Annotated in this window: 53 protein-coding genes, 1 tRNA gene and 1 pseudogene (1 of these 55 only partly in view); 35 read left to right on the top strand and 20 right to left on the bottom strand. The window is 65.0% G+C overall.

Going from position 1 to position 55,956, the window contains the following annotated elements:
* The 3 genes in view from NN5_RS09310 to NN5_RS09300 are tightly spaced (each overlapping or abutting the next) and all read left to right on the top strand, a layout consistent with a single transcriptional unit that may run on beyond the window.
* Window positions 1-113 carry the 3' end of an efflux transporter outer membrane subunit gene (locus NN5_RS09310; RefSeq protein WP_067734003.1) on the top strand. It extends 1,354 nt beyond the left edge of the window, so 113 of the gene's 1,467 nt are visible here — the last part of the coding sequence; its start codon lies beyond the left edge, outside the window; the stop codon is at window positions 111-113.
* Window positions 113-1,279: an HlyD family secretion protein gene (locus NN5_RS09305; protein ID WP_067734002.1), complete on the top strand. Its 1,167-nt coding sequence runs from the start codon at window positions 113-115 to the stop codon at window positions 1,277-1,279. The genes NN5_RS09310 and NN5_RS09305 overlap by 1 nt, the downstream gene beginning before the upstream one ends.
* Window positions 1,279-2,844 carry a DHA2 family efflux MFS transporter permease subunit gene (locus NN5_RS09300; protein WP_084384847.1) on the top strand — a complete coding sequence of 522 codons (1,566 nt, stop codon included), beginning with the start codon at window positions 1,279-1,281 and terminating at the stop codon, window positions 2,842-2,844. The genes NN5_RS09305 and NN5_RS09300 overlap by 1 nt, the downstream gene beginning before the upstream one ends.
* 112 nt (window positions 2,845-2,956) lie before the next feature.
* Here the strand turns inward: NN5_RS09300 and cheB are convergent, their stop codons facing one another.
* Window positions 2,957-4,003, bottom strand: coding sequence for a chemotaxis-specific protein-glutamate methyltransferase CheB (gene cheB, locus NN5_RS09295; RefSeq protein WP_067734001.1), 1,047 nt, complete (start codon window positions 4,001-4,003; stop codon window positions 2,957-2,959).
* 334 nt (window positions 4,004-4,337) lie between these two features.
* Between cheB and NN5_RS09290 the strand changes: the two genes are divergently transcribed.
* From NN5_RS09290 to NN5_RS09250, 9 genes are all read left to right on the top strand, one after another.
* Entirely contained in the window at window positions 4,338-4,598 is a 261-nt protein-coding gene (locus NN5_RS09290) for an STAS domain-containing protein (protein ID WP_067734000.1), read from the top strand.
* Complete coding sequence (locus NN5_RS09285) at window positions 4,595-6,874, top strand: chemotaxis protein CheA (protein WP_067733999.1); 2,280 nt, start codon at window positions 4,595-4,597, stop codon at window positions 6,872-6,874. Before NN5_RS09290 ends, NN5_RS09285 begins: the two co-directional genes overlap by 4 nt.
* Complete coding sequence (locus tag NN5_RS09280; RefSeq protein ID WP_067733998.1) at window positions 6,871-7,740, top strand: CheR family methyltransferase; 870 nt, start codon at window positions 6,871-6,873, stop codon at window positions 7,738-7,740. Before NN5_RS09285 ends, NN5_RS09280 begins: the two co-directional genes overlap by 4 nt.
* Window positions 7,737-8,762, top strand: a complete 1,026-nt coding sequence (locus NN5_RS09275; protein ID WP_067733997.1) for a protein-glutamate methylesterase/protein-glutamine glutaminase — start codon at window positions 7,737-7,739, stop codon at window positions 8,760-8,762. The genes NN5_RS09280 and NN5_RS09275 overlap by 4 nt, the downstream gene beginning before the upstream one ends.
* 4 nt (window positions 8,763-8,766) lie before the next feature.
* Window positions 8,767-9,318 (top strand): chemotaxis protein CheD, encoded by a 552-nt coding sequence (locus NN5_RS09270; RefSeq protein WP_067733996.1) that lies wholly within the window; start codon window positions 8,767-8,769, stop codon window positions 9,316-9,318.
* Window positions 9,319-9,334: 16 nt separating this feature from the next.
* Complete coding sequence (locus NN5_RS09265) at window positions 9,335-9,706, top strand: response regulator (protein ID WP_082010295.1); 372 nt, start codon at window positions 9,335-9,337, stop codon at window positions 9,704-9,706.
* A 26-nt stretch (window positions 9,707-9,732) separates the two neighbouring features.
* Window positions 9,733-10,173, top strand: coding sequence for a chemotaxis protein CheW (locus tag NN5_RS09260; protein ID WP_067733995.1), 441 nt, complete (start codon window positions 9,733-9,735; stop codon window positions 10,171-10,173).
* 8 nt (window positions 10,174-10,181) lie between these two features.
* On the top strand, window positions 10,182-10,508 hold the full coding sequence (locus tag NN5_RS09255; protein ID WP_245656382.1) for a hypothetical protein: 327 nt from the start codon (window positions 10,182-10,184) through the stop codon (window positions 10,506-10,508).
* A gap of 183 nt (window positions 10,509-10,691) precedes the next feature.
* Entirely contained in the window at window positions 10,692-11,297 is a 606-nt protein-coding gene (locus NN5_RS09250) for a DUF938 domain-containing protein (protein WP_067733994.1), read from the top strand.
* On the opposite strand, the gene NN5_RS09245 is transcribed toward NN5_RS09250, so the two are convergent.
* The 7 genes from NN5_RS09245 to NN5_RS09220 form a co-directional block, all read right to left on the bottom strand.
* Entirely contained in the window at window positions 11,284-12,618 is a 1,335-nt protein-coding gene (locus NN5_RS09245; protein WP_067733993.1) for an MATE family efflux transporter, read from the bottom strand. The genes NN5_RS09250 and NN5_RS09245 overlap by 14 nt on opposite strands.
* The gene (locus NN5_RS09240; RefSeq protein ID WP_067733992.1) at window positions 12,615-14,117 is read right to left on the bottom strand and encodes a DHA2 family efflux MFS transporter permease subunit; all 1,503 of its coding nucleotides are present in this window, start codon (window positions 14,115-14,117) and stop codon (window positions 12,615-12,617) included. Before NN5_RS09240 ends, NN5_RS09245 begins: the two co-directional genes overlap by 4 nt.
* A 1,241-nt stretch (window positions 14,118-15,358) precedes the next feature.
* Window positions 15,359-16,288, bottom strand: a complete 930-nt coding sequence (locus tag NN5_RS09235) for a 1-phosphofructokinase family hexose kinase (protein WP_067734010.1) — start codon at window positions 16,286-16,288, stop codon at window positions 15,359-15,361.
* A 125-nt stretch (window positions 16,289-16,413) separates the two neighbouring features.
* A complete protein-coding gene (locus tag NN5_RS09230) occupies window positions 16,414-18,444 on the bottom strand; it encodes a putative bifunctional diguanylate cyclase/phosphodiesterase (protein WP_084384846.1) in 2,031 nt (676 codons plus the stop codon).
* A gap of 231 nt (window positions 18,445-18,675) precedes the next feature.
* Window positions 18,676-21,492 (bottom strand): bifunctional diguanylate cyclase/phosphodiesterase, encoded by a 2,817-nt coding sequence (locus tag NN5_RS09225; RefSeq protein WP_067733990.1) that lies wholly within the window; start codon window positions 21,490-21,492, stop codon window positions 18,676-18,678.
* Window positions 21,493-21,664: 172 nt separating this feature from the next.
* Entirely contained in the window at window positions 21,665-21,841 is a 177-nt protein-coding gene (locus NN5_RS25760; RefSeq protein WP_157081070.1) for a hypothetical protein, read from the bottom strand.
* Window positions 21,842-21,956: 115 nt separating this feature from the next.
* Entirely contained in the window at window positions 21,957-23,549 is a 1,593-nt protein-coding gene (locus NN5_RS09220) for an isocitrate lyase (RefSeq protein WP_067733989.1), read from the bottom strand.
* Between the two features lie 150 nt (window positions 23,550-23,699).
* Here NN5_RS09220 and NN5_RS09215 point away from each other — a divergent pair, with 150 nt between their 5' ends.
* The 7 genes from NN5_RS09215 to NN5_RS09185 all read left to right on the top strand — a co-directional run bounded on the left by NN5_RS09215 (window position 23,700) and on the right by NN5_RS09185 (window position 31,973).
* On the top strand, window positions 23,700-25,097 hold the full coding sequence (locus NN5_RS09215; protein ID WP_067733988.1) for a helix-turn-helix domain-containing protein: 1,398 nt from the start codon (window positions 23,700-23,702) through the stop codon (window positions 25,095-25,097).
* Window positions 25,098-25,165: 68 nt separating this feature from the next.
* A complete protein-coding gene (locus tag NN5_RS09210; RefSeq protein ID WP_067733987.1) occupies window positions 25,166-25,900 on the top strand; it encodes a TonB family protein in 735 nt (244 codons plus the stop codon).
* 110 nt (window positions 25,901-26,010) lie between these two features.
* Window positions 26,011-27,054, top strand: a complete 1,044-nt coding sequence (locus NN5_RS09205; RefSeq protein ID WP_067733986.1) for a mannose-1-phosphate guanylyltransferase — start codon at window positions 26,011-26,013, stop codon at window positions 27,052-27,054.
* A gap of 13 nt (window positions 27,055-27,067) precedes the next feature.
* Entirely contained in the window at window positions 27,068-27,880 is an 813-nt protein-coding gene (locus NN5_RS09200) for a class I mannose-6-phosphate isomerase (RefSeq protein WP_067733985.1), read from the top strand.
* 15 nt (window positions 27,881-27,895) lie between these two features.
* Entirely contained in the window at window positions 27,896-28,336 is a 441-nt protein-coding gene (locus NN5_RS09195) for a DUF2721 domain-containing protein (RefSeq protein WP_067733984.1), read from the top strand.
* A 120-nt stretch (window positions 28,337-28,456) separates the two neighbouring features.
* A complete protein-coding gene (gene asnB / locus NN5_RS09190) occupies window positions 28,457-30,376 on the top strand; it encodes an asparagine synthase (glutamine-hydrolyzing) (protein ID WP_067733983.1) in 1,920 nt (639 codons plus the stop codon).
* A complete protein-coding gene (locus tag NN5_RS09185) occupies window positions 30,366-31,973 on the top strand; it encodes an FAD-dependent oxidoreductase (protein ID WP_067733982.1) in 1,608 nt (535 codons plus the stop codon). Before asnB ends, NN5_RS09185 begins: the two co-directional genes overlap by 11 nt.
* 287 nt (window positions 31,974-32,260) lie before the next feature.
* On the opposite strand, the gene NN5_RS09180 is transcribed toward NN5_RS09185, so the two are convergent.
* On the bottom strand, window positions 32,261-34,021 hold the full coding sequence (locus NN5_RS09180; RefSeq protein ID WP_067733981.1) for a fatty acyl-AMP ligase: 1,761 nt from the start codon (window positions 34,019-34,021) through the stop codon (window positions 32,261-32,263).
* A gap of 150 nt (window positions 34,022-34,171) precedes the next feature.
* On the opposite strand from NN5_RS09180, the gene NN5_RS09175 reads away from it, so the two are divergent.
* Together NN5_RS09175 and NN5_RS09170 are read left to right on the top strand one after the other, a co-directional pair.
* Complete coding sequence (locus tag NN5_RS09175) at window positions 34,172-34,735, top strand: regulatory protein RecX (protein ID WP_067733980.1); 564 nt, start codon at window positions 34,172-34,174, stop codon at window positions 34,733-34,735.
* Window positions 34,736-35,224 (top strand): DUF192 domain-containing protein, encoded by a 489-nt coding sequence (locus NN5_RS09170; RefSeq protein WP_067733979.1) that lies wholly within the window; start codon window positions 34,736-34,738, stop codon window positions 35,222-35,224.
* Between the two features lie 3 nt (window positions 35,225-35,227).
* Here NN5_RS09170 and NN5_RS09165 read toward each other — a convergent pair whose 3' ends face one another.
* Entirely contained in the window at window positions 35,228-35,989 is a 762-nt protein-coding gene (locus NN5_RS09165) for a YkgJ family cysteine cluster protein (protein ID WP_067733978.1), read from the bottom strand.
* A gap of 68 nt (window positions 35,990-36,057) precedes the next feature.
* Window positions 36,058-36,510, bottom strand: a complete 453-nt coding sequence (locus NN5_RS09160) for an Lrp/AsnC family transcriptional regulator (RefSeq protein ID WP_067733977.1) — start codon at window positions 36,508-36,510, stop codon at window positions 36,058-36,060.
* 201 nt (window positions 36,511-36,711) lie between these two features.
* Here NN5_RS09160 and NN5_RS09155 point away from each other — a divergent pair, with 201 nt between their 5' ends.
* From NN5_RS09155 to NN5_RS27250, 3 genes and pseudogenes are all read left to right on the top strand, one after another.
* Window positions 36,712-37,791, top strand: a complete 1,080-nt coding sequence (locus NN5_RS09155) for a PLP-dependent cysteine synthase family protein (protein ID WP_067733976.1) — start codon at window positions 36,712-36,714, stop codon at window positions 37,789-37,791.
* Between the two features lie 150 nt (window positions 37,792-37,941).
* A complete protein-coding gene (locus NN5_RS09150) occupies window positions 37,942-38,343 on the top strand; it encodes an NADH:ubiquinone oxidoreductase subunit NDUFA12 (RefSeq protein WP_067733975.1) in 402 nt (133 codons plus the stop codon).
* A 131-nt stretch (window positions 38,344-38,474) separates the two neighbouring features.
* Window positions 38,475-38,774: pseudogene (locus tag NN5_RS27250) on the top strand (DUF2155 domain-containing protein); the annotation flags it as partial.
* A 35-nt stretch (window positions 38,775-38,809) separates the two neighbouring features.
* On the opposite strand, the gene aat reads toward NN5_RS27250, so the two are convergent.
* Window positions 38,810-39,622: a leucyl/phenylalanyl-tRNA--protein transferase gene (gene aat / locus NN5_RS09140; RefSeq protein WP_067733973.1), complete on the bottom strand. Its 813-nt coding sequence runs from the start codon at window positions 39,620-39,622 to the stop codon at window positions 38,810-38,812.
* Between the two features lie 119 nt (window positions 39,623-39,741).
* On the opposite strand from aat, the gene NN5_RS09135 reads away from it, so the two are divergent.
* The 8 genes from NN5_RS09135 to NN5_RS09100 all read left to right on the top strand — a co-directional run bounded on the left by NN5_RS09135 (window position 39,742) and on the right by NN5_RS09100 (window position 45,755).
* Window positions 39,742-39,817 (top strand) — tRNA-Trp (locus NN5_RS09135).
* 205 nt (window positions 39,818-40,022) lie between these two features.
* Window positions 40,023-41,534 (top strand): hypothetical protein, encoded by a 1,512-nt coding sequence (locus NN5_RS09130; RefSeq protein ID WP_067733972.1) that lies wholly within the window; start codon window positions 40,023-40,025, stop codon window positions 41,532-41,534.
* 134 nt (window positions 41,535-41,668) lie between these two features.
* A complete protein-coding gene (gene secE / locus NN5_RS09125; protein WP_067733971.1) occupies window positions 41,669-41,863 on the top strand; it encodes a preprotein translocase subunit SecE in 195 nt (64 codons plus the stop codon).
* A gap of 31 nt (window positions 41,864-41,894) precedes the next feature.
* Entirely contained in the window at window positions 41,895-42,431 is a 537-nt protein-coding gene (gene nusG, locus NN5_RS09120) for a transcription termination/antitermination protein NusG (RefSeq protein WP_067733970.1), read from the top strand.
* A gap of 153 nt (window positions 42,432-42,584) precedes the next feature.
* Window positions 42,585-43,661 (top strand): acyltransferase family protein, encoded by a 1,077-nt coding sequence (locus NN5_RS09115; RefSeq protein ID WP_067733969.1) that lies wholly within the window; start codon window positions 42,585-42,587, stop codon window positions 43,659-43,661.
* A gap of 164 nt (window positions 43,662-43,825) precedes the next feature.
* A complete protein-coding gene (gene rplK / locus NN5_RS09110) occupies window positions 43,826-44,257 on the top strand; it encodes a 50S ribosomal protein L11 (RefSeq protein ID WP_067733968.1) in 432 nt (143 codons plus the stop codon).
* A gap of 4 nt (window positions 44,258-44,261) precedes the next feature.
* Window positions 44,262-44,963, top strand: a complete 702-nt coding sequence (rplA, locus tag NN5_RS09105) for a 50S ribosomal protein L1 (RefSeq protein WP_067733967.1) — start codon at window positions 44,262-44,264, stop codon at window positions 44,961-44,963.
* A gap of 297 nt (window positions 44,964-45,260) precedes the next feature.
* Window positions 45,261-45,755, top strand: a complete 495-nt coding sequence (locus tag NN5_RS09100; protein WP_067733966.1) for a tRNA (cytidine(34)-2'-O)-methyltransferase — start codon at window positions 45,261-45,263, stop codon at window positions 45,753-45,755.
* Window positions 45,756-45,882: 127 nt separating this feature from the next.
* Here NN5_RS09100 and NN5_RS09095 read toward each other — a convergent pair whose 3' ends face one another.
* Together NN5_RS09095 and NN5_RS09090 are read right to left on the bottom strand one after the other, a co-directional pair.
* Window positions 45,883-46,518: a hypothetical protein gene (locus NN5_RS09095; protein WP_067733965.1), complete on the bottom strand. Its 636-nt coding sequence runs from the start codon at window positions 46,516-46,518 to the stop codon at window positions 45,883-45,885.
* Window positions 46,519-46,557: 39 nt separating this feature from the next.
* Window positions 46,558-47,487 carry an AraC family transcriptional regulator gene (locus NN5_RS09090; RefSeq protein WP_067733964.1) on the bottom strand — a complete coding sequence of 310 codons (930 nt, stop codon included), beginning with the start codon at window positions 47,485-47,487 and terminating at the stop codon, window positions 46,558-46,560.
* A gap of 94 nt (window positions 47,488-47,581) precedes the next feature.
* Between NN5_RS09090 and NN5_RS09085 the strand changes: the two genes are divergently transcribed.
* Entirely contained in the window at window positions 47,582-48,331 is a 750-nt protein-coding gene (locus NN5_RS09085) for an SDR family oxidoreductase (RefSeq protein ID WP_067733963.1), read from the top strand.
* Window positions 48,332-48,595: 264 nt separating this feature from the next.
* On the opposite strand, the gene NN5_RS09080 is transcribed toward NN5_RS09085, so the two are convergent.
* From NN5_RS09080 to rimO, 3 genes are all read right to left on the bottom strand, one after another.
* Window positions 48,596-49,144, bottom strand: a complete 549-nt coding sequence (locus tag NN5_RS09080) for a hypothetical protein (protein WP_245656380.1) — start codon at window positions 49,142-49,144, stop codon at window positions 48,596-48,598.
* A gap of 1 nt (window position 49,145) precedes the next feature.
* A complete protein-coding gene (locus NN5_RS09075) occupies window positions 49,146-49,907 on the bottom strand; it encodes a competence/damage-inducible protein A (protein ID WP_067733962.1) in 762 nt (253 codons plus the stop codon).
* Window positions 49,908-50,335: 428 nt separating this feature from the next.
* Window positions 50,336-51,718, bottom strand: a complete 1,383-nt coding sequence (rimO, locus tag NN5_RS09070; RefSeq protein ID WP_067733961.1) for a 30S ribosomal protein S12 methylthiotransferase RimO — start codon at window positions 51,716-51,718, stop codon at window positions 50,336-50,338.
* Window positions 51,719-51,786: 68 nt separating this feature from the next.
* On the opposite strand from rimO, the gene NN5_RS09065 reads away from it, so the two are divergent.
* Together NN5_RS09065 and NN5_RS09060 are read left to right on the top strand one after the other, a co-directional pair.
* A complete protein-coding gene (locus NN5_RS09065) occupies window positions 51,787-52,320 on the top strand; it encodes a hypothetical protein (RefSeq protein WP_067733960.1) in 534 nt (177 codons plus the stop codon).
* Between the two features lie 13 nt (window positions 52,321-52,333).
* Window positions 52,334-52,726, top strand: a complete 393-nt coding sequence (locus NN5_RS09060; protein WP_067733959.1) for a DUF1761 domain-containing protein — start codon at window positions 52,334-52,336, stop codon at window positions 52,724-52,726.
* Between the two features lie 7 nt (window positions 52,727-52,733).
* Here the strand turns inward: NN5_RS09060 and NN5_RS09055 are convergent, their stop codons facing one another.
* Genes NN5_RS09055 through surE form a run of 3 tightly spaced genes read right to left on the bottom strand, consistent with a single transcriptional unit; the run spans window position 52,734 to window position 55,802 of the window.
* Entirely contained in the window at window positions 52,734-53,765 is a 1,032-nt protein-coding gene (locus tag NN5_RS09055; RefSeq protein ID WP_067733958.1) for a potassium channel family protein, read from the bottom strand.
* A 10-nt stretch (window positions 53,766-53,775) separates the two neighbouring features.
* A complete protein-coding gene (locus tag NN5_RS09050; RefSeq protein ID WP_245656378.1) occupies window positions 53,776-55,038 on the bottom strand; it encodes a LysM peptidoglycan-binding domain-containing protein in 1,263 nt (420 codons plus the stop codon).
* Window positions 55,038-55,802, bottom strand: coding sequence for a 5'/3'-nucleotidase SurE (gene surE, locus NN5_RS09045; protein ID WP_067733956.1), 765 nt, complete (start codon window positions 55,800-55,802; stop codon window positions 55,038-55,040). The genes NN5_RS09050 and surE overlap by 1 nt, the downstream gene beginning before the upstream one ends.
* Window positions 55,803-55,956: the final 154 nt, after the last annotated feature.

Genomic DNA, 55,956 nt, shown 5'->3' with positions numbered 1-55,956 from the left:
CCCGCGAGACCGCGGTCGATGCCCATTTCCGCACCCTGGCCCAGGAAGTCGCGCTCAAGCGCGCGCTGGGCGGCGGGTTCGGCGACAATTCCAGTGAAAAGGCTCCCGAATAATGAGTGAAGATGTGCAGGATCAGCCTGCGGATGGCGAGAACGCGTACGCTGACGGTTCGGGAAGCGTGATTCACCGGAACAACCGGCGGCCCATGCTGGTCTGGCTGGCGATCGGTCTGGCCGTCGTCGTCGGGCTCTATTTCCTCTACGACATTATCCTCGGCGGCCGGTCGGTCTCGACCGACAATGCCTATGTCGCCGGCGAAATGGCCGAAGTGACGCCGCTGACGTCGGGCAAAGTGGTCGATGTGATGGTCACGGATACCCAGCCGGTCCGGCGTGGGCAGATCCTGTTCCGCATCGACGATTCCGATCAGCGCATCGCCCTGGCCGAAGCGCGTGCGGGGCTGGAATATGCCCGCCGCCGCTACGGACAGTCGCGGGCGAACGATACGGCGCTCGGCGCGGCCGCGGATGCCAGCGAAACCCAGATCGGGGCGGCGCAGGCCAAAGTCGCCTCCGCCCAGGCCGCGCTGGCCAAGGCGCAGACCGACTATGACCGCCGCGCGGCGCTGGCAGGGACCGGCGCGGTTTCGGCCGAGGACATCACCGCGGCGCGCGAGGCGCTGGCAACGGCGAAAGCCGCTGCGCAGGAGGCTCAGGCCGGGCTGGCTTCGGCCCGTTCCAACGCGATCAGTGCGCGCAGGCAGGAAGAGGCGGCCCTCGCGCTCACGCGCGGCACCAGTGTCGATACCGCGCCGGAAGTGCTGCTGGCGATGAGCCGGCTGGCCACTGCCGAACTCGATCTCAAGCGCACGATCATTCGCGCGCCGATCGACGGGATCATCGCCAAGCGCACGATCCAGGTCGGACAGAAGGTGGAGAACGGCAAGGTGGCCATGGCCATCGTTCCGGTGGGCGAGCTCTATGTCGATGCCAATTTCAAGGAAGACCAGCTCGGCAAGGTCCGCAGCGGCCAGAAGGCCGAACTGACTTCGGACTTCTATGGCGACGATGTCGTATTCCACGGCAAGGTGGTCGGCTTCTCGGGCGGCACTGGCGCGGCGTTCTCGCTGATCCCGGCGCAGAACGCGACGGGCAACTGGATCAAGGTGGTGCAGCGCCTGCCGGTGCGCATCGAGCTTGATCCCAAGGAGCTCAAGGAGCACCCGCTGCGCATCGGTCTGTCGATGGATGCGAAGATCGAGCTGAAGAGCAACGACTGATGGCTAGCGCTGCAGCAGCGCCGGCGGACGGAGGGAACGGCAAGGCGAACGGGGCCAAGCCGCTGACCGGCGTGCGCCTCGCGCTGGCCGGCTTCGTCCTGGCGATGGCGAACTTCATCGTCGTGCTCGACACGACGATCGCCAACGTCTCGGTCCCGCACATTTCCGGCGGTCTTGCCGTCTCGGTCACGAGCGGCACCTGGGTCATCACCTCCTATGCCGTGGCCGAGGCGATTTGCGTGCCGCTGACCGGCTGGCTGGCCCAGCGTTTCGGCACGCTTCGCGTGTTCCTGCTCTCGCTGGCCGGCTTTGGCGTGTTCTCCGCCCTTTGCGGTCTTTCCGGGACTTTGTCCGCGCTGGTCGTGTTCCGTCTGGGGCAGGGCTTCTGCGGCGGCCCGCTGATGCCGCTGACCCAGACCCTGATGATGCGCATCTTCCCGAAAGAGGCGCAGCCCAAGGCGATGGCGATGTGGGCGATGACGGTCGTCACGGCGCCGATCGCGGGGCCGATCCTGGGCGGCTACATCTCGGACAACTGGTCCTGGGAATGGATCTTCTTCATCAACGTGCCGATCGTCGTGCTGATCTTCTTCGGCGTGCTGGCGCTTCTGCGCGATGCCGAGACGCCGACCCGCAAGGTGCCGATCGACCGCATCGGTCTGCTGCTGCTGGTGATCTGGGTCGGGGCCTTCCAGATGATGCTCGATCTCGGCCGTGACGAGGACTGGTTCAATTCGACGCGGATCGTCGTGATGGCCTGTGTCGCGGCGGTGTTCTTCGCGGTGTTCGTGATCTGGGAACTGACCGAGAAGCATCCCGTCGTCGATCTCAGCGTGTTCCGGCACCGGGGCTTTTCCGCGTCGACGGCATCGCTCACGATCGCTTTCGGCACTTACTTCGCCTCGATCGTGATCCTGCCGCAATGGTTGCAGCTCTCGATGGGATATACCGCGACGATGGCCGGCCATGCGATGGCGTTCAGCGGTGTGCTGGCGCTGATCGTGTCGCCCCTGGTTCCCGGCATGATGAAGAAGCTGGACCCGCGCCTGATCGTTTTCATGGGCATCTCGTGGCTTGGCGTCTGCTCGCTCATGCGCGCGGGCTGGTCGACCGACGTGACGTTCGCCACCGTGATCCTGCCGCAACTGTTGCAGGGGGCGGGGATGGCCATGATGATCGTGCCGCTCACGACGATCGGCCTGGCTTCGGTGGACCCGGAAGAGACCGCTTCGGCGGCCGGTATCTCCAACTTCGGCCGCACGCTGGCAGGCGCGGTCGCGACGGCGCTGGTCACGACGATGTGGCATGATGCGTCGCGGGAAAAGACGGCGATCCTCGCGGGGAACCTCAATGGCGCGCAGGCCGTCTCGGATACGCTCCAGAACCAGGGCTTTTCCGCCGAGCAGGCGCGCAGCGTGATTTCCCAGTTGGTGGAGGCCCAGGGCATGGCGCTCGGCACGACGGAGATCTTCGCCCTGTCCGGCGTGGCGCTGTTCGCGGCGGCGATGACCATCTGGCTGGCGCCGCGTCCCGCCAAGGACGTGAAAGCCGCATCGGGCCACTGATCCCGGCGCGGTTCTTCCGGACGGGAAGACTTTCCCCTGCCATCCGCACGAAAAAACGGCCTGTCCGGAAACCTCCGGGCAGGCCGTCAGATTATCGCGAGGATCGAAGCTGTCAGACGGCGGCGCCGCAGTTGGCGAGCACGTCCTTGGCCAGATCTTCAAGCTTGAGTTCGGAATCGACCGCGCCAGCCTCGATCGCGGCCGTCGGTGCCTGCGGCACGGTGGCCGTGGTGCGATCCTGCGCCAGGGTACGGAAACCCGCCGCCTTGAGCAGCCTCAGGCCCTTGGCGCCGTCTTCGCCCATGCCGGTCAGCACGGCACCGATGGTGGCCATGCCGGCGCGCGAGAGCGAGCCGAACAGCAGCGTTGCCGAAGGACGGAAGCCTTCGACCGGATCACGATCGACCAAGCGCAGCTTGGCCGGAATGCCGGGCTCCACGATCACGTGCTTGTTCGGATCGAAAGCGATGTGCACGGTGCCCGCCGTCAGCTCGGCACCATCGACGGCGGCCTTGATCGAGCAGGCGCAGTCCTTGTCGGCGCGGGTGATGAACATTTCCGCCAGCGCCGGTTCGGTCTGCAGGATGATGACCGTGGGCGGGCAGTTCTTGGGGTACTGCATCAGCACTTCGGTCAGCGCATCGACGCCGCCCATCGAGGTGCTGAAGGCAGCGATCTTGCCGTTGGGCGAATAGTCGGGACCGCTCTCGGCAGCACTCTCGGCCTTGGGGCCGCGATGGCGAGGCTTGTCGCGCACGTTCGAGTTGGCGGCGGCGAGCACGATCTTGCCGAGCTTGCCGACCTGCTTGGCGAACTGCTCCGGCGTGGCCTTGAGCGGTTTGGGGAAGCATTCGACCGCGCCCAGCTCGAAAGCCTTGAGCGAGGTTTCCGTGCCGCTCTGGGTAAGGCTCGAGAGCATGACCACCGGCATCGGGTTGGTGTTCATGATTTCCTCAAGGAACTCGATTCCGCTCATGCCGGGCATTTCGACGTCAAGCGTGACCACATTGGGCCGGAGTTCCGCGATCTGGTCGCGTGCCTCGTCCGCATTGGCTGCCGTGCCGATGACGAGAACGTTCTTGGTCTGCTCCAGGACATCGCAAAACAGCGCGCGCATGGCGGCTGAATCGTCGACTACCAGAACGCGGGCGTCATGCATGGGGATGGGACCTTCTGTTGCCTCTAATGGGGTTCTGATTGCGACATACCTCTAAACATCCGATGAATTTCCTTAACCACACTACGCACTTCGCCTGAGTTTGCAGCAAACGTCGCGTTGTCACCGTTTACCCTAACACTGACCCGTTCCACGCGCCGGAAATCCGGTGCGGGAAGGCGATTTGAGCGAACGAGGTTGGCTGAATGAACCGAATCCTGCCGGTGAACGTCTCTGAATGTTCCACGCTGATGCAAGCGCGGGAAATTCCGGATGGCGGTCCACACGGGCAGGGAACGGATATTTGCTACCAAGGCCGGATCAACGGGGGAAAGTGATGAGTAGCATTACCTTGCCAGCGCGCTGCGACAGGGCAGCAGCCGAGGCAATCTGGCCCGAACTTGTCGCCGCGCTGGGCGCTGGCGCCCTTCGCATCGACGGCAGTGCGGTCGAGCACGTCGGCCAGGCGGTACTTCAGCTTCTCGTTTCGGCCCGCCGCAGCGGCGGAGGCGCGGAAATCGAGGCTTCGCCCGCGCTGAAGGAAGCCGCGAAGCTGACCGGTCTGACGTCGGAACTCTTCGAAGAGAGCGAGCTATGAGCCCCGAGGAAATTCAACAGATCTTCTTCGTCGAATGCGAAGAATCGCTGGCCGCGGCTGAGGCCGGCCTTGCTGCCTGCCGGGCGGGAACGCACGATTCGGATACGGTTAACGCTGTGTTCCGTGCGGTTCACTCGATCAAGGGCGGCGCCGGTGCTTTCGGGTACTCGGCGCTCCAGGCGTACACGCATACTTTCGAAACGCTCCTTTCGGACGTGCGCGAAGGGCTGGTGGCGATCGAGGAGCGGCTGGTCGACCTGCTGCTGCGCGCGCTCGATACGCTTGCCGATCACGTCGAAGCTGCGCGCGAAGGGGGCGATGCGCCTGCCGACGCCGCGCTGATCGCGGAAATGGAAGGCGCCATGGCGGGCAACGCCGGAGCTGCGCCGGCGGCTGCCGCCGAACCGGAACCGGCTCCCGAGCCCGAGACCGCTTCCAGCGATGACGACGACGAGCCCAAGCCGATCGACGACTTCGATCTGGCGGCGCTGCTCGACGACCTGACGGGCGGGTTCGATGCACCGGCTCCTGCGCCTGCAGCGGAAGCTCCGGCCGGGCAAGACGCTGGACAGGGCGCTGGGCAGGACAAGCGCTGGAAAGTTCATCTGCGTCCGCGTGCGGGCGCCATGCGCAACGGCAGCGAACCGCTGCTGATGCTGCGCGATATCGCCGCGCTCGGCGGCGAATGCATCTATTGCGATGTCAGCCAGGTCCCGCCGCTCGATACGTTCGACGTTGCGCAGGGCTATCTCGGCTGGACTTTCGCGATGCCCGCCGACGTGGCGGAAGACGCCGTGCGCGACATCTTCGATTTCATCGGTGACGATTGCGCTCTCGCGATCGGCAATGACGAGGAAATTCCCGAGTTCAAGGTCGAGCAGACCGCGCCGCCGCCCAAGGTGGAACCGATCGCGGTTGCTCCGGCCAAAGCTCCTGCCGCTGCCCCGGCGCCTGCTCCTGCCGCTGCTCCGGCGGCACCTGCGGCCGCCGCCCCGGCTCCGGCGCCTGCCAAGGCCCCGCCAGCACCGGCTCCCGCCGCCGCGGCAAAGCCGGATTCGTCCGAGAAGCCTGCGGCTGCCGCGCCTGCGCCGCCGGCTGCGGGCCAGTCGATCCGTATCGACCTGTTCAAGCTCGACCGCCTGATCGATCTCGTCGGCGAACTCGTCATCGCGCAGGCCATGCTGGTCCAGCGCCTTGATGGGGCGGGGATCACGGCGACCGAGGAACTCGGCCTGCTCGAAAGCCTGACGCGCGACATCCAGGAAAGCGCGATGTCGATCCGCGCACAGCCGATCGCCAGCGTCTTCAGCCGCGTGCCGCGTATCCTGCGCGATCTGGCCGCTTCCACCGGCAAGCACGTCAAGCTGGAAACCATCGGTGAAACCACCGAACTCGACAAGACCGTGATCGAGCGGCTTGGCGAACCGCTGACGCACCTGATCCGCAACGCGGTCGACCACGGCATTGAAAGCGCCGATGTCCGCATTGCCGCAGGCAAGCCGCCGGAAGGCACGCTGACCCTGTCCGCCGAACACCGCTCGGGCCGCATTCTCATCACCATCGCCGACGACGGCGCGGGCATCAACCGCGAGCGCGTGCTTGCCAAGGCGGTCGAGAAGGGCATCATCAGCCCCGAAGCGCAACTTTCGGCCGAGGAAATCGACAACCTGATCTTCGCGCCGGGCTTCTCGACCGCGCAGGTCGTCTCCAACATCTCCGGACGCGGCGTCGGCATGGACGTGGTGCGCCAGAACGTGAAGGATCTGGGCGGCCGCATCACCATCGAGAGCGTTCCGGGCAAGGGCACCGCGTTCATCCTGACGCTGCCGCTGACGCTGGCGATCTCGGACGGCATGATCGTCGATGTCGGCGATCAGACGCTGGTGGTGCCGCTCGCCCACGTGGTGGAAAGCCTTCGCCCCGGCGAGGGGGATTTCCACGGCCTGGGATCGAACGCGCAGATGCTCAACGTGCGCGGCCGGTTCATCCCGATCATCTCGCTCAAGACGGCACTGGGGGCACCCACCGGCGCGACCAATCCGCAGGAAGGCGTGCTGATCGTCGTCGATACCGAAAGCGCCGGCCAGGCCGCGCTGCTGGTGGACGATATTTGCGATCAGCGCCAGTTCGTGATCAAGAGCCTTGCCACCAATTTCCGTGCGGTCGAGGGCGTCGCCGGTGCGACGATCCTGGGCGACGGCAAGGTCGCGCTGATCGTCGATGTCGACGGTCTCGTGGCCTGCGCGCTGCCCGCGCATGAAAGGCAGGCTGCGTGACGGCTGCTTCCGCCTCGATCAACACGATTCCCGGTGTCAGCCCGGAGATCTACAGCGCTGCCGATTTCGCGCAGATCGCCAAGATCATCTACAGCGCTGCCGGGATCGTGCTGCCGCAGGGCAAGGCGATGCTGGTCTATTCCCGCATCGCGCCGCTCGTGCGCGCGGCCGGGAGCGTCACGTTCTCCCGGTATATCGAGCTGATCGGAGAAGATCCGGAAGAACTGAACAAGGCGGTGGCGGCGCTCACCACCAACCACACCTTCTTCTACCGCGAAGCGCATCATTTCGATCACTTGCGCACCGAACTGCGGCCGCGTCTGGTCGAGAAGCTGCGTCACCGCCAGCCGGTGCGGGTGTGGTCGGCCGGCTGTTCGAGCGGCGAGGAAACATGGTCGATCGTGATGAGCCTGCTGGGGCCGGACCGTTCGGACGGCATCAACCTGGCGCGCGGCGATCTGCGGATTCTCGCGTCCGATATCGCGCCGCACGCGATTCGGAAGGCAGAGGCCGCCACGTATCCGGCAAAGGACCTCAAGCCCGTGCCGGAGGAACTGCGCCGGGCCTGGGCCACGGAAAACGGCGATCAGGCGGTCATGGCCGATGCCATGCGCCAGATCGTGCGTTTCCGTCTGCTCAACCTGCATGGCGACTGGCCGATCAAGGGCCAGTTCGATTTCATTTTCTGCCGGAACGTCATGATCTATTTCGACAATCCGACCAAGGAACGGCTCGTCAAGCGCTTTGCCGACGTGCTGGTGCCGGGCGGTTTCCTCTACATCGGCCATTCCGAACGCGTGACCGGTCCGGCCGCGAACGATTTCCAGCTCGTCGGCCCCACGATCTACCGCAGGAGGGCTGCATGAGCATTCGTGTCCTCATCGTCGACGATTCGCCGACCATGCGCGCGATCCTCATGTCGCGGCTGCGCGAGCAGCCCGATATCGAAGTGGTCGGCACCGCATCCAACGCCGCGGAAGGCCGCACGCTGATCAAGCAGCTGGACCCGGACGTGGTCACGCTCGACATCGAAATGCCGGGCATGAACGGTCTCGACTTCCTTGAAAAGATCATGACCCTGCGCCCGACGCCGGTGATCATCGTTTCCGGCGCCACCCAGGAAGGCAACGAGGTGACGGCCCGCGCGCTCGGTCTGGGCGCGGTGAACTGCTATTCGAAGTATGATCCCACCGGCAAGCTGGCGCTGCAGGACAGCGGCGAACTGGCCAAGCTGATCCGCGATGCCGCGCAGATCGAGTTCCGCAAGCCGGCGCGCAGTACACCGTCGGTCGCCGAGGAAAGCCGCCGTTCGATCAAGCGCGATACCCGCCTGATCGCGGTCGGTTCGTCCACCGGCGGGGTCGAGGCCCTGCAGGTTCTGCTGCGCGAATTCCCGCGCGACTGCCCGCCCACCGTCATCGTGCAGCACGTCAATCCCCGCTTTGCCCCGGCGATCGCGCGCACGCTCGATCAGGTCTGCCCGGCCACCGTGCAGGTGGCGGTGAACGACATGCCGCTCAAGCCCGGACACGTCTATCTCGCCGCCGAGGCCGAGCATCATCTCCTCGTGAAGGGATCGACCACGCTCTACGCCAAGCTGCGCCGGGGCGAGCCGATCTCGGGCCATGTTCCCAGCGTGGATGCGCTGTTCCATTCGGTCGCCCAGTACGTGGGCGCGGATGCCGTCGGCATTCTGCTGACCGGCATGGGACAGGACGGGGCCAAGGGCCTGCTCGCCATGGCCAATGCCGGCGCCCACACCATCGCCCAGGACGAGGCCACCTGCACGGTGTTCGGTATGCCGCGCGCGGCCATTTCGCTGGGTGCGGCGCGCGTCGTCGCTCCGATCAACAGTATCGCGCGTCATGCGCTTCACAAGGCGGCCTGAAGCGATGTCCCTGGATCTCACCCCGCCCAACATCACGCGCCTGACCGTGCTGCAGGGCCAGTTCAAGGTCAGCGCCGGACCCAAGGTGGAATTCAGCACCGTGCTGGGTTCGTGCGTGGCCACCTGCCTTTACGATCCGGTCGTCGAGCTGGGCGGCATGAACCACTTCCTGCTCTCCGAACCGCCGGCCAGCCACAATCCCGGCGAAGTGGACGTGCACTACGGCGTTTACCTGATGGAAATGCTGATCAACGAAATGCTGGCCTACGGGGCCCGCAAGGACCGTCTGCGCGCGCATCTCTATGGCGGCGCGAACATCCGTGCGGGAATGCAGCAGATCGGCACCGCCAATGCCGAATTCGCGCGCAGCTTCCTGCTGCGCGAACGTATCGAACTGGTCCGTGAGGACCTGGGGGGCACCAATGCCCGCCGCGTAGATTTCCGTCCGGCGTCCGGTCAGGTCCGGTGCCGAACTGTCGCCTCCTCGGATGCTCCCGAGGTTAAACCGCAACCCGTGTTCCGCCCGGTCCCTCGCGGCGAAGTCGAACTGTTCTGACCAAACGAGGCATCCGATGTCCAAGACTACCCGCATTCTTACTGTAGACGACAGCGCGTCGATGCGCGCGCTGCTCAATCACGCATTGTCCACCAATGGTTTCGACGTGGCCCAGGCCGACGACGGCGTTTCCGCGCTGGAGTGGCTGGCCGTCAACGAGGTCGATGTCGTCATTACCGACATCAACATGCCCCGTCTCGACGGCTTCGGCCTGATCGAGCAGGTGCGCGGCGGCACCCGCCATCGCGACCGGCCGATCCTGGTGCTGACCACCGAAAGCTCGGACGAGAAGAAGGCCCGTGCCCGGGCCGCCGGCGCGACCGGCTGGATCGTCAAGCCCTTCGATACCGACAAGCTCGTCGCGGCCGTGCGCCGCGTCGCGCACTGATTTAGCCCGCAAAGGAGGTTCAGGACATGCACCGCGAACTTATTACCTTCGAAGTCGCCGGCCAGATCTTCGCGCTCGACATCATGTCGATCCGCGAAATCCGGGCCTGGACGCCGGTCACGCCGATGCCGCGCGTACCGGCTTACGTGGCAGGTGTGGTCAACCTGCGCGGCACGGTGCTGCCGGTGATCGATCTGGCCGCCCGTCTGGGCTGGACGCCGACCGAGGCGACGCCGCGCCACGCGATCATCGTCTGCCAGATCAATGGCCAGTCGCAGGGCCTCATCGTCGATTCGGTCAGCGATATCGTTGCGCTCGACACCGATACGCTGCAGCCGCCGCCGACCACCGGCCAGGAAGATGTCACCCCGTTCCTGGAAGGCCTTGCCGCCATCGAGGATCGCATGGTCATGGTAATCGATCTGCAGGCGCTCAGCGCTTCAGAGGATCACGCGATCGCGGCCTGAAGCGGATGATGCACGAACCCAAATTTACGGCAATGGCCGAAGTGCTGGGCGAACTCGGGTCCGAGATCGAAGCCCTGGGCGAAGTGCTGTGCCGTGATGAGGATTTCGCTGCGCGTCACATGCGCGAGCTCCAGGCGATCGACCTGATCGCCCAGAAGCAGCGTGTGCTCGCCACCATTCTGGCAGCGGGTTTCAGCGCCAGCGAAATGCGGAGCATCAGCCTGGAGGCCTTGCGCCACCGTTTCGCCGGTTTCATCGAAGAGACCGATGCGTCCTCTTGTGAAGTCAAGATCAGCGGGCCGGGGCAACCGGACGCGCTGGGCCTTTGGGATTGATGCCTTCCCTGCATCCGTGAACGGGCCCCGGATTTCAGGCCCGGCACGGAACGAGAGCCGCACAGGCTTGAGCCATGGTTCGATGAAGCGGGTTCATCGAACCATGGCTTTTTGCGTGCATGACACTCCGGGTCTCTGAACCGGGAGGTTGAACTGGAAGCCTGCCGTCCCCATGCCGGTGTCATGACACAAGACGCCCGCCGTCAGGCCCCCGCCGCCGCCCGCAACCGCGATCCTATCCTTGCCGTGCTGCGCGAGGCGCTGCCGCCGTCCGGCCTCGTGCTGGAACTGGCAAGCGGGACGGGCGAGCACGCGGTCCATTTCGCGAAGGCGCTGCCCGGTGTGCTCTGGCAGCCGAGCGATCCCGATGCCGGCGCGCGCGAATCCATTGCCGCGTGGAGAGAGGCCGAGGCTCTGCCCAACCTGCTGCCGCCGCTTGCGCTCGATGCCGCGGCGCAGTCATGGCCGGTCGCGGCGGCCGATGCGATTGTCTGCATCAACATGATCCATATCAGTCCCTGGGAATCGACCGAGGGGCTGATGGCAGGGGCAGGGCGCTTGCTGGCGCCGGGGCATCCGCTGGTGCTCTACGGTCCCTATCGCCGCGCCGGACATCCGATCGAGCCGGGCAATCAGGCGTTCGACGAGGACCTGAAACGCCGCGATCCGCGCTGGGGCCTGCGGTTTCTGGAAGAGGTAAGCGCCTGCGCGCTGGAGCAGGGACTGGTGCTGGAACGGTTCGTGGAAATGCCCGCCAACAACCTTACGGTGATTTTCAGGAAGCGCTGAAACTGCGCCGTATCCGGCGCGGCAGGACCAGAAACTGTCCGGCCGCGCGGGCCACGAAGAACAGCGTGAAAGCCGCCCACAGCCCGTGGTTGCCCAGCGGGTGCAGCAGCCAGAGCAGCGTGAGGTAGAGCGCCATGGCCGCGGCCATCGTCCCCAGCATGGCCCGCGTCCATCCCGCGCCGACGAAGACCCCGTCGAGCACGAACGAGGCGACGCCCACCAGCGGCAGGGCGATTACCCACGCGACGTAGCGCCCGGTTTCCGCAACAACGCGCGGATCGGTGCTGAACCACGCGGCCAGCGGGGCACCGGCGAGGGCATAGACCAGCGTCAGCGCCAGCCCGGCTACGCTGCCCCACAGCAGTGCGGCGCGCACGGCGGCGGTGAAACGAGGCCGGTCGCCGGCGCCCAAGGCTTCGCCGCACAGCACTTGCGAGGCGCTTTCGAAGCCGTCGAGGATCAGCGTCGAGAGCATGAAGAGCTGGAACAGGATACCGTTCGCCGCCAGCGTGACCGGCCCGTGCTGCGCCCCCGAACGCGCGAAGATCAGGATCGCGCCGGTCAGCAGCAGCGTGCGTGCGAAAAGATCGCGGTTGAGCGCGAAGAGGCGGGCAAGCGCGTCGCGGTGCCATGTCGCGCGGTGGCGGGCGGCGGCAAAGGCCTCGCGCGCGGAGGGCTGGCGCAGCACGATGGCGGCGAGCAGCAGAAACTTGAGCAGCTCTGATCCCAGCGTTGCCGAGGCCACTCCGGCCACGCCCCAGTGCAGGACCAGCACCAGAAACAGGTCGAGCGTGATGTGCACGGCATTGGCCGTAATTTCCACCACCAGCACATGACGCACCAGCCGCTGGCCGATCAGCCAGCCGACCAGCACGCAATTGCCCAGCCATACCGGGGCGGCCCAGTAGCGGATGCCGATATAAACCTGCGCATCGCTGCGCACTTGGGCCTTGGCTTCAAGCAGGTCGAGCCCGGCGGGCACGATCCAGGGCATGGCCATGAGCAGCAGCAGGCCGATGCCCAGCGCCACCGCCATTGCCCGCGCCAGAGTCTGGCCCTGCGCGGTCCGGTCTCCGCTCCCGCCGCTTTGCGCGGTCAGCGCAACGGTGCTGGTGCGCAGGAAGTTGAAGACATTGAGCAGGCCCATCATGAATTTGGCGCCGAGTTCCACCGCGCCTTGCGCCGGGGCATCGCCCAGCCGCCCGATCGCCCACATGTCAGCCAGCCCGAACAGCGCCGTTGCCACGTTGGTGAGCATGGCAGGCAAGGCGATCGTCCACAGCAGGCGCGCGGTGCTCTGGGGGGATGGCTGCACCGTCATTCGCCGCCCACCGGTTCGGCGCTCACCGGTTGGGCGGGGGCGGTGACGCGCCGGGGGCGTTGCAGCAGGAAGACCATGGCGCAGGCAAGAATACCCACGATCGAAAGCGCCCAGAAGGCGTCGATATAGGCCACCATCGTCGCCTGCCGCACGATCTCGTGTTCGATCCCCGCGACGGAGGACGGCAGAGTGAAGTCGGCATCGGGCATCGCGAAGTGCATGGCCGGATTGTCCGGGCGCACGCCTTCGGTCAGGCGCGACTGCACTTTCGCCTCGTTGCGGAAGATCAGGACCTGAACCAGCGCAATGCCCGCCGCACCGCCATAGCTGCGCAGCAGCGTGTTGAGCGCGGCCCCTTCGTTGCGCAAGTGGGCGGGCAGGGTGGAAAAGGTCATCATCGACAGCGGCACGAAGATCGAGCTGGAGCCCATGCCCTGGATCACGCCGGTGGTGACGACGATCCAGTCGCTCGACTGCAGCGTCATGTGCGAGAGGTGCCACATCGCCAGGGCCGAGAGCATCATTCCGCAGCCGACCAGCAGGCGCGGGTCGACGCGGTTGATGAGGCGGCCCATCGCCAGCATCGCGATCAGCACGCCCAGCCCGCGCGGGGCCATGGCCAGACCGACGTCGATGATCGGATAGCCGAACAGGTTGGACAGCATCTCGGGCAGTAGCGACATCGGACTGTAGATCAGCACGCCCAGGAAAAAGCCGACGATCGAGCAGATCACGAAGTTGCGGTCCATGAACACCGCGGGGCTGACGAAGGGATGTTTCGTCGTCATCGAATGGACGATGAAGAGATAGAATGCGCAGCCCGCCAGCAGAGTCTCGATCCAGATCTCGGTCGAGGAGAACCAGTCCTGCACCTGCCCCCGGTCGAACAGCAGCTGGAGCGCGCCGATGCCTATCGCCAGCAGCACGAAACCAAGGAAATCTAGCCTGGGGCCTTTGCGTCCGGGATATTCGGGCATCGTCGCCGTAAGCCCCACCCATGCCATGATCCCGATCGGCAGGTTGATGAAGAAGCACCAGCGCCAGGAGATGTATTCGGTGAGCCATCCGCCCGCGAGCGGCCCCACCAGCGGTCCGGTGATCGCCGCCATGCCGAAGATGGCCATGGCGCTGCCGTGCTCCTCTGGCGGGTAGGCATCGAGCAGTGTCGCCTGGCTCATCGGCACCAGCGCGGCTCCGGCGATGCCCTGCAGGACGCGGAAGGCGATCAACTCGTTGAGATTGGTCGCGGCGCCGCACAGGCCGGACATGACGGTGAAGAAGAAGATCGAGGTGAGGATCACCCGCCTGCGGCCGAACCGCCCGGCCAGCCATCCGGTGAGCGGAGTGAAGATCGCCAGCGCCACGATGTAGCTGGTCAGCACCCAGGTGATCTGCTCGCGCGAGGCCGAAGTGCTGCCCTGGATATGCGGCAGCGCGACGTTGGCGATCGTCGTGTCGATCTGGTTCATGATCGCTGCCGCCATGACGAAGAACGTCATCAACCGCCGCGTCGCCGGAGGAGGATAGGGATGGTGCACAGGACGATACGGACGGGCGGGAATTCGCTTTCACCCCGGACGTACCGGAGGCGAAGGCACCGGGCAATCATTCCTTTGGCGGTTGGCAGGCCAGTGCACCGCGCGAATCGGGCTATCGGAACGGAATTGCCCGCAGCGTCCGAATCACTTTCCCGGCGTTTTTTCAGCAGCCTGCGTGCAGCATGATATTGCTGCACTGCACAAGAGTGCGGATGGCGATGCCACTGCGGTCAGGGCAAACGGATCGAAGGGCGCCAAAATTGCGCCATGCCTATGCAAGAGAAGATGGAGTGGGTGATGTTGCGTCTGCGAAGAGATCGGCGCGCCGGGTAGATAATGTACCCCCCGGCGCGCTCTCTCCCAACACCGGTAAAGCCGCAAGCGGCCTTTCACAGCCACATTGCAGCATAATATCGGTTTGGCAAAGCAATAATCGCGCGGTTTTCTGCGCAATATGCGCATTTCTTCACTCTACCGGTCTCCTTGAGATTTATGGGAGTGCCTTCGCATTTGTCGCTCGGGCGATGTTTCGCCCTTGCCCGTTGCGCCTCGGCGGTGGCCAGCACCGGGGTTTGTGAAGCGCTGCAATGTCATGGGGCAAGGCAGAGCAAATGCCCGTGATCGGGCCATGCCCGGTTGCTTTCAGGCTTTCCGAATTGATGCTGGAGTCCATTCCGGAAAGGCCATTGCAAGGTCTTGAACAGCCCATCGGATGCAGGCTCGCATGCGATTACTTAAATCGTTTGCAATGCATCATCCATTTTGGTGCTTTTTCTTGCTCCAATCGCGATCGAAACTTTCAAAAGCCGGACTTTGACATTGGAGACGGACTGATCGCGCCTTTCCATATGCCCCGATGCGATGCATTTTGTACTCCGGCGTCAGAACTTGGAGGAACATCCATGGCTGACGACACGGGACGCGTTTCACAGGACGCATGATCGCAGATCCGGCCAGTCCGGAAGGCAAGCGCAAGGCACGGCGTAGGCGGCGGGGGGCTGCCAGGCCGGTGACGTGCGCATCGCCTTCGGAATCCAGAGCTGCGCTGCAAGCCGCCAGTGCTGCCGGGGGGCGGTGTCTGGCGGCCGGAACCGGGACCGGATGCAGGAGCGGGGGCTCGCATCCGGTCCCGACCAAGCCGGCCGGTCCGCATGAACGCGGGGAACGGGCTGCGGTGATGCCGCCGGAGCAGCCCTGCAGGGCTACAGTGGCTGGACCTGCTTCAGCAGCCGTTCGATGTCCGAAGGATAGGCCAGTCCGGTCCCGGCGCGCAGCACGGCGGCAGAGCCTGACGCGACACCGAAGCGGAAGGCTTCCAGCTCGCTCATGCCTGTGTTCAGGGCGAAGATCATGCCGGCGACGAAGCTGTCTCCCGCCCCCACCGCGCTGGCCGCCTCGATCCTGAGCGCGGGCAGGAAGACCGGCCCTTCCGCGCGGGCGAGGATCGCGCCTTCATCGCCGAGCGTCACGGCGACGAGGCGGGCCTTGCCGGTCTGCACGATGTCCATCGCGACGTCCTCGATCTCATCGCGGGTGACAAGCTTGCGGCCGGTATATTGCTGCAGCTCTCCCTGGCTGGGTTTTACCAGCAGCAGCGAGCCGGCATCGATGCCATGCATGAGCGCGGCGCCCGAGCTGTCGAGCACGATCTCGATCCCGCGCGGGCGCAGCAGGCGCGTGACGCGGGCATAGAAATCGTCGGGCACGCCCGGCGGCAGAGAACCGCTCAGGACCATCGTGTCGCAATCGGATTGCGCGATCAGCTCAAGGCATTCGCTCCATTCGCGGGCGGAGATCGTCGGGCCCTGCGGCGTGAAGCGGTATTCCTTTCCGGTTTCGCGTTCCAGGACGGCCGAGGCGATGCGGGTGGGCCCGGTGATCGGGATGCGCGTGCGCACCAGTTCGTGCGAATCGATCAGCCCGTCGAGCGCCGGGCCGGTGGCGCCGCCGGACAGGTAATAGCAGCGGGCATTGCCGCCCAGCCGGGTGAACACCCGCGCCACGTTGATGCCCCCGCCGCCGGGCGCGTACCATTCGTTTTCGGTCCGCATCTTGTGCGTGTGCCGCATCCTGGCGATGTCGTAGGACACGTCGATCGTGGGATTCATCGTCAGGGTGGCGATGTCTTTCATCAAGCAGGCTCCGGTGAACTGGCCCGGCAGGAATCGCGAGCTGTCATGCGCGCCCTTGGTTGGGCACAGTTCCCCGAAGTGCAAGAGGGGATGGTGTTTCCGCGGCAGCGGGCCGGGAGCCGCGGTCAGGCGGCGCGGCGGCCCGGGACCGTCAGGGTGCGGGCATGTTCGGGCTTGCCGAACAGATAGCCCTGGCCCTGCGTGCAGCCCTCGTCGCGCAAGTAGTCGCGCTCGAATTCACGCTCGATACCTTCGGCCGCGACCGTCAGGCCCAGGCTCTTGCCGAGCCCGATCACGGCGCGGATCACGGCGCGCGAATTGGCTTCGCGGTGAAGGTTGAGGATGAAGGCCTTGTCGATCTTGATCTTGGTGAAGGGGTAATTGAGCAGATAGCTCAGCGAGGAATAGCCGGTGCCGAAATCGTCGAGCGAGATGCCGATGCCGAAGGCGCGCAAGTTGCGGATGATGGCGGCGGTTCTGGGGCCCTTTTCCATCAGCACCGCCTCGGTGATTTCGAGTTCGAGCCGCTCGGCGGGGAGGCCCGAGGTGGACAGGGCGTTGATGACGGTGCTGAGCAGCTTGCCGTTGCGGAACTGCAGCGGCGAGACGTTGACCGCGACCTTGATGTGCTCAGGCCAGCCCGCCGCCTCGCGGCAGGCTTCGAACAGTACGAAACGGCCGATCTGGTCGATAATGCCCATTTCCTCAGCGAGCTGGACGAAGACGTCGGGCGGCACCAGCCCGCGCACGGGATGGTTCCAGCGCAGCAGCGCCTCGTAGCATTCTATTTCGCCGGTGGAGAGATTGATGAGCGGCTGGTAATGCACTTCCAGTTCACCGCCGCTTACGGCTGCGCGGAAATCCTGCTCCAGCTTGTTCTTTTCCTGCGCGGCGGCGTCCATGCCGGCCTCGAAAGCCCGGCAAATGCCCCGCTGCTCGCCCTTGGCGGCATAGAGTGCCAGGTCGGCATAGCGCATCAGCGTCTCGGGATCGCGGCTGTCGTAGGGCGAGGACGCGAAGCCGACGGTCGCGCCGATGTGGATCAGGTGCCCGTGCACGAAGAACGGCTCGGACAAGGCGGCGATGATCGACTTGGCAACCAGTTCCGCCTGCATCAGGCTGGAGCGGCGGAAGATGATCGCGAACTCGTCGCCGCCGATCCGGCAGAGCAGGGCGTCCGACGGCAGCAGCTTGCGCATGCGCGAGGCGGCGTCTTTCAGCACCACATCGCCGAAGTGATGGCCGTAGGTGTCGTTCACGGCCTTGAAGTGGTCGAGATCGACCAGGGCGATCGTGACAGTGCTTTCGGTTTCGCCCAGAACGTCGCGCAAGTGCTCGCGGCAGTGGGCGCGGTTGGCAAGGCCGGTCAGCTCGTCGTGCCTGGCCATGTGTTCCATGCGCTGCTCGATGCGGCGGCGCTCGGTCATGTCGAAGATCGAAATGATCGTCGCGGGATAGCCTTCGAGTTGCGAGAGCCGGGTGGCGACGACGGCATCCACGCTCGAACCGTCGCGGCGCAACATCTGCCAGCAGTCGTTGGTGTCCGTGTGGTCGACCGCCAGCATTTCGGCAGCTTCGGGCCAGAGCGTTTCCGGAAACAGCTCGCGCGCGGCCAGCCCCGCCATCTCGTGCCGCTCGTACCGGAAAAAGGTGCAGGCGGCCTCGTTGGCCGAACGGATGAGGCCGCTGTCGATGTCATAGACCAGCATGGCCAGCGGGTTGCGCTCGAACAGCAGGCGGAAGTTTTCTTCCTTCTGCTTGAGATCGGTAATGTCGACGCGGATGCCGACCGTGCCGCATCCTTCGATCTTGCGTTCCTCGATCATGATGCAACGGCCGTTGGAAAGCCATTGCTCGTGGCGCATTCCCGGCTGCTGCAGACGCTCCAGGCGTTCGGCGAGCCACTGCTCTTCGCAGCCTTTGGCTTCTGGATAGTCACCGCGTTCGATGCCGATGCGCAGGGTATCCGCCAGCTTCGCGCCCGGCTGCAGCAGGTCGGCGGACCGGCTGTAGATCTCGGCGTATTGCTCGTTCCAGAGAATGTAGCGGCCGTCCTCATCGAGAAAGACGATGCCGTGGGGAAGCGCCTCGACCGATTCCCGCAGCCGCTTTTCCGCCCGCGAGGCAGCCTGCAGCGCCAGCTCAAGCGACTGCATGGCCTGCTCGCCCGCAATTAGACTGGACTGTTCTTCAGGAAACCGACGGTGCACAACGACCTCTTATGATCTGGGTCACGCTATGGGCCGATAGTTAATTTTTTCACCACTGAAACTGCGGGAAATCGCAATTTTTCGCAATCACTTACGGGGAAAATGGCGTGTTGTGGCAGAAGTTGCAGTCGCTTTTTTCCGGGGATGCGGGGTAATGCGTATCCGCGCGGCTACCGGTCAGAAATTGACGGTATTCTGCAGATCGAGGCTCGGCGCGGCCGCAGGATGGCCGAAATAGTAGCCCTGCGCTTCGTCGCACCCTTCGCTTTCGAGCACGTGAAGCTGGCTTTCGTTCTCGACGCCCTCGGCAAGGACGGGGATGGCAAGGCTCCGGCCCAGGGAAAGCACGGTCCGGATGATGGCCATCGCCTGATGGCTGGTCTCCGCACGCAGCAGGAATGACTTGTCGATCTTGATCTTGTCGAACGGAAACGCGTGCAAGGTGTCGAGCGAGGAATGGCCCGTGCCGAAATCGTCGATCGCCACGCTGACGCCCATGGCTTTGAACTGGCGCAGGCAGTGCAGGGCACGCGCCTTGTCGGTGATGATCGCGGTTTCGGTCACTTCCAGTTCCAGTCGGCTCGGCGAAAGGCCGGTTTCGACCAGAATGGCGCGGAAGCGCTCGATTAGGCCCTGCTGGAGAAACTGCACTGGCGAGAGATTGACCGCGACCTTGAGCGTCTCCGGCCAGTGCCGGGCCTCGGCGCAGGCTTCGCGCAGCACCCAGTCGCCGATCGCGAAGATGTCGCCGGTTTCCTCGGCCAGCGGAATGAACTCCACAGGCGGGATCAGGCCGCGTTTCGGATGGTGCCAGCGGACCAGCGCTTCGTATCCGGAAATCGCCCCGTTCTTCAGCGAACGCTGCGGCTGGTAGAGCAGGCGCAGTTCGCCATTGGGCACGGCATGGCGCAAGTCGTTGGCCAGCTGACGGCGGGCGCGGGCGCTTTCGTCCATGTCGGGCTCGAAGAAGCAGACGGTATGGCCGATCGATGACTTGGTCCGGTGCAGGGCAAGGTCGGCGTTGTTCAGCAGGGTTTCCCGGTTTGCGCCGTCCCGGGGATAGACTGCCACGCCCAGGCTTGCGGCCAGCGTCAGGCTCTGGCCTTCGGCGGTCACGGGGGCGACGAAGGCCTCCTTCAGGCGGATCAGGAATTCGTCGAGTTCGGTCTTGTCGCAGAACGTCTTGGCCGCGGCGAATTCGTCACCGCCGAGCCGCGCGACGACTTCGCCGTCCCCCATGGTGCCGGTCAGGCGTTCGGCGATGGCCTGCAGGGCCTGGTCGCCGGCCGTGTGGCCATAGGTGTCGTTGACTTCCTTGAACCGGTCGAGGTCTATCGCGATCACGGCAACTTGCGAACCGGCCTGCGCGGCTCTCTCGATCGCGTGGTCGAGGCGCCGGTGGTAGCGGGCGCGATTGGGCAACCCGGTCAGCGGATCGTGAAAAGCCATGTGCTCGATCTGCGCTTCGGAGCGGCGCTGCTCGGTAATGTCGGTGCAGGTCGTTACCCAGCCGCCTTCGGGCAGCGGGCTGTTGGCGATCGAGACCACGCGGCCGGTGCCCAGTTCGGCGACTACTGGGGAGATACGTTCCTCGCCAAGGGCCTCGTCGATGATATGGCGGAATTCCCAGACATGCTCGGCAGCGTGGTCGGGGCCGTCCGTGTTCATGAAGCCTGCAAGGATCAACTGCTCAAGCGGGGTGCCGGGCACGGTGTCGGACTTGTCCAGGTCCCACAGTTCGCGAAAGCGGCGGTTGCACAGGACAAGGCGCTCGTCGGCATCGAACAGGCACAGGCCCTCGTGCATGTTTTCCAGTGCGGTATCGAGCTGGCGGGCGGTCTGCTCGGCCAGTTGCTGCACTTGCCGGATACGGGTGACATCGTGGGTGATGACGGAAAAGCCGAGATGCCGTCCGTCGTCGTCGCAGACCTTTTCCACCGTTCCATCGACCCAGAGCGCCGAACCGTCGCGGCGCAATGTGGACCACTGGCCCTGGCAGGTGCCGGTTTTCGCAGCGGTGCGCAGCACGTTGGAGGGCAGTCCGCTGGCGCGCTCCTCCACTGCGAAGAGCCTGGCGAGCGGCATTCCGATGGCCTGACCCGCCTTGTAGCCGGTGAGGCGTTCGGCGCCGGTGTTCCATTGGGAAATGCGGCCGTTCCGGTCGAGCATGCAGATGGCATAGTCGGACGTGTTTTTCACGAAGATGGAAAGCTGCCGCTCGCTGCGTTCCAGCGCTGCGAGGGCGTGGTGGTTCGATACCAGCACAAGCAGACCCAGAGTGAACAGCCCCAGGGTGACCAGTCCGATCCAGGCGGCGAGGCTGCCGGCGGAAATCGCCAGGGCATGTTCGGAAACCCGGCCGGGGATGATTTCCAGCGCCACCATGCCGGTCATGTGGGTGAGCGCGATGAGCAGGCCGAAGCAAGCGATTGCGCCGGCCCCAGCGAGCCTGCTGTCCTCGCGGCGGACAAGGGCAAACGTGGGAAGGCTCAGCAGAATGGCAACGACCACGGAGGCCGTGATATATTCCGGGTCCCAGTGCACGGTCGCCGGCATGTTGATCGCTGCCATGCCGAGATAGTGGCTGACGGCAAGCCCGCCGCTGTAGAACAGGCCTGCGGTCAGCACGCCTGCCCGCGGCGGAAGCTGCAACAGGAGAAGGGACGCGGTGACGCCGGAAACGAGAAGCAGGCTGAGCGCGATCAGCGTGATGCCGAAAAGGAACGAGAAGGGAGCGCCGGGAAGATAGCCGAGCACGGCGATATTGTGCGCGCTCCAGGCGCCTGCTCCCAGAGCCAGGCCCGAGATCGTGCCCCAGACATGTCGCATGCGCCCTTCACCGCGGCGGGCGCGGTGAAAGGAGAGCATGGCCGAGGCACCCGCCAGGATCGCGGCGGCCAGCGCCAGCAGCACCATTCCGGGGCGGTGCTGGGTACTGACGCACCAGTACAGCTCGGCAAAAGGATTGACGTGGAAGTCTCCCATGACAGCCATCCGTAGAGGCTGCGCCGTTGCGGCCGCGATAATCGATTGTTGCGGGAAATCCCCAATTTCAGACGGCGCTGTCTGTAAACGATTGGTAAGACTATTTTCCCACGCAAATGGCCCGCCGCACCAGTGTGCGGCGGGCCAAGCTTTCCTCCCCAGGAAAACTCTGAAAGCGGCCTCAGCGGCGGATGGCCGAGCCGAGACGGTGGTAGAGATTCGAATACTTGGACGAGATCGGATCGTCCTGATGCGCCTGCAGGTAGAAGCGGACCGCTTCCTGCAGCAGCTTGAAGTCTTCGTTAGAGAGCACCGCGCGGGCGCGGGCCGGTTCGGTCGTGGTGGTGGTCATAGTCACGTTTCCTTTCCTTTGCTCGCGTGGTGGATTCCCGTGAGCGGGGTATTTACCGAGCGGGGCGAGAGGTAACAGAGCCCCGCTCGGCAATCTCAGATGTTCGCTGGTGAAGGTCACCTCAGGCAGCGAACTGGTTCATCGTATTGTGCTCGCCGCCGGCCTTGAGGGCCGCTTCGCCGGCGAAGTATTCCTTGTGGTCGTCGCCCATGTCGGAGCCGGCCATGTTCTGGTGCTTCACGCAGGCGATGCCCTGGCGGATCTCCTGGCGCTGGACGCCCTTGACGTAGCCGAGCATGCCCGCCTCGCCGAAGTATTCCTTGGCCAGGTTGTCGGTCGACAGCGCGGCGGTGTGGTACGTCGGCAGGGTGATGAGGTGGTGGAAGATGCCCGCCTCGCGCGCCGCGTCCTTCTGGAAGGTGCGGATGCGCTCGTCGGCTTCGTCCGCCAGCTCGGTGCCGTCGTAGTCCACGCTCATCAGCTTCGCACGGTCATAGGCCGCCATGTCGCGTCCTTCCTGCTCCCACGCGTCGTAGACCTGCTGGCGGAAGTTCAGCGTCCAGTTGAAGCTGGGCGAGTTGTTGTAGACCAGCTTGGCGTTCGGCATGACTTCGCGAATGCGGCTGACCATCCCGCCGATCTGGCCGATATGCGGCTTTTCGGTCTCGATCCACAGCAGGTCCGCGCCGTTCTGCAGCGCATGGATGCAGTCGAGCACGCAGCGGTCCTCGCCGGTTCCCGAACGGAACTGGAAGAGGTTGCTGGGCAGACGCTTCGGCTTCATCAGCTTGCCGCCCCGGGTGATCAGCACGTCGCCGTGGCCGATATTCGCCGCATCGACTTCATCGCAGTCGAGGAAGCTGTTGTACTGGTCGCCGATGTCGCCGGCTTCACGGGTGAAGGCGATCTGCTTGGTGAGGCCAGCGCCCAGCGAGTCGGTGCGGGCCACAATGATGCCCTCGTCGACGCCGAGTTCCATGAAGGCGTAGCGGACCGCGCGGATCTTCGCGATGAAGTCCTCGTGCGGAACGGTAACCTTGCCGTCCTGGTGGCCGCACTGCTTTTCGTCCGAGACCTGGTTCTCGATCTGGATGCAGCAGGCGCCCGCCTCGATGAACTTCTTGGCGAGGAGGTAGGTCGCCTCCGCGTTGCCGAAGCCCGCGTCGATGTCGGCGATGATCGGAACCACGTGGGTCTGGAACTCGTCGATCTTGTGCAGCAGGCGGTGGGTGTTGACCGCGTCGCCGGCCGCCTTGGCCTTGTCGAGATCGCGGAACAGCATACCCAGCTCGCGGGCGTCAGCCTGGCGCAGGAAGGTGTAGAGTTCCTCGATCAGCGCGGGAACCGAGGTCTTCTCGTGCATCGACTGGTCGGGCAGGGGGCCGAACTCGCTGCGCAGAGCGGCGACCATCCAGCCCGAGAGGTAGAGGTAGCGGCGCTTCGTCGACCCGAAGTGCTTCTTGATGCTGATCATCTTCTGCTGGCCGATGAACCCGTGCCAGCAGCCCAGCGACTGGGTGTACTTGGCGGGATCAGCGTCATACGCGGCCATGTCTTCACGCATGATCTTCGCGGTGTAGCGGGCAATGTCGAGGCCGGTGCGGAACCGGTTCTGCAGCCGCATACGCGCAACCGACTCGGCTTCGATGCCGTTCCAGTTGGGCTCGGTGCCGATGGCCTTGCCGGCTTCGATGATCTGGCTGTTGTAGGTCACGATTCGGTTTCCCTTTGAGGAAGATTGTTGCGATGTGATGCAGCGCAGGTAGTCATAAATTTCGCGCTCCGGAATGGCTTCCGAAGTCTCGTTGTCAAACTTTACAGACTTTCCTTGTAAAGTTGTGCTGTTGTGACAATATGGCTGGATATGGCAGAAAACCGCCCTCTCTACCTCGGTCCCCGGCTGCGCCGCCTGCGCCGTGAACTGGGCCTGACCCAGCAGGCGATGGCCGACGATCTGGAGATCTCGCCCAGCTACGTCGCCCTGCTGGAACGCAACCAGCGTCCGGTGACGGCGGACATGCTGTTGCGGCTGGCGAGGACCTACCGGCTCGACATTGGCGACATCGCCAGCGACGAGGGAGAGGACTATGCGCGGCGGCTGAACGACGTGCTGCGCGATCCGATTTTCGCCGATATCGATCTGCCCGCGCTCGAAGTCGCCGACCTTGCCACAAGCTTTCCCGGGGTCTCCGAAGCCCTGCTGCGCCTGCATCAGGCCTACACGCGCGAGCAGCAGGCGCTGGCCGAGCAGCGCGCCGCCGGGCCGGGCGCGGACGAGAACGACCCGGTGCGCGAGGCGCAGCGGTTCCTGGCCGGGCACCGCAATTACTTCCACGCGCTCGATACCCGCGCCGAAGAGCTCGCCGCCGAAATCGACAAGGCGGGCGGACCCGCGGCCTGGCTGGGGACGAAAGGTGTGCGCGTGCGTTTCCTGCCGCCCGACGTCCTCATGGATTCGCTGCGCCGCTTCGACCGTCACAACCAGCAATTGCTGATCGCCGATACGCTCGACGGGGCCAGTCGGGCTTTCCAGATCGCCACGCACATCGCCCACACCGCGATGCGCAGCACGATCAAGCAGGTCTTGCGTGAAGAGAGCTTCTCCAGCCGCGCTACCGCCACGCTGCTGCTGCGCGCGCTGGCGGGGTATTGCGCGGCGGCGCTGCGGATGCCCTATGGCAAGTTCGCCCGCGCCGCCGAGCAGCGCGGCTACGACATCGATGCGCTATGCGCCCTGTTCGGTGTCAGCTTCGAACAGGCCGCGCATCGTCTCACCACGCTGCAGCGGCCGGGCGAGGAGCGGGTGGGTTTCTTCTTCATCCGTCTGGACGAGGCGGGCAATGTCTCAAAGCGGCTAGACGGGGCCGGTTTCCCTTTCGCCGCGCATGGCGGCGGCTGTCCTTTATGGAGCGTCCATCAGGTGTTCCGCCGCCCCGGTGAGATCATGACCCAGTGGCTCGAACTGCCGGGCGGCGAGCGCTTCTTTTCGATTGCGCGCACGGTGACGGCAGGCGTGCGCGGCTATGGCCGCCCGCGCGTGGTGCGTGCCGTGGCGCTGGCCTGTGCGGCCGAGGAAGCGGGGCGGCTGGTCTATGCCGCCGGCACCGATCCCGCGAGCGCCCCCACGACTCCGATCGGCGTGACCTGCCGCCTGTGCCAGCGCGCCGCCTGCACCGCGCGCGCCGTGCCGCCGATCGGGCGCGACGTGCTGGCGGATGACTATCTGCGCACGGCACAGCCCTATACCTTTGCGGAAAGCTGAGGTCTTTCCTCCCGTTTCGCGCAAGCACATCGTTGCCATGCCGGTGGGCCCCGTGGCATGGGCGCCGGATGACGCAGGCCGATCTCCGGGCGGGGCGCCGCACGCGCTGGGGCGTGGCGGCGTTCGTGCTGCTTGTGCATCTCGTGGTGATCGCCGGCCTGATCCGCGCTTTCACGCCGCAGTTCGCCGCCAGCGTTGTCGGCAGCGTGACACAGGCGTTTTCCGTGGCGTTGCCGCCCCCGCCATCGCCACCGCTGGAGCCCGTGCCATCCCCTCCAAACGTTGCGCCTCCGGCGGAGCAGGGGGCTTCCGGGGCGGCGGGAAAGAAGGCGAAACCGCGCGAAGCGGCTGCTCCCAAGGCGCCGATTGCGGTCAAGCCGACCCAGGCGCCGCCGGTGGCGGGCGCCGGAGACGAGAATGCCGCCGGCGCCCGGGATGAAGGGGAAGGGACGGGCGCTTCCGGGGCTGGCATGGGGACCGGCGCGGGCACGGGCGGAACCGGGCAGGGCGGCGGCGGGCAGGCTGGGCCGACGGTCAAGATCAAGGGTGATATCAATTCGGCAAAGGACTACCCGCGCGCCAGCCGCGACCTTCGGATCGGGGCTTCGGTCACGATTGATCTGACGGTTGGCACGGATGGCCGCGTCAAAGCGTGCCGGATCGTGCGCCCCAGTCCCGATCCCGGAGCCGATCGCATTACCTGTGATCTGGCCACGAAACGCTTTCGTTTCCGGCCTGCAACCGACGCGGAAGGGAACCCCGTCGATGCGATCTACCGTTGGCGTCAGCGCTGGTTCTATTGAATCTGGAGGTAATGTGGGTGACGAAACTTGTCATTGAGTGACCGTTGCATTGATGCCCGTTGGCGGTAATAGCTGTTGTGCTTCGAATGCCCACTATCAAAGCGGGGAAAATGCCAAATATCGTACCAGTAATCCTGTGCGGAGGGAGCGGGACGCGCCTCTGGCCCCGCAGCCGTGCAAGTAAGCCGAAGCCGTTCCTACCGCTCGTGGGCGATAGCACTTTGTTCGAGGCTGCGTTGGCCCGCTGCCCGGCCGACGGAGGTTTTTCGTCTCCTGTCGTTGTAACGGGACACAAGCATCTCGATCATGTCGAGCAGCAACTGGGAGCTGTCGACGGGGCCCAGATTATTGTCGAACCTTCGGCGCGGAACACGGCGGCTGCCATTGCCCTGGCCGCCTTCCGCCTTCCGGAAGATGCGGTCATGCTGGTTTGTCCCAGCGACCACCATATCGGCAATGCGCAGGCCTTTGCGGATGCCGCGCGGGCGGCGGCCGATCTGGCCGGTGAAGGCTGGCTGGTATCCTTCGGAATCGAGGCGACTGCGCCGGAAACCGGTTTCGGCTACCTGAAGCGTGGCGAGCCGATCGGGGACAAGGGATACCGCACCGCGCAGTTCGTCGAAAAGCCGGATCTGGAGCGGGCCAAGGGCTTTCTGGCCGATGGTGGATATGCCTGGAATGGCGGCATTTTCGCGTTCCGGGTCAAGGATTTCCTGAGCGAGCTTTCAGAGCATCGTCCGCAGATCGCCTCGGTGGTGGCCGAGGCTGTCGCCAAGGGCAGCGCGGATGGACAGCGCTTCCATCCCGATGCCGAAACCTTTGCCACGGTCGAAAGCGATTCGGTCGACTATGCGGTGATGGAGAACACGAGCCGTGCCGCGATGGTGCCGGTCAACATGGACTGGTCCGACATCGGCAACTGGCACGCACTGCACGAGGCGCTGCCGCGCGATGCGAACGGCAACTCGGTGCGCGGCAATGTCAGGGCCGAACTTGTCGATTGCCGCAACGTCCTGATCGACAGCGATGGTCCGCGCGTGTCGGTGATCGGCCTTGAAGATGTCATCGTTGTCGTCGATGGCAACGACGTGATGATCACGACCGTGGCCGGCGTGCAGAAGGTCGGCAAGCTGGATGGTGCCGCGAACCAGTGAAGAGGCTTGCATAATGGGGGCTCTGCCTATCCGTCAGGTGGAAAAGCCCTGGGGCAAGGACGTGCTTCCGGCGCCTTTCGCCGCGCCGTCCGGGCTGCGCATCGGCGAGATCTGGTTCGAGCCGCCCGCGCAATTGCCTGGCCTGCTGGTGAAATATATCTTCACCAGCGAGAAACTCTCGGTGCAGGTTCATCCTTCCGACGCGCAGACCCTCGCCGGAGGGATTGGGCGGCAGGGCAAGGAAGAATGCTGGCTGATCGTGGATGCCGAGCCGGGGGCAACGCTCGGGATCGGGTTCGATAGTGCGATCGGCGAAGAGGCGATGCGCGCAGCCGCGCTCGATGGCTCGATCGAGGGGCTGATGACCTGGCACGAGGTGAAGCCGGGGGATTTCTTCTACATCCCGGCCAATACGGTTCATGCCATTGGCGCCGGGGTCAGCCTGATCGAAGTCCAGCAGAATTCCGACATAACCTATCGCCTGTTCGACTATGGCCGTCCGCGTGAACTCCATCTGGAGGAGGGCATGGCCGTCTCGAAAGGCGAGCCCTATGATCTTGCCGCCTGGCACAAGGCGATTCCGCCGCGCGGCGCGCACGTGCTGGTCGATGGGCCGCTGTTTCTGCTCGATCAGGTCGAGGGAGCGCCGTCTGGGGAGGTGTCCGCGCGGTATCCCGGCCCGTTGCTGGTGATCCCGCGCGAGGGTGAGGTGCAAGTGGCCGGTGAAGCGATTGCGCCGGGCGGTTGTGCGCTCGCTGCCAGCCTGGGCGATGTGGCATTTGCCGCAGACGGCCTGTGCCTGCTCGCCAGAGCCTGCGGCGCCTGATACGGATAGGGCGTCATGATCGCCCAGACCATCCAACTCGCGCTTGCCCCGGTGTTCATGCTGGTGGCGATCGGCAATATTCTCAACCTGCTGACCAGCCGCCTTAGCCGGGTGGTCGACCGGGCGCGGGTGCTGCAGGATCGCTATGCGGCGACTCAGGCCGCTGAACACGATCTGGTCGTGCTGGAAATCCGCACGGTCGATGATCGTATCCGGTTGATCGGCCTCGCCATGCGTCTGCTGGTGCTGAGCGGACTTTTCATTGGCACGACGGTTTTCCTCCTGTTCCTTGAGGAGCTGGTGGGTTCCGAAATCCGGCTGGTGGCGGCCGGGACATTCATTGCCGCGCTTTCGCTGATGATGATCGGTCTGGTGCTGTTCTTGCGCGAAACCCAGGTCGCGGCCGCCAGTTTGCGCATTCCGCGCGACTATCTGGAACTTCACCGCAAGCTTTGAGGCGGTCCGTCCATCGCCTTATCCACGATGGTACAAAGAGAACGGAACTCAGGTCTTTCCCTTAGCTTCGCGCCTCTGTAACGGAACCGTCATATTCATGGCGGCAACGACGAGGGGCCCATGTGCGGCATAACCGGCTGGTACAGGCGCGGCGGCAGGCCGGTGCCGCGCGAAGCGATTACGCGTGCCTGCCGGACCATCGTGCATCGCGGCCCCGACGACGAAGGCGTGCATATCGACGGTGATCTGGGGCTGGGCCACCGCCGCCTTTCGATCGTCGATCTGGAAGGCGGGCACCAGCCGATGTTTTCGGCGGACGGGCGCTGGGCGATCGTCTTCAACGGCGAAGTCTACAACTTCCCGGAGCTGCGCGAGGAACTGGCCGCCTGGGGCTGGCAGTTCTCCACCCACGGAGACACCGAGACGATCCTGGCCGCCTACGCGCGCTGGGGCGACGAGGCCTGGCCCAGGCTGGAGGGCATGTACGGCCTAGCCATCTGGGACGCGAAGGAACGCCGTCTGGTGCTGGCCCGCGACCCGCTGGGGATCAAGCCGGTCTATTATACGCTGCAGCAGGGCGGGATCGCCTTCGGTTCGGAAATCCGCACCTTGCGGGCGATGTCCTCGCCCGATGGCGGCACGCTGGACTTCACTGTCTGCGAGCGGGGCGTGCATGACTTCTTCATGTTCGGGCACGTGCAGAAGCCGCGCTCGATCTGGCAGGAAGTGAAGACGCTGCCGCCCGGCCACGTGCTTCATATCGGGCCGGAGGGCGAGCCCGAAATCCGGCAATTCTGGCGCCCCGAATTCCGGGTAACGCAGGGCCTGTCCGAAGCCGAATGGATCGAGCAGACCCGGTACTGGGTTTCCGAAACCACCAAACGCCACATGCTGGCGGACGTGACGGTCGGCGCGTTCCTCTCCGGCGGAGTGGATTCGAGCGCGGTCGTCGCGGCCATGGCGCACCACGCCACCGCGCCGGTCAAGGCCTTCACCATGGGCTTTCCGGGCACTTCGATCGACGAGACCGAAGCCGCCGCGCGCATCGCCGCACACCTCGGCTGCGAGCACATTACCCTGCCGCTCCAGCCGCAGGATGCCGGGATCATGCTCCCCGAAGTGCAGCGCAGCCATGACGAGCCCTGCGCCGCCACGGCGGCCGTACCGGTGTGGCACCTCTCGAAACTCGCGGCCGAGCACGTGAAGGTCGTGCTCTGCGGCGAGGGTTCGGACGAGATCTTCGCCGGGTACAAGCGCCAGCGCACCGCGCTCGCCGCGGCGCGGACCGGGCCGCTGCTGCGGATGCTGGAGCCGGTGCTGGAGGCGATCGACCATGTGCCCGGCATGGGCAGCAAGCGGCTCAACTACCTGCGGCAGAACGCGCGCCGGTTTCGCCAGTCGGCCATGCTGGAAAACAACTACCAGCGCTTCTTCCAGGGCACGCAGATCTCCACCCCGTGGGTGCGCGAGGCGCTCTACGAGCCCGGCTTCCATGCCCGGCAGGAGAGCGATCATCCCTTCGCCGATCTGGAACGCGAGTACTTCGGCTACCCCGGCGCGCGCGATCTCGATCCGCTGTCGCAGTTCATGCTGGCGGACCTCACCGTCCACATGCCGGCCTCGCTGCTCAACCGCACCGACCGGGGCTCGATGGCCCATTCGCTCGAAGCGCGGGTGCCGTTTCTCAGTCACAAGCTGGTTGACTGGGCGCTGGCGATGCCCCGCGCCATGAAGCTGCGCGGCAAGGTCGGCAAATATGCCCTGCGCAAGGCGGTGGAGCCCTGGCTCTTCCCCGGCGCGCTGGATGAGCGCAAGCTCGGCTTCCAGCTTCCCTTCGCCGAGTGGTTCAGTGGCGGCTTTGCCACTTTCGCGCAGGAGGCCTGGACCTCCAGCGGGGCTTCGAAGAGCGGCTATCTGCGCGAGGACGCCGTGCAGAAGCTGTTCGCCGAACATGCCGCGGGCGTGGCCAATCACGGGCGCATCCTCTACGCGATCGCCATGTTCTCCTGCTGGTGGGACCAGACTTTCGATGCTCGTTGATCTCCAGAAAACCCCCGAAGCCCTTGCCGGAAGGCAGTTCGACGTCTGCGTGATCGGCGCGGGCGCGGCGGGCGTGACGCTGGCACGCGAGCTGATGCGCGCGGGGCATCAGGTGTGCCTGGCCGAAAGCGGGGGCATGGACTTCGAGGAGAAGACGCAGGCGCTCTATGACGGCGCCAACATCGGCCACGACTATTACCCGCTGGAGGAAGCGCGCCTGCGCTTCTTCGGCGGCACGGTTTCGATCTGGGGCGGGCGCTGTGCGATCATGGATGAGATCGACTTCGCCAAGCGCAGCTGGGTGCCGCATTCGGGCTGGCCGATCACGCGCGATCAGGTGATGCCCTACTGGCGGCAGGCGCAGGACATTTTCGAGATCGGCCCGTTCGAGTGGGACGACGCCTACCGGCTTTGCGGCATTCCCGATCAGGGCTTCGATCCGGAAAAGCTGGCGACCGACTTGTGGCGCTTCGACGAGGAGACCGAACGCTTTGCCCGGGCCCGCACGAAGGACCTGATCGATGCGCCGAACCTGACGATCGTGCTTCACGCCAATGCCACGCAGATCCAGGCGAGCGCGAACGGAGCCGAGATCGAGCATGTCGAAGTCAGGACGCTCACCGGCCAGTCGGCCCGGCTCAAGGCCAGGCACTACGTTCTCGCTTGCGGCGCGATCGAGAACGTGCGGCTGATGATGGCGTCCGACGATGTGATCGCAGGCGGCCTCGGCAATGCCCACGACCAACTCGGCCGCTTCTTCATGGAGCATCCCACCGGCCGCATCGGCAAAGTGGAGACATCGCGCCCGTTCGATCTGTGGGCCGCCTACCAGAAGCGCTTCATGAAGTCCGGCCCGCCGCTGGCGCCGGTGCTGCGCCTGTCCGACGCGGTGCAGGAGGCGGAAGGGGCGATGAACTCGATCGTGACCTTCAAGCTGCAGCGCCCGCCGGAAAAGGGCGTGGCGCTGGGCAACAAGCTCTATGGCACGATCAAGCACTCGCTGAACCCGAACCGCACTGGCCGCACGCTCGACCACATCTACCGGGGGCTGCGCGGCTGGTTCCACCGCGCCGTGCGCGAGAAAGTGGAAGCGGCCATGGCCAATACCGGCATGACCGGCCTCTACATGATCATCCGCGGCGAGCAGGCGCCCAACCCGGACAGCCGCATTGTCCTGTCAGACAAGCGCAACGCGCTGGGCGAGCGGCAGGCCGACCTCGACTGGCAGCTCGACGCGCTCGACAAGCACACCGCCCGCGTCTTCGCCCGCGTCTTCGGCGAGGAACTGCAGCGCATGGGGCAGGGCCATGTGACGCCGACCGAATGGATCGACGAGGCAGGCAACGACTGGCCGGTCGATCCCACTGTCGGCAACCACCCCATCGCCGGCTATCACCACATGGGCGGCACCCGCATGAGCAACGATGCGAAGACCGGCGTGGTCGATGCGCATGGCAAGGTGCATGGCTTAGCGAACCTGCACGTGGCAGGCAGTTCGGTGTTCCCGACGGCGGGCTGGGCGAACCCCACCTTTACGTTGGTGGCGCTGGCCCTGCGACTGGCGGAACGGCTGGACGGGGAACTGAAGGCGGGGTGAGTTGCCATTTCCTTGTCCTCCCCGGGACGGGGAGGGGGACCGCGACGCGTAGCGGCGTGGTGGAGGGGATTCGCGTCCTCACGCAAGGTTCCGCCTGGGCGAGAGTCCCCTCCACCATGCTGCGCATGGTCCCCCTCCCCGTCCCGGGGAGGACAAGGACGCCCGCTAAGTCGGCGTATCTGGAAATGCGGGTTTTGAACAAACGTCGCGAACAACTGTCCAGCTATGCAAAACGGGCCGGAAAGCTTGCGCTTTCCGGCCCGCCTTTCGTCACCTCGTGAAGCCGCTCAGGCGGCGAGCTTGAAGGGTTCGATCTCGCCGGAGAGGTAAAGCTTCTTGGCCTTGGCGCGGCTGAGCTTGCCCGAGCTGGTGCGCGGCAGGCTCTTGGGCGGCACCAGTTCGACCACGCAGTTCATGCCGGTGATCGAGCGGACCTTGTCGCGGATCTGGTCACGCAGCGCGACGCGCGCTTCGGGGTCGGAAACACGGCAGTGGACGAGCACGGCGGGCGCCTCCTCGCCGTTTTCGGTTTCGACCGAGAACGCGGCGATATCGCCGTGGTTGAAGCCGGGAAGCTGTTCCACGGCCCATTCGATGTCCTGCGGCCAGTGGTTCTTGCCGTTGATGATGATCATGTCCTTGGCGCGGCCGACGATGAACAGGTAGCCATCGGCCATGTAGCCCATGTCTCCGGTGTCCAGCCAGCCATCGACCATGCATTCGGCGGTCGCTTCGGGATCGCGGAAATAGGAATGCATCACGCTGGTGCCGCGGCACCAGACCTTGCCGATCTTGTGGTCGGCAAGGCTTTCGCCGTTCTCGCCGCGGATCACGACTTCCATGTCTTTCACCGGCTTGCCGCAATTGACGATGGCGCGGTAGCGGGCGGGGCGCGACAGGTCGCGCGGGGAACCCGAAAGGCGTTCCTCTTCGACCAGTTCGACGCGGATGCCTTCGCCCGGGGGCATGATGGTCACGGCCAGCGTCGCCTCGGCGAGGCCGTAGCTGGGCAGGAAGGCGCTGGCCTTGAAACCGGCATCGGCAAAGGCGTTGACGAAGCTCTGCATCACGTCCGGGCGGATCATGTCGGCGCCGTTGCCGGCGAGGCGCCAGCGCGACAGGTCGAAGCGTTCCGAGACGGCGGTCTGCGTCGAGATGCGACGGGCGCAGATGTCGTAGCCGAAGGTCGGCGAGTACGAGATCGAATTGCCCTGGTTGCGGGTGATGAGGTCCAGCCACGCCAGCGGGCGGCGGGCGAAATCCTCGGTCTTGAGGTAGTCGCCCGAAACCTGGTTCGCGATCAGCGAGAGGAAGCAGCCGACCAGACCCATGTCGTGATACCATGGCAGCCAGGAAATGCAGCGGTCCTGCGGCTCCAGCTCCATGCCGTGGCTATGCGCCGAAAGGTTGGCCAGAAGCTGACGGTGGGTGACGGCCACGCCGTGGGGGAAGCGGGTCGAGCCGCTCGAATACTGCAGGTAGCAGATATCGTCGGGGCTGAGGGCCGGCAGGTCGCAGGGCGCGGTGTCCTTGGCCGCGAAATCGGCCCAGGTCGCATGGCCGCAGCCCTGGCGCGCGGCGGCGGACGCGGTCATTTCCGCGATCTCGTCCGGCCCGATCAGCATCGCCGGGTCCGAGCTGGAAAGCTGGACGGCAAGCTGCTCGATGTAATTGTCCTTGCCGCCGAAGCTGGTCGGCAGCGGCAGCGGCACCGGCCAGGCACCGGCATAGACCGCGCCGCAGAACAGCGCTGCGAAGTCGGGGCCAGTCTCGGCGATGAGCGCGATGCGGTCGCCCGGCTTCACCCCGCGCGCGGCCAGCGTATAGGCCACCGCCAGCGAGTCCTCGCGCAGCTCGCTGAAGGGGTAGGGGCGCGTCAGCGTGCCGCGCGGATCGTGAAAATTGAACCCGCGCAGGCCCTTCGCCGCGTAGTCGAGCGCCTCGCAAAAGGTGTCGAAATCAGCGAAACGGCGCGGCAGGGCGTCGTCGTTCGGCGTCGCTGCAAGTGCCTGTCCAGAGTTCGGCACCATGCTCACGGTGTCGGCCATTTGTATGTAACCCGTTGTTGTTATAACACTATTCTTGCGGAACCGGGGGCTTCTAGCCGGTACATTCTGAACCGGAGTTAGCCCGTTCGGACCCGCATGATCCCACGCGCACTCCCCATTCTGAGCGGAGTGTGGCACGAATAGGGCAAGATGTCGGTCAAGCGTCGTAATCCACAGCCCCTCAATGCCCAGCGTCTGGAGGAACTGGCGCTCGCCTATGTCGCGCGTTTCGCCACGACGCAAGCCAAGCTGCGGGGTTATCTCCAGCGCAAGATCCAGGAACGGGGCTGGGCTGGAGAGGGTGAGCGCGAGGATGGGGGCGCGGAAGCGGTCGAGGCGCTGGTGAGCCGCTATACCGAACTGGGCTATGTCGATGACGGCGCCTGGGCACGGATGAAGGCGGGCAGCCTGCTGCGGCGCGGCTATGGCGCGCGGCGCGTGGGCGAGGCGCTGGGGCAGGCCGGGATCGGGGAAGACTTGCGCGCGCAAACGCGCCCCGGCGAGCGCGACCAGCGGCTTGCGGCGCTGGTTCTGGCGCGGCGGCGGCGCTTCGGGCCTTTCGCCATCGAGGCGCCGGACCGGGCCGCGCGCGAAAAGCAGCTCGCGGCGATGCTGCGCGCCGGGCATTCGCTCGACATCGCGCGCCGTATCGTCGATGCGGCCGACCCCGGCGAGGCGGAAGAATGGGCCGAGTCGGCGTTCGGAGATGATTGAGTGCGCCTGACCGCAATTTTTGCCGCCGCCCTGCTGCTGGGCCCTGCCGCCTGTTCGAACGGGACGCCGGAAGGAGCGGCGGGCACTGCGGCCCCGCAACCGGCCGTCCATCCCGTCTCGGGCCTGCCGGTGATTGCGCTCATGGTCGAATCGGGCGGCAAAGTCCGCACGTTCCGGGTCGAAGTGGCGAGAACTGCGGCGGAGCAGGAAAAGGGCCTGATGTTCCGCACGGAAATGGGCGCGGACGAGGGGATGATCTTTCCCGAGGACCCGCCGCGCCGGGCTGCGTTCTGGATGCGCAACACCGTGATCCCGCTCGACATCATCTTCATCGGCACCGACCGGCGGATTCTCAACATCGCGGCCAATGCCGTGCCTTATGACGAAACGCCGCTCCCTTCGGCGGGCGTGGCCAGTGCGGTGCTCGAACTGAACGGCGGCCGCGCGGCGCAGCTGGGGATCAAGCCCGGCGACAGGGTGACGTGGTAGGTCTCAGGGTTCGTCCGGAAACGAGCCGAGATAACCTGCTCCCTGCTGTACGAGGGCGGCCTCGCACTCTGCATCGGTGAGCATGGTCCATGTCGAGCGGCGGTTGGTGACGATTGTCCAGGGCTGCGGATCATCGGGAAGGGGGGCGGCATCGCGTGCCGCGCGCAGGGCTTCGGCCAGCGTGAGCGGCGCGATGGCATGGACCGCAAATCCCTCGTTCGCGAAAGCCGCGGTGGACAGGCCGAGCGCCGCGCAGGTTGCGGCCAATACCGGCACATCGTCGGCGGCAGCCTGCCGGTGCTGCGCGACAATGCGGGCCGCTTCCGGATCGGCGATCTCGCCATCGCGTTCGAGAACGGGAAATTCCGGCGCCCAGGCTTCGGGCGGGCAGTGGCGGTTTTCCGGGCGCAATGGGATGAAGGGCCGGGCTTCCAGCGGATGAATCCGGCAGATGCGTGGCCGCTCGGCATAGTTGCTGCAGCGCATGTCGGGCTGCAGGTGCGGGCATGGCCCGGCATGGTAGGCCACCGGGACCACGCTGATCCGGAACGGCGCCGCCCCGCTCATCACGGCAAACGAGCGATCGCGCTGATAGCGGGCGCGGGCATCGGCGGGATCGGGTTCGCCGGCCCATGGCAGGGCCTCGGTCAGCAATTGCACCTCGTGCCCGCGTCCGGCCCAGACGATGGCTTCGTCCACGCTCAGCGTCAGCCGCAGGTCCTGGCAGCATTTGCCGCACTGCGTGCAATCGAAATGGATGGTCATGGCGTTCCCCGGGACGTTTCTGGCCTTGTCGCTCCGCCCTAGGCGCGCGGTCCGGGGGCGGCAAGGCATCAGCGGATCGGCAGCGCAAGCGCGTCCTTGATGACTTCCATCGAGATATGCGCGGACATGTCCTGGATCGAGAGGCGGGAAATCAGCGATTTATAGACCGTGTCGTAATTCGCGATGTCCCGCACGGCGAGCTTGAGGATATAGTCCGCCTGCCCGGTCAGCCGGTGGCATTCGAGCACTTCGGGCGTATCGGCAAGCGCGGCGCGGAAGCGTTCCAGCCAGTCGCTGCTGTGCTGCGCGCGCACGATGACGAAGACCGTCAGGCCCAGTCCCAGCTTTTCCCGGTCGAGCACGGCGACCGTGCGGCTGATGTAGCCGAGCCGCTTCAGCTCGGCGATGCGCCGCGAACAGGCCGAGGCGGAGAGGTTGACGGCTTCGGCAATGCGATAGACCGGCATTTCGGCATCGCGCTGCAGCAGGTCGAGAATGGCAAGGTCGCGGCGGTCGATCACGGAAGGAATCCCTGGGGTTTCGTGCAGGCCATCAGTACAATATGCATGGTAGATGCGCTAATATCGAATTTCGTCGTTATAAAATGCAAAAGAATAGTCAGGAACGCCTGAATTTGCATCCTGCATTCCGGCTGGAGGCGCTATCCTGCATCCGCTTCCCCGCCAGCAAGAGAGACGCACGTGCACAATATCCCGGTCCCCATGTCTGATGCCACGATCACCAAAGCGCCGCGCGAATGGCTCGCGCGCGCAGTCGGCGTGCTTTCGGCCGAACAGTCCCGCTCGGCCGATACGCACCTGATTCCGGTGCCGCTGGCGAATGCGCCGGGCATTGCGCTCTATCTCAAGGACGAATCGAGCCATCCCACCGGCAGTCTCAAGCACCGGCTCGCGCGTTCGATGTTCCTCTATGCGCTGTGCAATGGCTGGATCGGGCCTGACACGACGGTGATCGAGGCTTCATCCGGATCGACGGCGGTGTCCGAGGCCTATTTCGCCCGCCTCCTGGGGCTGCGCTATATCGCGGTGCTCCCGGCCTCGACCGCGTGCGAGAAGCTGGCGCTGATCGAGGAGCAGGGCGGGCAGTGCCACGAGGTGGACGATCCGCGCACGATGTATGCCGAGGCCGAGCGGCTCGCGGCTGAATGCGGCGGGCATTATCTCGACCAGTTCACTTATGCCGAACGCGCCACCGACTGGCGCGGCACCAACAATATCGCGGTGTCCATCTTCCAGCAGATGCAGGGCGAGGAGCATCCCGTTCCCCGCTGGATCGTGTGCGGCGCGGGAACCGGCGGCACGTCGGCGACGATCGGGCGCTACTTGCGCTATGGCCGCCACAAGAGCGGACTGTGCGTGGCCGATCCGGCGGGATCGGTATTCCATCGCCATTTCGCCGACCGCCGGGTCGAGCAGGTGGAAGGATTCGTCTCGCTGGTCGAAGGCATCGGCCGCCCGCGCGTCGAGCCTTCGTTCCTGCCCGACGTGGTGGACCGGATGATCGCGGTGCCCGATGCATCGAGCTTCCACGCGGCGCGGCATCTCAGCCGCTATCTCGGACGCAGCTGCGGCCCGTCCACGGGCACCAACCTGCACGCCTGCCTGCACCTGATCGAAGAGATGGCGGCGGCGGGCGAGCAGGGCTCGATCGTCACGCTGCTGTGCGATTGCGGCGACCGCTACCGTTCGACCTGCTACAGCGAGGCCTGGCTGGAAGAAAAGGGGATGACCGCCGAACCGGCCGATCCGCGCCTTGGCCGCTATCTGCCGCTGCCGGGGTGATTGGACTTGCCAATGCCCGCGCGCGCCGGCGTCCGCATCCGGTAAATCGGGGCATCTTCCGCCCCGCCGGTGGCTTTGTTCGCGTTTTGCCGAAAATTGCCTGTTCAACACGCTTGCCTTGGTGGGGGCAGAAGGTCTAACGCGCGGCTCATGGGAATCCTCGGCAAGATCTTCACCTGGTGGGACGGCGCCACCATCGGCACCTCGCTCTTCAGCGCTATGAACGGGCAGCACGTCGGCACCGACGCGCAGGGCAACAAGTACTATCGCTCGAACAAGGCGAAGACGGTCGAGGGTTACGACAAGCGCTGGGTGATCTACGCCGGTGCCAACGATGCCAGCAAAGTGCCGGCCGAATGGCATGGCTGGCTGCATCATTCCTATGACGACGTGCCGGAAAGCCACCTGGCGCCGCCGCGGATCTGGGAAGCCGATTATACGCCCAATGCCACCGGCACCGTGAAGGCCTATCGTCCGCAGGGTGCGCTGGAGCGCGGCGGCCACCGTGCGGCTGCGACGGGCGATTACGAAGCCTGGTCGCCCGAAGCCTGAGGACCGGTCCCGTGAAACGGGCCGCTGTCTGCCTGCCGCTTCTTGCCTCGCTGTCGCTGCTGGCGGCCTGCGGAGGCGGCGAGCCCAAGCCGGAAGATCAGGATACCACTGTTCCCGATGCCATAGCGGGGATGCAGGCCGGACCGGCGCAGGCCGAGCAGGGCCAGCACATCGGCACGCCCAACAAGGACCGCGTGGTCACGCTGGGCGTGCTCAACAAGCGCAACAACCTGACGCAGGACCTGGTGATGAAGCCGGGCGAATCGAAGCGTCTGGGCAATCTCGTGGTCAAGGTCGCCACGTGCGAGAAGACGCTGCCCTGGGAGCATCCCGAGGAAGAGGGCGCTTTCGTGCAGGTCTTCGTGGAAGAGCGCGCCACCGCCCGGGACAAGCTGGCGTGGCACAAGGTGTTTTCCGGCTGGCTGTTCAAGAATTCGCCGGGTCTCAATGTCGTCCAGCACCCGGTCTATGACGTCTGGGTCAAGGCCTGCGCGATGAATTTCCCGGGCGAGGATGCGAGTCCCGCCGATGCTGCATCTTCCAGCAGCAGGCCGAAGGCGTCGGGCAGTGCCAGCACGTCGCCCGCTCCGGAAGCTGCGCCCAGCCCGTCCGCGGCGCCTGCTCCGGCGGCCGAAGCGGCGCCCGCGGCCGATACCGGCGCCGACTGAGCCGCCTGCAGCAAGTCGACATAGCGCTGCTGGGTCATTTCCACCGCGCCCAGCGAGGCGAGGTGCGGGGTCATGAACTGGCAGTCGAGCAGGACCGCGCCGCCCTTGCGCAGCGCCGCGACCAGCCAGGCCAGCGCCACTTTCGAGGCATCGGGCACCCGGCTGAACATGCTTTCGCCGCAGAATACCCGGTCGAAGCCGACGCCGTAGAGCCCGCCCACCAGCCACTTGCCGCTGCCGTCCGCGGCGTCCTGCCAGCATTCGATGGAATGCGCGTTGCCCAGCCGGTGCAGGTTTTCGTAGCTCGCCTGGATGCGGTGACTGATCCAGCTGCGGCTGCCGTCATCGTCTTCTTCTTCCTCGTCACCGGCCTGCGGTGCGCGGGGGGCGGCGCAGGCGTTCATCACTTCGCTGAACGCGGCGTTGCAGGTCACGGTGAAGCGGCCGCGCCGCAGCGTGCGCGCCAGCGAGTGTGACAGGTGAAAGCCGTCGAGCGGGAGAATCGCGCGCAGGCGCGGCTCCACCCAGAACACTTCGGGGTCTTCGCGGCTGTCCGCCATCGGGAATATCCCGCTGCGGTAGGCGAGCATGAGGAGGTCAGGTTCGATCATCTCGGGGGATCGCGGCGCGTGCATGGACTCTTCGTAGCAAATGGAGCGCCACGCGAATATCTTGTTGGCGCGCACTTGTAATCCTGCGCGTCACCCTTTAGAGGCGCCGCACTGCCCGCAGGAGTGTAGCTCAGTTGGTAGAGCATCGGTCTCCAAAACCGAGGGCCGCGGGTTCGAATCCTGCCACTCCTGCCAGTTTTTCCCGTCTCACCGCTCTGGCGGGCGAATCGCAGCCGGGAACGTCCCTATTTGCGGCGGAGAGGGAAGCCTTGTAGCGTGCGCGCTGCTTGCCAATTGCCCGGGGGCGGTTAGGAGGGCGGCGTTCCGGCGATTCGCGCGGAGGCCTGCTGCTGGGAGTCCGGCCCCGGTGACGGCGTAACGAGGAAAGATTCGGTCGTAGATGCACGGAGCGGCGCAGCCTGAGGCGAGCGAAACCGGCGAAGCCTATCGCAGGAAACGGTATGGGGCCCTGTGGCTGGGCCTGTTCCTTTCGATTCTCGCATCCTTGCCCGCGATCGTCGCCTGGGCGCCGCAGATGACGGACTATCCGTCGCATCTGGCGGGCTACAAGGTTCTGCTCGATCACGGCAGCGATCCCTGGCTGACGTACTATTTCCTGTTCAACTGGGAATGGACCGGCAATCTCGGCGCGGAGCTGCTGATGGTGCCGCTGGCGCCGATCTTCGGGCTGGAGCAGGCCGGGCGGCTGATCGTCGCGGCGATTCCGTTCCTGACCGGCCTGTCGATCATGGCGGTGGCCTGGAGCCTGCGCAAGCGCATCGGCGTGGGCGCGATTCTCGCTTTCGCGATGATCTGGTCGCCCTCGTTCCTGATGGGTTTCCTCAATTTCTCGCTCTCGCTGGCGTTGGCGCTGTTCGCGTTCGCATTGTGGGTGCGCATGGAAGGCTCGCCGTGGCGGCATGTCGTTTTCGTGCCGATTTCCTTCGCGGTATGGCTCAGCCACGTCTCGGGCTGGGGCATCATGGGCGTGCTGGTGTTCGGCTATGAATGGACCAGGCGCCGCAGCTGGCTGGACTGGATTCCCTTCACCAAGCCCTGGCCGCTGATCTTCCCGCTGGTGCCGATGCTGGCGGGCATGGGCGCCAATTCCAAGATGTCCTACGGGCGCTGGGGCGTGCTCGAATACAAGTGGCAGATCCTCTACCGGGCGATGCGCAGCTACGATCAGGTGTTCGACATCACCAGCCTGTGTCTGGTGGTGGCGGTGATCGCTTTTGCGCTGTTTTCGAAGCGATTCGACATGCGGGCAGGGTGGGCTGCGCTGCTGCTGCTGATCCTCACCCTGATCGTGCCGCGCCAGATCTTCGGCGGCGACTATGCCGATTACCGCCTCAGCACCACCGCGCTGCTGGTGGCCTGCCTTGCCATCGACTGGCCGGTGCCGCGCTGGGGCATGGCGCTGGCGGGGCTGCTGTTCACCTCGCGAATCGCAGTGACCACGGTCGTCTGGTATCAGGACGCGCAGACCGCGAGCCAGATGATCAAGGCCATGGACCACGTGCCCGAAGGGGCGCGGGTGGCGACGGCCGTGGCGATTCCGCGCTGGCAGTGGAAATTTGGGCCGTTCGAGCACTTCGGCAGCTATGCCGTGGTCCGGCGCAGCGCGATGGAGAATTCCAACTTCGCGCTGCCCGACGTGCACATGCTGGCGATGCGTGAGACCCGCTACCGCTTCAACGATCCGACCCAGCGTATCCTGTTCTCGCCGAACCAGCGGATCGACCTTCGCAAGTTCAAGCCGGCCCGCCATGCCGACTACCTGTGGTTCATCGGCGACGTGCATCCGGTGGCGGTGCCGGACGGGGCGCGGATCGTGTTCAGCACGCCGAACTCGTTCCTGGCGCGTTTGCCCGATGCGGTGGACCTTGCAAATCCCGCCGACGGGAGCTAAATCCCCCATCTCTTCCGACATGAGGATCTGATTTGCCCCTCCCGGCCTAGGCCGGGGCGGCGATGTCCCCTAGGCGGAAGCGACGAGACATTTTTTGCTTAGGCAATCAGGCAAGAGACACGAGAGCAAGCGATATGGCCAAGATCAATCCCGGCGAATTCATGCGCCAGGTCCAGTCGGAAGCGCGCAAGATCTACTGGCCCTCGCGCCAGGAAACGGTGACCACCGCGATCTTCGTCGGCATCATGACGGTGCTGCTGGCCACGTTCTTCCTCGGTATCGACGCGCTGTTCGGCTGGATCGTCAGCTCGCTGCTGTCGCTGCTGTGATCGCCTGAACCCCATAGACGAAGAGAGATTCATGGCCCGCTGGTACATCATCCACGCCTATTCCGGCTTCGAGAACAAGGTGAAGGAAGCGATCCTGTCCGAAGCCGAGCGGATGGGCCTGTCGCAGCTCGTCGAGGACGTGCAGGTTCCTTCCGAGACCATCACCGAAGTGAAGCGCGGCAAGAAGGTTCAGGTCGAGCGCAAGACCATGCCCGGCTACGTGCTCGCCAAGCTCGAACTGAACGACGACATCTATCACCTGGTGAAGAACACGCCGAAGGTGACGGGTTTCCTCGGCGCCAGCGGCAAGCCGCAGGCGATCAGCGAATCGGAAGCCGCACGCTACTTCGGCGCCGCCGAGGCCGCTGCCGCCGCGCCGCGCCAGCAGGTCAGCATCGATTACGAGATCGGCGATTCGGTCAAGGTGCTGGACGGTCCGTTCGCCAGCTTCAACGGCATCGTGGAAGAACTCGATTTCGACAAGAACCGCGTCAAGGTTTCGGTCTCGATCTTCGGCCGCGCGACGCCGGTCGAACTCGATTTCGAGCACGTCGAACTCAGCAAGTAATGGCCCGGGCATGGGCCGGCCTGTTCGGGCCGGTCCGTGCTGGTCAGTTTGGGCTGGTCAACTTGGGCTGGTCAACTTGGGCTGGTCAACTTGGGCCGGTCAACTGGGCCCGGTTAACTATAAAATTACCGCTGTTCACTAGTTCTTCCGCGCATGTCGGAGACTCTCGCTGAGCAGCAGCCCTTCGGGCACGAGCCGGCCGCGCGTCTGACCCAGCTCGACGGGTTGCGCGGCCTCGCCGCCTGCGGTGTCGCCTTCCTCTATCACGCCCAGTCGCTGTTCACCGCCTCGGCGCTGGCCGGGGCGCCGCGCCTCCTGGTCTGGTTCCAGACCTGGGGCTGGAGCCTGGTCGATCTGTTCTTCCTGATTTCGGGCTATGTCTTCGCGCATGTCTATCTCCACGGGGAAGGGCTGACGCGGGACAAGCTTGGCGGTTTCGCCGTGGCGCGGATCGCCCGGCTCTATCCACTGCACCTGCTGATGCTGTGCCTGTGCGCCGTGCTGTTCGCCGGGGATCCGGCCAATACCGGGTTCGCGTTCGTGGCCCACTTGCTGATGCTGCAGGCCTTCGTGCAGCCGGTGGCGCATACGTTCGACGGGCCGAGCTGGTCGATCTCGGTGGAAATGGTCTGCTATGTGCTGTTCGCCCTGGCTGCCGCGCGCGGGCCGCGGGTGCTGCGCTGGGTGACGGGGCTCGCGATCCTTGCCGCGCTGGCGCATTTCCTCCTGCAGGGACGGCCGGGCGGGCCGTGGGTGGGCGACAGCGTGCCGAGCGGATTGTTCGGCTTCTTCTTCGGCCAGGTGCTGTGGCGCCTGCGCGGACGCCTGGCGCGGACGCCGGCGGCGCTTCTCGCCTGCCTCCTGGTGTTCGGGTTGGCGCTCGACATGGGCAGGATGAGCTCGCTGCTGCCGCTGATCCTCTATGCCTGGCCGGCGCTGCTGCTGCTCACCTTGCGCGCGCGGTGGATGGGCAGCGCGCCGATGCGCTGGCTGGGGGACCGCAGCTATACGATCTACCTGGTGCATTTTCCGCTGCTGCTGCTGGCGGAGCGCTGGTGGACGCCGTTCGATGGCGGCATGGCCACGGTCTGGGCCGTCACCGCCGCCTTTGCAGCCGTGGTGCTGCTGGTTTCCGACGTGTGTTACCGCTTGTTCGAGATGCCCGCGCGCCGCGCGGTCAAGGCCGCGTGGGAGCGCCACAGGCACATCGCGACGCCGCACGCGGCATAACGCTTTCCTTTTCTCCCGATTTCGGTTAGGGGCGCGCCCTTCGGACCGGCCATCAGATTCGATGGCAGGGCTGATTCTGTGCGGAAGGGCGCCCTGGTGCCTGTCTGACCGCTTAACATGAGCTTGTGCTCCGGCAGAAGCGACAGTGTGAAAGGAGGCCTCTCATGGCCAAGAAAATTGAAGGCTACATCAAGCTGCAGGTCCCTGCAGGCAAGGCTAACCCGTCGCCGCCGATCGGTCCGGCTCTGGGTCAGCGCGGCGTGAACATCATGGAATTCTGCAAGGCGTTCAATGCCGCCACGCAGGAACTTGAAAACGGCATGCCGATCCCGACCATCATTACGGTCTATGCGGATCGCAGCTTTACCTTCGTCACCAAGACTCCGCCCGCCACCTTCCTCATCAAGAAGGCCGCCAACCTCAAGTCCGGCTCGAAGGAGCCCGGCAAGGTTTCCGCCGGAAAGATCGCGCGTTCGAAGCTCGCCGAAATCGCGCAAGTGAAGATGGCCGACCTCAATGCCAACGACATCGAGGCCGCAACGAAGATCATCGAAGGCTCCGCTCGCGCGATGGGCCTCGAAGTGGTGGAGGGCTGATAGCATGGCCAAGGTGACCAAGAAGCAGAAGTCGCTGACCGAAAAGCTGGGCGACAACATGAAGCTCTATGGTGTGAACGAGGCGCTCACCGCTCTGCGTGACCTCAAGACCACCAAGTTCGACGAGACCATCGAAATCGCGATGAACCTGGGCGTCGATCCGCGTCACGCCGACCAGATGGTCCGCGGCATGGTTTCGCTCCCGGCCGGCACCGGCAAGACCGTGCGCGTCGCCGTGTTCGCCAAGGGCGACAAGGCCGAGGCCGCTCTCGCCGCCGGTGCGGACAAGGTGGGCGCCGAGGACCTGATGCAGGACATGCAGGACGGCAACCTCAACTACGACCGCGTCATCGCCACCCCGGACATGATGGGCGTCGTTGGCCGCCTCGGTAAGCTGCTGGGCCCCAAGGGCCTGATGCCGAACCCGAAGCTGGGCACCGTGACCCCGAACGTGGAGCAGGCCGTGAAGGACGCCAAGAGCGGCCAGATCGAGTTCCGCGTCGAGAAGCAGGGCATCATCCACGCCGGTATCGGCAAGATGTCGTTCTCGGACACGGACCTGAAGACCAACTTCGACGCTTTCGTCGATGCGATCGTCAAGGCCAAGCCGGCCGGCGCCAAGGGCAAGTACGTCAAGAAGATCTCGCTGTCTTCGTCGATGGGCCCGGGCCTCAAGATCGATACGACGGAAGTCGCCGGCGCCTGATCCTTTCAGGACCGAACGAACAGAAAGGGCCGGGAGGGAAACCTTCCGGCCTTTTTTCTTTTGGTGCTCAGGGCACGCTCGACACGAACGGGGTGGGTGATTGCATCGTCATTGCGAGCGGAGCGAAGCCTGTCCTGAGTGGCTGCTGCAAGCAGCCAGCCGAAGGGCAATCCAGGGCGGTTTGCCTACGCTCTGGATTGCCGCGGCCCTATGGGCCTCGCAATGACGAAGGGTTTCTCTCCGGGGATCGCTTGAATAGCGCTTGCATGGCTCCCGTGCGGACGCCAATCAGCCCCGATGCGTATCGCTCTTTTCGAACCGGAAATCGCCGGAAATGTCGGCGCCGTCCTGCGGCTGGGGGCCTGCATGGGGACGGCGGTGGACCTGATCGAGCCGATGGGCTTCGCGTGGGATGACCGCCGCGTGCGCCGGGCGGCGATGGATTACATCGATCATGTCACGATTGCCCGGCATGGCGGCTTCGAGGCGTTCCGGGCCACGGCCGGTTCGCGTCGGCTGGTGCTGTTCACGACGAAGAGCACGCAATCGGCCTACGATTTCCGCTACCGGGCGGATGATGTCCTGCTGTTCGGCAAGGAAAGCGCAGGCGTGCCGCCCGAGGTCGCCGAGGCCTGCGATGCGCAGGTCCGCATTCCGCTGCGCCCTCAGGTCCGCTCGCTGAACCTCGCCATGGCCGCCGCGCTCGCGCTTGGGGAGGCCTTGCGCCAGACCGGGGCTTTGCCGGATTTGAGCGGCGCGTACGTTTCTTTACCTGATCCTGCGCGCCGCTGATCGGCGGTTCGGCCTCCAGAAAAGGCTGGGGGTTCAAGGACAATAAGACTTGCGTGTTAGGAATGCTTGAGCGTGGCGACGGATTGGTAGTGCGCTTAATGGGTTTAATAGAGTGTAGAAGTGATGATTAATATCTTTCTTGCGCATCTAAATACCAATGATCTGCGTTGAAGTTGGTGGCGACCTCTTCAGCGTGCTTGGCTGCATCTGGGGCCATAGCTACGACATGCTCAACGTGGCCGTCGCGCATGAAAGACGAGAGGGTTTCAAAGTAGTTTGCGCATCCGATTGCGACCTGCTCAGCGTAAAGCCTCCCATCGAGTTTGGGGACCGGCAATCCGCCTTTTTCAAATCGGATAAGTAGTGAGATGCCATCACGCGCAATGTCCCGCGTGTCCTCTGCGGCATTTCGTCTCCTAGAGAGTCCGCCCGCTCGCTGCCACCAATCTAGGCCTCGTTGATAGCGAACTCTATCGACAAAATTGTCCGCGTCCGTCCATAGTAAGTATAGCTTGTCAGCTAAGGTCGCGGGTTTGGAGGGCTTTCCGCGCTTCGAAGGCCAGAAAGCCAGATAGGCGCCAACGAGTGCCATTACGCTCGCCAAAGCGCTTTGCCAAGGGAATGCAGTCCAAGTCATCCCGCTGACGCCAGCACTTGCGAGGTCTAGAAGGCGGCCAAGCAGCCAAGAGAAGAACTCTTGGCCAATAAACGCTGCTGCGCCCAAAATAAGCGCGCCACCGACTCGTTTCTTGCCGATCCGCATCCACCGCTCGTATCACTCCGTGGCGGAAGGGGATAGAAATCATCCAGCTTCATGCCATGCGCTGTACATACGGGCAAAACTTCCGGGCGGGCAGCCGAGGCGCTTGCGAAAGGCCGTGCTGAAAGCGCTGGCGGATTCGAATCCGATTTCATTTGCGATCCGGTCCAGCGACTTGCCGCCGCGCATGAGCGCATCCTTGGCGATCGCCATGCGCCAGTGCGCGAGATATTCGATGGGAGCACTGCCGACGATTTGGCTGAACCGCGCCGAGAACGCCGAGCGCGACATGCCGGCGATGCGGGCCAGTTGCGCAACGGTCCAATGGGCCCCGGCATCAGCGTGCATGGCCCGCAGCGCGCGGGCCAGTGCCGGATCGCGCAGGCCGGCAAGCAGGCCAGAGAGCCTACTTGCCGGAGCCGGCCCGTCATCAGCGCCCTGCCAGCGCAGCGCTTCGACCAGCAGCACTTCCAGCATCCTCTGCACGATCAGATCCTTGCCCGGATAATCGCTGGTGCATTCGTCCGAAAGCAGGCCGATCAGGCGCTCCAGCCGCTCGCTCCTGCCTTTCGCGGCCGGGATGTGGATCAGGCCGGGAAGCAGGGCGAGCAGCAGCGGTGCATTGACCCGCTCGAACGAGAAACTGCCGCCCAGGGCGATGAAATCGGGCTCGCCGTCCTGTTCGCCATGGCGGACCGGTTCGCTGCTGGGTTCGATCGGCGTGCAGGGCAGGCCAGGTTCGCTGCTTAGTGAAAACGATGGCGTTACCGGCAGCAGCAGGAAATCGCCCCGGGCCAGACGCAGCGGCGCTTTCCCTTCCAGCGTGAGCCACGCCTCTCCGGCCAGGACAATGGTGAAGCCCGGGGCGTCGTGCGCCTGGTAGCGCACGCCCCAGCGGCCGCGCGCAGTGATCGGCTTGGCCACGGCGGCGCTGGGCCTGAGCAGGGCGATGATGTCGCTGAGTGGATCCATTCTGGATGATCTATAATAAAATTCGGATGTAGAATTATATATCGTCTTTGATGATCTGTCTATTTCTCCGGCATCGACATGATGGAGACCGACAATGACCCAGACGATTCTGATTACCGGCACCTCGTCCGGCTATGGCAAGGCGGCGGCAGAGCTTTTCCTGTCGCGTGGCTGGAATGTGATTGCGACGATGCGACGCCCCGATCCCGGCCTGTTTGGTAGCGCGTCCGAGCGTTTGCGCGTGCTTCCGCTCGATGTGACGTGCGAGGACAGCATCGCGTCGCTCGCCGAGGCCGCCGGAGCGGTCGACGTGCTGGTCAACAATGCGGGGCTGGGCGGGGTCGGGGCGTTCGAAGCGATGCCGATGTCGCTCATCCGCCAGCTGATCGAGACCAACACGATCGGCGTGATGGCGATGTGCCGGGCCTTCATTCCCGGAATGCGGGCGCGGCGGTCCGGCCGGATCGTCAATGTGACGTCGAGCACCACGCTCGCGGCCTTTCCGCTCGCTGCCGCCTATACCGCCACCAAGCAGGCGATCGAGGGGTTCTCGGGATCGCTGGCGCATGAGCTTGGCTATTTCGGCGTGCAGGTGAAGCTCGTCGAGCCGGGCTATGCCCCCACCACCCGGTTCGGCGCAAATGCGATCATGCCTGTCAGCGAACTGCTGCCCGGCGCCTATGCGGACTTTGCAAGGCCGATCCTGGAAAGCTTCGCGATGCCGGTGCTGACGACCCGCGAAAGCGATGTCGCCGAGGCCATCTGGCACGCCGCGCATGACGACAGCGGCCAGCTGCGGTTCCCGGCGGGCGCCGATGCGGTCAGGCTGGCCCAGCGGCGTTGACGGCCAGCCTGACGGCCAGCGTTGACGGCGGATGCGTTCAAAGGGAACGCGGCGGGGAAGTGGCCGGACGATTTTCCTATTCGCGCCCGATCCGGCACACTGCGCGCGGCATCTGTCTGCCGTGCTCCTTGAAACGTGTATTTTTCCTCGAACGGTGCTTCGCCGAGGTGTGAAAGTACGGCGCGTTCAAGGCATTGATAAACAATGCTCTTGTAAAAACTTTCCATGGCCCATGTGGACAAAGATACAGAAAAACCGGCCGCGTCAGCCGCCGGTGAGATTCGCGGCCGTGTAGCACTCGATGAGATAGGCGAGGGGCTTGCCGTCCGGCAGGATCAGCATCGCGCGGTGGGTGGAGATCGTCCCTTCGGGGCAACCCTCTGCCCGCCCGCGCAGGGTCTCCAGAGGCTGGCGGCGGAACTGGAGCGGGGCCACGACTTTGCCGAAGGGCGCATCGCTGAGGAGCAGGGCGTCCTTCATGTCCGGTGTGAGCCGGGTTGGCACGAACCAGTTCCACGCGATCGAGAGCGTGGCCGGGCCGCAGCGCAGTTCCACGTGGCGCATGGCCACGGTTTCGCCGGGTGCCACTTTCAGCCGCGTGCGAATTTCGGGCGCAGGCTGTCCCTGCATTGCCCGCTCCACATGGTGCGCGGTCACGCGCGCGGGATCGGCGATGCCGCGCGCGGCGCACCACTCCTCCAGCGCCAGCGTGGCGCTGTCATGGCGGCGCAGGGTGGCTTCGAAGGCTTCTATGGTCGGCTGCATGGCCGGGTCGGTCACGGAACTGGCCACGGCAACGATCGGTGGCAGCAAGTCAGATGCCCCCTGCGATCGCCGGGTTGCCGAGCGCTTCCAGCCCTCTGACCAGCGCACGGGTGCAAGCGGCCAGATCCTCGGCATCGACCGAGCGAATCACGAAATTCGCGCCGGTCCTGCCTTCCGCCCAGAACGGATAGGAGCCGATCTGGCAGGTCTCGAAAGTCTTTTCGGTCTCGCGCAGCAGATCCGCGACTTCGCTTTCGCCGACCCAGCAGCCGATCGTTTCCGAAAGCAGCGGTGCGCCGCCTTCCAGCTTGCCGGACAGGGCATCGAGCATTCCGGCGGTAATGCTGGGCACGCCGGCCATGATGAACACGTTGCCATAGCGGATGCCCGGCGCGCCGCTGTAGCGATTGGGAATCAGGCTGGCGCCATCGGGCGTGCGGGCCATGCGCAGGCGGGCATCGGTAAGGCCGCCACGCGTTTCGTAATAGCTTTCCAGAATGGCGCGCGCTTCGGGATGGACGATCACCGGCACGCCCAGGGCCTCGGCAATGGCATCAACGGTGATGTCGTCATGCGTGGGGCCGATGCCGCCGGTGGTGAAGAGATAGTCGTTGCGGGCCCGCAAGGTATTCACCGCCTCGACGATCGCGGCCGTATCGTCCGCCACCACGCGCACTTCCTTGAGGCGGATACCCTGCACCTGCAGCCAGGCCGCGACCTGGGCGATGTTCTTGTCATGCGTGCGGCCGGACAGGATCTCGTCTCCGATGACGACGAGGGCGGCGGTGAAGATTCGCGAGGGGCTGGCCATGGCGACTGGCTAGTCGAAAAGGCCCGCCGGGGCCAGAGAGGGAATGCCGACGCGGCCGTCCGGATGCGATGCCGAGGCACCGGCGAAAAAAAAGGCCGGTCCGAAGACCAGCCCTTTGGAAGTTTTTGGGAGAGGATGCCTGAAAGGCCTGATCCTTATGCTCCAGAGGCCGCTGTGCTGCAAATGCGAAAAGGTTTAGTGTGGTTGCATATCTTGCAACTGTGAAGTTCCGGCGCAGGTCCGCCCGGCAAGCGACGGAAATCGCGCAAAAAAAAGGCCAGTCCGGAGACCAGCCTTATGAAAGTTATTTGGGAGAGGATGCCTGAAAGGCCTGTTCTGTATGGGCCCCGATCCTGATTCCCGCAAATGCGAAAACTTTCTCAGTAGTTGCAAGGTTTGCAACTCAGATGCCGTAGTCTCGGTGACGATTACGGCCGGACGGCGACGCCATACAAGTCGTGCTCGTCGGAATCCTCTATGGAAACATCAATAATATCACCAACTTGCACGTCATTTCCGACGTTGCGGAGGAAGACGTTGCCGTCGATTTCCGGGGCGTCTGCCTGCGAGCGGCCAGTTGCGCCGATGTCGCCATCCTCGTCGGGGTCGCCCACTTCGTCGATGATGACAGGCAGCGTCCGGCCGATTTTGGCGGCAAGCTTGGCAGCGCTGATTGCGGCGGTCTTTTCCATGATCCGGGCGTAGCGCTCTTCCTTGACCTCTTCCGGCACGGCGCCGGGCAGATCGTTGGCGGCAGCGCCTTCGACGGGTTCGAAGCGGAACGCGCCGACGCGATCGAGCTGCGCTTCGTCGAGCCAGTCGAGCAGATACTGGAAATCCGCCTCGGTCTCGCCCGGAAAGCCGACTACGAAGCTGGAGCGAATGGCGATGTCCGGGCAGATTTCGCGCCAGGAGCGCAGCCGTTCGAGCACTTTGGCCTCATTGGCCGGGCGCTTCATCGCCTTGAGCACCGAAGGCGCGGCGTGCTGGAAGGGGATGTCGAGGTAAGGCGTCAGCAGCCCTTCGGCCATGAGCGGGATCACCGCGTCGACATGCGGATAGGGATAGACGTAGTGCAGCCGCACCCAGGGCCTGCGCCCTTGCGCGTCGCTCAATTGGCCGAGTTCGCGGGCGAGATCGGTCATGTGGGTGCGGACCGGGTGATCCTTCCACATGCGCTCCTCGTGGCGCACGTCGACGCCATAGGCAGACGTGTCCTGGCTGATCACCAGCAGTTCGCGCGTGCCGGCCTGCACCAGCTTTTCCGCCTCGCGCAGCACCGCGTCGATGCGGCGGCTGACGAGCTTGCCGCGCAGCGAGGGGATGATGCAGAACGAGCAGGCATGGTTGCAGCCCTCGGAAATCTTCAGATAGCTGTAGTGGCGCGGCGTGAGCTTGACCCCGGCCTCATCGTAAGCCTGGGGGATGAGATCGACATAAGGCGAAAGCTCGGGCGGGGCGGCCTCATGCACGGCCTCGACCACCGCTTCGTACTGGTGTGCGCCGGTCACTGCCAGGACTTGCGGGAACCGGGCGCGGATCGCCTCGGCCTCGTTGCCCATGCAGCCGGTGACGATCACGCGGCCGTTTTCGGCCATCGCTTCGCCGATCGCGGCAAGGCTTTCCTCCTTGGCGGAATCAAGGAAGCCGCACGTATTGACGAGCACCACATCGGCACCGGCATAGTCCGGGCTCATGGTGTAACCGTCCGCGCGCAGGCGGGTGAGGATGCGTTCGGAATCGACAAGCGCCTTGGGGCAGCCGAGGCTGACCATGCCGACCTTGGGCGGAGAGGGAATTTCTGTGGCCATGGGATGGCGCGCCCGATACGCTGATTGCGCGCCGGAGTCACGAGAAACGCGAAGAGCACGCTGTCGTCATGGAAATTGCCATCAGAAAGGGGGCTCGGGACGACCGGATCGAAATCCTGCGCGAGGACGGCAGCTCCGTTGTCACGCGGTTTCCGAAAAAGGGCCCCGTGCCGCACGACGCCGTGCATTACTTCGTGGAGCAGGGGCTTGGCCTGACGCAGGGTTTCTGGGGGATGGTCGCCGATGGACGGCACCCGGAAGACCTGGCGGAACTGGCCAATGAACATGGTCATGCCAGTGCCAGCCGGGCTGTTGTTCCCGGCATGGCGATCGTGCAGTTGCTGCAGGCGGAACGGCTGGTCGAATGCTTCGAGGCCGATTTATGGGTGGGAGGCGGCGACGATCAGGCGTTGTTGGCCCTGGCGGCTACCGCTTGTGCCTCGTCTTATGTTCCGCTCCCGCAGATCGCCGAAGACGCGCTGATGGAAATCCGGGACAGCCTTTCACAATTCGCCTGTAACTGGATGGACGCGAACGAGGGGCATGTGGCACGACTGTCGTGGCCTGAGCCGGCGCAAGGGTCCGAAGGCAGGAAGAACTAGGAGAGAACGTGCGATGGGTCCTGTAAACTGGCTGGCGGTATTTCTGGCCGCGGCGCTGGCGGTCGCGATCGGGCTGCTTTGGAACGGGCGCCTGTCCCGCACCGGAGGGGCATTGCAGCAGGGCAATGCGGAGCGCGGCGGCAATTACCTGCTCATCGCTTTCGTGTTCCTGATCGGCTCGGTCATGCTGGGGCACAATTTCGCGCGGATCGGCGTCGAGACCCTGTCGGTCAAGCCGTGGCTCTATTTCATGCAGTCCGGCGGAATTGCCATGGCTTTCGTTATCCCGGCAGTCTGGCTCACGCATCTGCGCAATCGCACGGAGCCGGCGCGCGGGGTGATGGACTGCCTGTTCTGGCTGGTCGCCTATCTGGCGATGGGGCTGGTATTCTGGGCGCTGGGCTGACTGTCTGTCAGACCGGCTGGGTGGCCGTGATCTCGACGATCATGTCGCCCGCTTCCAGGGCATCGGCTTCGGGTTCCCAGAAACCGATAGCGCGCTCTCCGCGGTAAATTCTGAGGCCTTTTCCGCTGCGGATGCCCTCCAGCGGCTGCCCGATTTCGTCGGCGGCGACAGGGCGTTCGACGAGTTGGACGCGGCCCGTCACCGAGGCCAGGTCCGAAAGGTAATCGGATATGTGCCGTCCTTCCGCCGATCCGGCGAGCAGCAGGCCCGTGAAGCGGACCGGGTTGATGACATTGTTGGCGCCTGCCTGCCGGGCCAGCAGCTCGTTGTCGTCGGCGCGCACGACGGCGGTGATCGGCACATCGGGGGCGACATGGCGCGCGGTCAGGATGATCAGGATCGTCGTATCGTCGCGTCCGGCCGAGACCAGGATCGACTGGGCCCGGCTGATGCGCACGGCCTCCAGCGTTTCGTCGCGAGTCGCATCGCCTTCCATCACGTTGCATCCGGCCTGCTCGGCCAGAGCCAGCCGCTGAGGGCTGGGATCGATGACGACGATGCCGGCGGGATCGGTGCCGCGTGCGATCAGTTCGGCGACGGCTTCCGAACCGCTGACGCCATAACCGAGCACGACCACATGGCCGGCCAGGCGTTCCTGAATGCGCTTCATTCGCCAGGTCTCCCAACTGCGCTTGATGATGAAATTGTAGGCGGTGCCGACGAATATGTAGATGACGGCAAGCCGGATCGGCGTGACGATCACGGCTTCGATCAGGCGGGACTTGTCGCTGACCGGGGCGATATCGCCGAAGCCGGTCGTGGTGATCGAGATCATCGTGAAATAGACGACATCGAGAAAGCTGATGCTGCCGTCGTGCGTGTCTTTCAGCCCGTCGCGGTCGAGCCAATGGACCATCACGACGACGAATACCAGCGCCAGCGCGGCACCTAATCTGAGCGCCACATCGGCCCAGACGGGCACGGCGAGCGCGCGGCGCAGGGGCTTGAACAGGGCTGGCGGGGTCCGCTTCCTCGGCATTGCGCCGTGCTTAGGGAGCCTTGGGCAGCTCGTCCAGCGGGTCGACCGGCTTGCCGTCCTGCCGCACTTCGAAGTGCAGTTCACTGCCCTTGGCCATGCCGGTGCTGCCGACCAGACCAATGCGCTCGCCGGCCGCGACCTTGGCGCCTTCCTTCACTGTGACGCGGCTGAGGAAGCCGTAGGCGGTGTACCAGCCGCCACCGTGGTCGATGACCACGAGGTTGCCGAACTGGTCCTTTTCCTTGCCTGCGAACTTCACCGTTCCTGCCGCGGCAGCACGGACCATGGTGCCTTTTGCGGCCTGAATATCCAGCCCGTCGTGATAATTGGAGCCGGTCGCATAGCCGCGGCGCACCGGGCCGCTGACAGGCCAGCCGAAGCGGGCCGTTTTCGCAGGCGCAGGGGCTGCGGCCGGTGTGGCGGGCGCGGCGCTCGGCACCGGAGCGGGGTCCAGCTTCGAAACGCCCGTCTGCGGCGGATTGAGCAGCGTGGGGATCAGCAGGTTTTCACCCGCCTTGAGCGGAGCCTCGGGATCGAGGTTGTTGGCGGTCGCGATCTGCTCCCACGGCACGCCGTATTTCATCGCCAGCGAGAATCCGGTGTCGCCTGCGGTGACGGCATGGCGGCGGGTGCGCGGGAGATGCAGTTTCTGGCCGACCTTGACGGTGTAGGGAGGCTGCAGCCCGTTGGCCTCGGCGATCAGCACGCGCGGCACTTTTGCGCGCACGGCAATGCCGCCCAGCGTCTCGCCCGGCTTCACGATATGAACGGTTTCCTCGGCGAGGGAATCCGTAGCCGTGGGCGAGGGCTGGCGGGTCTCGATCACGCGGGCGGCCGTCCGCACCGGCGCGGCGCCCGGAATCTGGAGTTTCTGGCCGACCTTGACGAGATAGGGAGCCTCAAGGCCATTGGCTCGGGCCAGCGCGGCGGACGAGACACCCGCGCGATTGGCAATGCCGTTCAGCGTTTCACCGGTCCCGACGACGTGAAAGCTTCCGCCGTCCTGCGATGGCGCCGCCGGAGCGGGATCGGCTGCCGTTTTGCGCGGAATGGCGAGTTTCTGGCCGACCCTGACGAGATAGGGAGCTTCGAGGCCATTGGCCTTGGCTATGGCCTCAGCCGAAATTCCGGCGCGGTTGGCAATGCCGTTCAGCGTTTCGCCGGTTTCGACGACGTGGACAGTCTCCTGATCGGGAGAAGCAGCGAGGGCGGGAGCGGCCGTTCCCGAAAATACCGCGACAAGTGCGGCAGCCGTCAGCAGGCGTGCGCGCATCATGACCGATAGAGGTCCGTCAGCGAGGTCAGCGAGCCTTCGTGAGTCAGATCGATCTGCAATGGTGTCACCGAAACAAAGCCCCCTGCGATCGCTTCGAGATCAGTATTACTGCCCAAGGTATGTTCGATACCGTGTAGTCCAAACCAGTAATAAGGAAAACCGCGCGGGTCTATTCCTTCCACAACTGATCCGCGGGCGTAGTCGTGAAAGCCCTGCCGGGCCACGCGAACGCCCTTTACCTCGCTGCCGGCGACGGGCGGGAAGTTGACGTTGATAAGGGTGCGCTGGGGGAAAGGAAAATCGAGCAGCGGTTTCAGGACTTTTGCGCCCCACTGTTCCGCTGCGGAGAAATCGACCGCGTTGCCCACGCCCTCCCTGGCATAGACCTGGCTGAGCGCGATGGCCCGGATGCCGGCCAGCGCCCCTTCGAACGCAGCGGAGACCGTGCCCGAATAGGTCACGTCGTCGCCCAGGTTGGCGCCGCGATTGACGCCCGACAGGATCAGGTCCGGCGGGGCGGGCAGGATCTTCTTGAGCGCCATCGTCACCGAATCGGTGGGCGTGCCCGACACCGAAAAGCGCCGCTCCGCGTGCTGGCGCATCCGCACCGGCCGGGTCAGCGTGAGCGAGTGTCCCGCGCCCGACTGCTCCTCGCTCGGTGCGCAGATCCAGATATCGTCCGAAAGCTGGGCGGCGATCTTTTCCAGCACGTAGAGGCCCGGTGCGTTGATGCCGTCGTCGTTGGTGAGGAGGATGCGCATTGTTGAGGCCTCTTGTCAGTTTCCATTGGCCGTTCGTGTCGAGCGAAGTCGAGACACGGCAGCGCCGAGCCAGCGTGTCTCGACTTCGCTCGACACGAACGGATCGCGGCTTGTCAGCCGAGCGGTTCGAGCCTTTCGAGCCCGCCCGTCCAGG

The organism is Novosphingobium naphthalenivorans NBRC 102051, from assembly GCF_001590985.1.
GTDB classification, from domain to species: domain Bacteria; phylum Pseudomonadota; class Alphaproteobacteria; order Sphingomonadales; family Sphingomonadaceae; genus Novosphingobium; species Novosphingobium naphthalenivorans.
The sequence above is the reverse complement of the archived record's forward strand: the minus strand, read 5'-3'. Positions and strand labels throughout refer to the sequence as shown.

Bases quoted from the DNA above. Each gene is read 5' to 3' on its own strand.
- NN5_RS09305 (WP_067734002.1), top strand. From the start codon at position 113: ATGAGTGAAGATGTGCAGGATCAGCCTGCGGATGGCGAGAACGCGTAC.
- NN5_RS09300 (WP_084384847.1), top strand. From the start codon at position 1,279: ATGGCTAGCGCTGCAGCAGCGCCGGCGGACGGAGGGAACGGCAAGGCG.
- cheB (WP_067734001.1), bottom strand. From the start codon at position 4,003: ATGCATGACGCCCGCGTTCTGGTAGTCGACGATTCAGCCGCCATGCGC.
- NN5_RS09290 (WP_067734000.1), top strand. From the start codon at position 4,338: ATGAGTAGCATTACCTTGCCAGCGCGCTGCGACAGGGCAGCAGCCGAG.
- NN5_RS09285 (WP_067733999.1), top strand. From the start codon at position 4,595: ATGAGCCCCGAGGAAATTCAACAGATCTTCTTCGTCGAATGCGAAGAA.
- NN5_RS09275 (WP_067733997.1), top strand. From the start codon at position 7,737: ATGAGCATTCGTGTCCTCATCGTCGACGATTCGCCGACCATGCGCGCG.
- NN5_RS09270 (WP_067733996.1), top strand. From the start codon at position 8,767: ATGTCCCTGGATCTCACCCCGCCCAACATCACGCGCCTGACCGTGCTG.
- NN5_RS09265 (WP_082010295.1), top strand. From the start codon at position 9,335: ATGTCCAAGACTACCCGCATTCTTACTGTAGACGACAGCGCGTCGATG.
- NN5_RS09260 (WP_067733995.1), top strand. From the start codon at position 9,733: ATGCACCGCGAACTTATTACCTTCGAAGTCGCCGGCCAGATCTTCGCG.
- NN5_RS09255 (WP_245656382.1), top strand. From the start codon at position 10,182: ATGCACGAACCCAAATTTACGGCAATGGCCGAAGTGCTGGGCGAACTC.
- NN5_RS09250 (WP_067733994.1), top strand. From the start codon at position 10,692: ATGACACAAGACGCCCGCCGTCAGGCCCCCGCCGCCGCCCGCAACCGC.
- NN5_RS09245 (WP_067733993.1), bottom strand. From the start codon at position 12,618: ATGACGGTGCAGCCATCCCCCCAGAGCACCGCGCGCCTGCTGTGGACG.
- NN5_RS09240 (WP_067733992.1), bottom strand. From the start codon at position 14,117: ATGACGTTCTTCGTCATGGCGGCAGCGATCATGAACCAGATCGACACG.
- NN5_RS09235 (WP_067734010.1), bottom strand. From the start codon at position 16,288: ATGAAAGACATCGCCACCCTGACGATGAATCCCACGATCGACGTGTCC.
- NN5_RS09230 (WP_084384846.1), bottom strand. From the start codon at position 18,444: ATGCAGTCGCTTGAGCTGGCGCTGCAGGCTGCCTCGCGGGCGGAAAAG.
- NN5_RS09225 (WP_067733990.1), bottom strand. From the start codon at position 21,492: ATGGCTGTCATGGGAGACTTCCACGTCAATCCTTTTGCCGAGCTGTAC.
- NN5_RS09215 (WP_067733988.1), top strand. From the start codon at position 23,700: ATGGCAGAAAACCGCCCTCTCTACCTCGGTCCCCGGCTGCGCCGCCTG.
- NN5_RS09210 (WP_067733987.1), top strand. From the start codon at position 25,166: ATGACGCAGGCCGATCTCCGGGCGGGGCGCCGCACGCGCTGGGGCGTG.
- NN5_RS09205 (WP_067733986.1), top strand. From the start codon at position 26,011: ATGCCAAATATCGTACCAGTAATCCTGTGCGGAGGGAGCGGGACGCGC.
- NN5_RS09200 (WP_067733985.1), top strand. From the start codon at position 27,068: ATGGGGGCTCTGCCTATCCGTCAGGTGGAAAAGCCCTGGGGCAAGGAC.
- NN5_RS09195 (WP_067733984.1), top strand. From the start codon at position 27,896: ATGATCGCCCAGACCATCCAACTCGCGCTTGCCCCGGTGTTCATGCTG.
- asnB (WP_067733983.1), top strand. From the start codon at position 28,457: ATGTGCGGCATAACCGGCTGGTACAGGCGCGGCGGCAGGCCGGTGCCG.
- NN5_RS09185 (WP_067733982.1), top strand. From the start codon at position 30,366: ATGCTCGTTGATCTCCAGAAAACCCCCGAAGCCCTTGCCGGAAGGCAG.
- NN5_RS09180 (WP_067733981.1), bottom strand. From the start codon at position 34,021: ATGGCCGACACCGTGAGCATGGTGCCGAACTCTGGACAGGCACTTGCA.
- NN5_RS09175 (WP_067733980.1), top strand. From the start codon at position 34,172: ATGTCGGTCAAGCGTCGTAATCCACAGCCCCTCAATGCCCAGCGTCTG.
- NN5_RS09165 (WP_067733978.1), bottom strand. From the start codon at position 35,989: ATGACCATCCATTTCGATTGCACGCAGTGCGGCAAATGCTGCCAGGAC.
- NN5_RS09155 (WP_067733976.1), top strand. From the start codon at position 36,712: ATGTCTGATGCCACGATCACCAAAGCGCCGCGCGAATGGCTCGCGCGC.
- NN5_RS09150 (WP_067733975.1), top strand. From the start codon at position 37,942: ATGGGAATCCTCGGCAAGATCTTCACCTGGTGGGACGGCGCCACCATC.
- aat (WP_067733973.1), bottom strand. From the start codon at position 39,622: ATGATCGAACCTGACCTCCTCATGCTCGCCTACCGCAGCGGGATATTC.
- NN5_RS09130 (WP_067733972.1), top strand. From the start codon at position 40,023: ATGCACGGAGCGGCGCAGCCTGAGGCGAGCGAAACCGGCGAAGCCTAT.
- secE (WP_067733971.1), top strand. From the start codon at position 41,669: ATGGCCAAGATCAATCCCGGCGAATTCATGCGCCAGGTCCAGTCGGAA.
- nusG (WP_067733970.1), top strand. From the start codon at position 41,895: ATGGCCCGCTGGTACATCATCCACGCCTATTCCGGCTTCGAGAACAAG.
- NN5_RS09115 (WP_067733969.1), top strand. From the start codon at position 42,585: ATGTCGGAGACTCTCGCTGAGCAGCAGCCCTTCGGGCACGAGCCGGCC.
- rplK (WP_067733968.1), top strand. From the start codon at position 43,826: ATGGCCAAGAAAATTGAAGGCTACATCAAGCTGCAGGTCCCTGCAGGC.
- rplA (WP_067733967.1), top strand. From the start codon at position 44,262: ATGGCCAAGGTGACCAAGAAGCAGAAGTCGCTGACCGAAAAGCTGGGC.
- NN5_RS09100 (WP_067733966.1), top strand. From the start codon at position 45,261: ATGCGTATCGCTCTTTTCGAACCGGAAATCGCCGGAAATGTCGGCGCC.
- NN5_RS09095 (WP_067733965.1), bottom strand. From the start codon at position 46,518: ATGCGGATCGGCAAGAAACGAGTCGGTGGCGCGCTTATTTTGGGCGCA.
- NN5_RS09090 (WP_067733964.1), bottom strand. From the start codon at position 47,487: ATGGATCCACTCAGCGACATCATCGCCCTGCTCAGGCCCAGCGCCGCC.
- NN5_RS09085 (WP_067733963.1), top strand. From the start codon at position 47,582: ATGACCCAGACGATTCTGATTACCGGCACCTCGTCCGGCTATGGCAAG.
- NN5_RS09075 (WP_067733962.1), bottom strand. From the start codon at position 49,907: ATGGCCAGCCCCTCGCGAATCTTCACCGCCGCCCTCGTCGTCATCGGA.
- rimO (WP_067733961.1), bottom strand. From the start codon at position 51,718: ATGGCCACAGAAATTCCCTCTCCGCCCAAGGTCGGCATGGTCAGCCTC.
- NN5_RS09065 (WP_067733960.1), top strand. From the start codon at position 51,787: ATGGAAATTGCCATCAGAAAGGGGGCTCGGGACGACCGGATCGAAATC.
- NN5_RS09060 (WP_067733959.1), top strand. From the start codon at position 52,334: ATGGGTCCTGTAAACTGGCTGGCGGTATTTCTGGCCGCGGCGCTGGCG.
- NN5_RS09055 (WP_067733958.1), bottom strand. From the start codon at position 53,765: ATGCCGAGGAAGCGGACCCCGCCAGCCCTGTTCAAGCCCCTGCGCCGC.
- NN5_RS09050 (WP_245656378.1), bottom strand. From the start codon at position 55,038: ATGCGCGCACGCCTGCTGACGGCTGCCGCACTTGTCGCGGTATTTTCG.
- surE (WP_067733956.1), bottom strand. From the start codon at position 55,802: ATGCGCATCCTCCTCACCAACGACGACGGCATCAACGCACCGGGCCTC.